This window comes from Calidithermus roseus, assembly GCF_003574095.1.
GTDB classification, from domain to species: domain Bacteria; phylum Deinococcota; class Deinococci; order Deinococcales; family Thermaceae; genus Calidithermus; species Calidithermus roseus.
On record NZ_QWLA01000015.1, the window covers coordinates 1 to 53,516 of the forward strand.

General features: G+C 62.7%; 54 protein-coding genes, 2 tRNA genes and 1 pseudogene. 18 read left to right on the forward strand and 39 right to left on the reverse strand.

Translation table 11 applies throughout. The features are described 5' to 3' along the window. The 3 genes and pseudogenes from Mrose_RS05435 to Mrose_RS05445 all read left to right on the forward strand — a co-directional run. Nucleotides 1-312 (forward strand): annotated as a pseudogene (locus Mrose_RS05435) (1-deoxy-D-xylulose-5-phosphate reductoisomerase); the annotation flags it as partial. A gap of 3 nt (nucleotides 313-315) precedes the next feature. Further along, nucleotides 316-1,335: a M50 family metallopeptidase gene (locus Mrose_RS05440; RefSeq protein WP_119276413.1), complete on the forward strand. Its 1,020-nt coding sequence runs from the start codon at nucleotides 316-318 to the stop codon at nucleotides 1,333-1,335. A 4-nt stretch (nucleotides 1,336-1,339) separates the two neighbouring features. Further along, nucleotides 1,340-1,975 (forward strand): glycosyltransferase family 2 protein, encoded by a 636-nt coding sequence (locus Mrose_RS05445; protein ID WP_119276414.1) that lies wholly within the window; start codon nucleotides 1,340-1,342, stop codon nucleotides 1,973-1,975. Here Mrose_RS05445 and Mrose_RS05450 read toward each other — a convergent pair. Then, nucleotides 1,968-2,258, reverse strand: coding sequence for a hypothetical protein (locus Mrose_RS05450; RefSeq protein WP_119276415.1), 291 nt, complete (start codon nucleotides 2,256-2,258; stop codon nucleotides 1,968-1,970). The genes Mrose_RS05445 and Mrose_RS05450 overlap by 8 nt on opposite strands. 178 nt (nucleotides 2,259-2,436) lie before the next feature. On the opposite strand from Mrose_RS05450, the gene mqnC reads away from it, so the two are divergent. Next, nucleotides 2,437-3,576 (forward strand): cyclic dehypoxanthinyl futalosine synthase, encoded by a 1,140-nt coding sequence (gene mqnC / locus Mrose_RS05455; protein ID WP_119276416.1) that lies wholly within the window; start codon nucleotides 2,437-2,439, stop codon nucleotides 3,574-3,576. Between the two features lie 72 nt (nucleotides 3,577-3,648). On the opposite strand, the gene Mrose_RS05460 is transcribed toward mqnC, so the two are convergent. From Mrose_RS05460 to Mrose_RS05480, 5 genes are all read right to left on the reverse strand, one after another. Further along, nucleotides 3,649-4,830 (reverse strand): ABC transporter permease, encoded by a 1,182-nt coding sequence (locus Mrose_RS05460; RefSeq protein ID WP_119276417.1) that lies wholly within the window; start codon nucleotides 4,828-4,830, stop codon nucleotides 3,649-3,651. Between the two features lie 3 nt (nucleotides 4,831-4,833). After that, nucleotides 4,834-5,583 (reverse strand): ATP-binding cassette domain-containing protein, encoded by a 750-nt coding sequence (locus tag Mrose_RS05465; protein ID WP_119276463.1) that lies wholly within the window; start codon nucleotides 5,581-5,583, stop codon nucleotides 4,834-4,836. A gap of 247 nt (nucleotides 5,584-5,830) precedes the next feature. Next, the gene (locus Mrose_RS05470; protein ID WP_245969572.1) at nucleotides 5,831-6,634 is read right to left on the reverse strand and encodes an ABC transporter permease; all 804 of its coding nucleotides are present in this window, start codon (nucleotides 6,632-6,634) and stop codon (nucleotides 5,831-5,833) included. Nucleotides 6,635-6,722: 88 nt separating this feature from the next. Then, nucleotides 6,723-7,544 carry an ABC transporter ATP-binding protein gene (locus tag Mrose_RS05475; RefSeq protein ID WP_119276419.1) on the reverse strand — a complete coding sequence of 274 codons (822 nt, stop codon included), beginning with the start codon at nucleotides 7,542-7,544 and terminating at the stop codon, nucleotides 6,723-6,725. A 225-nt stretch (nucleotides 7,545-7,769) separates the two neighbouring features. Continuing rightward, nucleotides 7,770-8,894: an NAD(P)/FAD-dependent oxidoreductase gene (locus Mrose_RS05480; protein ID WP_119276420.1), complete on the reverse strand. Its 1,125-nt coding sequence runs from the start codon at nucleotides 8,892-8,894 to the stop codon at nucleotides 7,770-7,772. A gap of 83 nt (nucleotides 8,895-8,977) precedes the next feature. On the opposite strand from Mrose_RS05480, the gene Mrose_RS05485 reads away from it, so the two are divergent. Continuing rightward, nucleotides 8,978-9,427 carry a cytochrome P460 family protein gene (locus tag Mrose_RS05485; protein WP_119276421.1) on the forward strand — a complete coding sequence of 150 codons (450 nt, stop codon included), beginning with the start codon at nucleotides 8,978-8,980 and terminating at the stop codon, nucleotides 9,425-9,427. 42 nt (nucleotides 9,428-9,469) lie between these two features. On the opposite strand, the gene Mrose_RS05490 is transcribed toward Mrose_RS05485, so the two are convergent. Together Mrose_RS05490 and Mrose_RS05495 are read right to left on the reverse strand one after the other, a co-directional pair. After that, nucleotides 9,470-10,156, reverse strand: a complete 687-nt coding sequence (locus Mrose_RS05490) for a Crp/Fnr family transcriptional regulator (RefSeq protein WP_119276422.1) — start codon at nucleotides 10,154-10,156, stop codon at nucleotides 9,470-9,472. 67 nt (nucleotides 10,157-10,223) lie between these two features. Continuing rightward, nucleotides 10,224-10,823 (reverse strand): TetR/AcrR family transcriptional regulator, encoded by a 600-nt coding sequence (locus Mrose_RS05495; RefSeq protein WP_119276423.1) that lies wholly within the window; start codon nucleotides 10,821-10,823, stop codon nucleotides 10,224-10,226. A gap of 143 nt (nucleotides 10,824-10,966) precedes the next feature. On the opposite strand from Mrose_RS05495, the gene Mrose_RS05500 reads away from it, so the two are divergent. The 5 genes from Mrose_RS05500 to clpX all read left to right on the forward strand — a co-directional run bounded on the left by Mrose_RS05500 (nucleotide 10,967) and on the right by clpX (nucleotide 14,454). Next, nucleotides 10,967-11,043: transfer RNA gene (locus Mrose_RS05500), tRNA-His, on the forward strand. Between the two features lie 71 nt (nucleotides 11,044-11,114). After that, nucleotides 11,115-11,200 (forward strand) — tRNA-Leu (locus Mrose_RS05505). Nucleotides 11,201-11,340: 140 nt separating this feature from the next. Then, entirely contained in the window at nucleotides 11,341-12,555 is a 1,215-nt protein-coding gene (tig, locus tag Mrose_RS05510) for a trigger factor (protein WP_119276424.1), read from the forward strand. A 125-nt stretch (nucleotides 12,556-12,680) separates the two neighbouring features. Further along, nucleotides 12,681-13,271, forward strand: coding sequence for an ATP-dependent Clp protease proteolytic subunit (locus Mrose_RS05515; RefSeq protein ID WP_119276425.1), 591 nt, complete (start codon nucleotides 12,681-12,683; stop codon nucleotides 13,269-13,271). Continuing rightward, complete coding sequence (gene clpX / locus Mrose_RS05520) at nucleotides 13,258-14,454, forward strand: ATP-dependent Clp protease ATP-binding subunit ClpX (RefSeq protein WP_119276426.1); 1,197 nt, start codon at nucleotides 13,258-13,260, stop codon at nucleotides 14,452-14,454. The genes Mrose_RS05515 and clpX overlap by 14 nt, the downstream gene beginning before the upstream one ends. An 82-nt stretch (nucleotides 14,455-14,536) precedes the next feature. On the opposite strand, the gene Mrose_RS05525 is transcribed toward clpX, so the two are convergent. The 6 genes from Mrose_RS05525 to Mrose_RS05550 form a co-directional block, all read right to left on the reverse strand. Then, entirely contained in the window at nucleotides 14,537-15,268 is a 732-nt protein-coding gene (locus tag Mrose_RS05525; RefSeq protein ID WP_119276427.1) for a DsbA family protein, read from the reverse strand. A gap of 41 nt (nucleotides 15,269-15,309) precedes the next feature. Beyond that, a complete protein-coding gene (gene speE, locus Mrose_RS05530) occupies nucleotides 15,310-16,257 on the reverse strand; it encodes a polyamine aminopropyltransferase (protein WP_119276428.1) in 948 nt (315 codons plus the stop codon). 121 nt (nucleotides 16,258-16,378) lie between these two features. Further along, entirely contained in the window at nucleotides 16,379-16,771 is a 393-nt protein-coding gene (speD, locus tag Mrose_RS05535; RefSeq protein ID WP_119276429.1) for an S-adenosylmethionine decarboxylase, read from the reverse strand. Between the two features lie 83 nt (nucleotides 16,772-16,854). Continuing rightward, nucleotides 16,855-17,340: a hypothetical protein gene (locus Mrose_RS05540; protein WP_119276430.1), complete on the reverse strand. Its 486-nt coding sequence runs from the start codon at nucleotides 17,338-17,340 to the stop codon at nucleotides 16,855-16,857. An 84-nt stretch (nucleotides 17,341-17,424) separates the two neighbouring features. Continuing rightward, nucleotides 17,425-18,369 (reverse strand): nitrilase-related carbon-nitrogen hydrolase, encoded by a 945-nt coding sequence (locus tag Mrose_RS05545; protein ID WP_119276431.1) that lies wholly within the window; start codon nucleotides 18,367-18,369, stop codon nucleotides 17,425-17,427. Next, nucleotides 18,366-18,710 (reverse strand): rhodanese-like domain-containing protein, encoded by a 345-nt coding sequence (locus tag Mrose_RS05550; RefSeq protein WP_119276432.1) that lies wholly within the window; start codon nucleotides 18,708-18,710, stop codon nucleotides 18,366-18,368. The genes Mrose_RS05545 and Mrose_RS05550 overlap by 4 nt, the downstream gene beginning before the upstream one ends. A 116-nt stretch (nucleotides 18,711-18,826) precedes the next feature. On the opposite strand from Mrose_RS05550, the gene Mrose_RS05555 reads away from it, so the two are divergent. Continuing rightward, nucleotides 18,827-19,324 carry a TlpA family protein disulfide reductase gene (locus Mrose_RS05555; RefSeq protein ID WP_182482688.1) on the forward strand — a complete coding sequence of 166 codons (498 nt, stop codon included), beginning with the start codon at nucleotides 18,827-18,829 and terminating at the stop codon, nucleotides 19,322-19,324. Nucleotides 19,325-19,694: 370 nt separating this feature from the next. Here Mrose_RS05555 and metG read toward each other — a convergent pair whose 3' ends face one another. The 6 genes from metG to proC all read right to left on the reverse strand — a co-directional run bounded on the left by metG (nucleotide 19,695) and on the right by proC (nucleotide 25,077). Further along, a complete protein-coding gene (gene metG, locus Mrose_RS05560; protein WP_119276434.1) occupies nucleotides 19,695-21,647 on the reverse strand; it encodes a methionine--tRNA ligase in 1,953 nt (650 codons plus the stop codon). A gap of 201 nt (nucleotides 21,648-21,848) precedes the next feature. Next, the gene (gene rpiA, locus Mrose_RS05565) at nucleotides 21,849-22,526 is read right to left on the reverse strand and encodes a ribose-5-phosphate isomerase RpiA (RefSeq protein ID WP_119276435.1); all 678 of its coding nucleotides are present in this window, start codon (nucleotides 22,524-22,526) and stop codon (nucleotides 21,849-21,851) included. Between the two features lie 45 nt (nucleotides 22,527-22,571). Continuing rightward, nucleotides 22,572-23,048, reverse strand: coding sequence for a thioredoxin-dependent thiol peroxidase (gene bcp, locus Mrose_RS05570; RefSeq protein ID WP_119276436.1), 477 nt, complete (start codon nucleotides 23,046-23,048; stop codon nucleotides 22,572-22,574). Between the two features lie 146 nt (nucleotides 23,049-23,194). Then, complete coding sequence (locus Mrose_RS05575) at nucleotides 23,195-23,683, reverse strand: adenosine diphosphatase (protein WP_119276437.1); 489 nt, start codon at nucleotides 23,681-23,683, stop codon at nucleotides 23,195-23,197. Nucleotides 23,684-23,752: 69 nt separating this feature from the next. Further along, the gene (locus tag Mrose_RS05580; protein WP_119276438.1) at nucleotides 23,753-24,298 is read right to left on the reverse strand and encodes a hypothetical protein; all 546 of its coding nucleotides are present in this window, start codon (nucleotides 24,296-24,298) and stop codon (nucleotides 23,753-23,755) included. After that, nucleotides 24,295-25,077: a pyrroline-5-carboxylate reductase gene (gene proC / locus Mrose_RS05585; protein WP_119276439.1), complete on the reverse strand. Its 783-nt coding sequence runs from the start codon at nucleotides 25,075-25,077 to the stop codon at nucleotides 24,295-24,297. Before proC ends, Mrose_RS05580 begins: the two co-directional genes overlap by 4 nt. 168 nt (nucleotides 25,078-25,245) lie before the next feature. Here proC and tsaB point away from each other — a divergent pair, with 168 nt between their 5' ends. The 3 genes from tsaB to rpoD all read left to right on the forward strand — a co-directional run bounded on the left by tsaB (nucleotide 25,246) and on the right by rpoD (nucleotide 28,401). Continuing rightward, on the forward strand, nucleotides 25,246-25,764 hold the full coding sequence (gene tsaB / locus Mrose_RS05590; RefSeq protein ID WP_119276440.1) for a tRNA (adenosine(37)-N6)-threonylcarbamoyltransferase complex dimerization subunit type 1 TsaB: 519 nt from the start codon (nucleotides 25,246-25,248) through the stop codon (nucleotides 25,762-25,764). Between the two features lie 14 nt (nucleotides 25,765-25,778). Beyond that, entirely contained in the window at nucleotides 25,779-26,906 is a 1,128-nt protein-coding gene (locus tag Mrose_RS05595; protein WP_119276441.1) for a class I SAM-dependent methyltransferase, read from the forward strand. Nucleotides 26,907-26,976: 70 nt separating this feature from the next. Continuing rightward, nucleotides 26,977-28,401: an RNA polymerase sigma factor RpoD gene (rpoD, locus tag Mrose_RS05600; RefSeq protein ID WP_119276442.1), complete on the forward strand. Its 1,425-nt coding sequence runs from the start codon at nucleotides 26,977-26,979 to the stop codon at nucleotides 28,399-28,401. A 20-nt stretch (nucleotides 28,402-28,421) separates the two neighbouring features. Here rpoD and Mrose_RS05605 read toward each other — a convergent pair whose 3' ends face one another. From Mrose_RS05605 to Mrose_RS05685, 17 genes are all read right to left on the reverse strand, one after another. Beyond that, nucleotides 28,422-29,309, reverse strand: a complete 888-nt coding sequence (locus Mrose_RS05605; protein ID WP_119276443.1) for a carbon-nitrogen hydrolase family protein — start codon at nucleotides 29,307-29,309, stop codon at nucleotides 28,422-28,424. Between the two features lie 88 nt (nucleotides 29,310-29,397). Next, nucleotides 29,398-30,909 carry a M20/M25/M40 family metallo-hydrolase gene (locus Mrose_RS05610; RefSeq protein WP_119276444.1) on the reverse strand — a complete coding sequence of 504 codons (1,512 nt, stop codon included), beginning with the start codon at nucleotides 30,907-30,909 and terminating at the stop codon, nucleotides 29,398-29,400. 4 nt (nucleotides 30,910-30,913) lie between these two features. After that, on the reverse strand, nucleotides 30,914-31,387 hold the full coding sequence (locus Mrose_RS05615; protein WP_119276445.1) for an ester cyclase: 474 nt from the start codon (nucleotides 31,385-31,387) through the stop codon (nucleotides 30,914-30,916). 5 nt (nucleotides 31,388-31,392) lie between these two features. Further along, nucleotides 31,393-32,259 (reverse strand): carbohydrate ABC transporter permease, encoded by an 867-nt coding sequence (locus tag Mrose_RS05620; protein WP_119276446.1) that lies wholly within the window; start codon nucleotides 32,257-32,259, stop codon nucleotides 31,393-31,395. Beyond that, nucleotides 32,259-33,116, reverse strand: coding sequence for a carbohydrate ABC transporter permease (locus Mrose_RS05625; protein ID WP_147371579.1), 858 nt, complete (start codon nucleotides 33,114-33,116; stop codon nucleotides 32,259-32,261). Before Mrose_RS05625 ends, Mrose_RS05620 begins: the two co-directional genes overlap by 1 nt. A gap of 158 nt (nucleotides 33,117-33,274) precedes the next feature. Continuing rightward, nucleotides 33,275-34,558: an ABC transporter substrate-binding protein gene (locus tag Mrose_RS05630; RefSeq protein ID WP_119276448.1), complete on the reverse strand. Its 1,284-nt coding sequence runs from the start codon at nucleotides 34,556-34,558 to the stop codon at nucleotides 33,275-33,277. Between the two features lie 99 nt (nucleotides 34,559-34,657). Beyond that, the gene (hisD, locus tag Mrose_RS05635) at nucleotides 34,658-35,932 is read right to left on the reverse strand and encodes a histidinol dehydrogenase (protein WP_119276449.1); all 1,275 of its coding nucleotides are present in this window, start codon (nucleotides 35,930-35,932) and stop codon (nucleotides 34,658-34,660) included. An 85-nt stretch (nucleotides 35,933-36,017) separates the two neighbouring features. Then, the gene (locus Mrose_RS05640; protein WP_119276450.1) at nucleotides 36,018-36,764 is read right to left on the reverse strand and encodes an SDR family NAD(P)-dependent oxidoreductase; all 747 of its coding nucleotides are present in this window, start codon (nucleotides 36,762-36,764) and stop codon (nucleotides 36,018-36,020) included. Nucleotides 36,765-36,820: 56 nt separating this feature from the next. Beyond that, nucleotides 36,821-37,903 (reverse strand): ester cyclase, encoded by a 1,083-nt coding sequence (locus Mrose_RS05645; protein ID WP_220452288.1) that lies wholly within the window; start codon nucleotides 37,901-37,903, stop codon nucleotides 36,821-36,823. After that, the gene (locus Mrose_RS05650) at nucleotides 37,893-38,975 is read right to left on the reverse strand and encodes a nuclear transport factor 2 family protein (RefSeq protein WP_220452289.1); all 1,083 of its coding nucleotides are present in this window, start codon (nucleotides 38,973-38,975) and stop codon (nucleotides 37,893-37,895) included. The genes Mrose_RS05645 and Mrose_RS05650 overlap by 11 nt, the downstream gene beginning before the upstream one ends. Continuing rightward, nucleotides 38,965-40,155 (reverse strand): ester cyclase, encoded by a 1,191-nt coding sequence (locus Mrose_RS05655; RefSeq protein WP_119276451.1) that lies wholly within the window; start codon nucleotides 40,153-40,155, stop codon nucleotides 38,965-38,967. The genes Mrose_RS05650 and Mrose_RS05655 overlap by 11 nt, the downstream gene beginning before the upstream one ends. Nucleotides 40,156-40,200: 45 nt before the next feature. After that, a complete protein-coding gene (locus tag Mrose_RS05660; protein ID WP_220452290.1) occupies nucleotides 40,201-41,031 on the reverse strand; it encodes a carbohydrate ABC transporter permease in 831 nt (276 codons plus the stop codon). Further along, nucleotides 41,031-41,954 carry a carbohydrate ABC transporter permease gene (locus Mrose_RS05665; protein ID WP_119276452.1) on the reverse strand — a complete coding sequence of 308 codons (924 nt, stop codon included), beginning with the start codon at nucleotides 41,952-41,954 and terminating at the stop codon, nucleotides 41,031-41,033. The genes Mrose_RS05660 and Mrose_RS05665 overlap by 1 nt, the downstream gene beginning before the upstream one ends. Before the next feature lie 98 nt (nucleotides 41,955-42,052). Further along, nucleotides 42,053-43,402 carry an ABC transporter substrate-binding protein gene (locus tag Mrose_RS05670; protein WP_119276453.1) on the reverse strand — a complete coding sequence of 450 codons (1,350 nt, stop codon included), beginning with the start codon at nucleotides 43,400-43,402 and terminating at the stop codon, nucleotides 42,053-42,055. 9 nt (nucleotides 43,403-43,411) lie between these two features. Continuing rightward, nucleotides 43,412-44,446 (reverse strand): LacI family DNA-binding transcriptional regulator, encoded by a 1,035-nt coding sequence (locus Mrose_RS05675; RefSeq protein ID WP_119276454.1) that lies wholly within the window; start codon nucleotides 44,444-44,446, stop codon nucleotides 43,412-43,414. Further along, on the reverse strand, nucleotides 44,446-45,246 hold the full coding sequence (locus Mrose_RS05680; protein ID WP_119276455.1) for an HpcH/HpaI aldolase family protein: 801 nt from the start codon (nucleotides 45,244-45,246) through the stop codon (nucleotides 44,446-44,448). The genes Mrose_RS05675 and Mrose_RS05680 overlap by 1 nt, the downstream gene beginning before the upstream one ends. 92 nt (nucleotides 45,247-45,338) lie before the next feature. Next, the gene (locus Mrose_RS05685; protein ID WP_119276456.1) at nucleotides 45,339-45,965 is read right to left on the reverse strand and encodes a cupin domain-containing protein; all 627 of its coding nucleotides are present in this window, start codon (nucleotides 45,963-45,965) and stop codon (nucleotides 45,339-45,341) included. 84 nt (nucleotides 45,966-46,049) lie between these two features. On the opposite strand from Mrose_RS05685, the gene Mrose_RS05690 reads away from it, so the two are divergent. The 4 genes from Mrose_RS05690 (at nucleotide 46,050) to nadB (ending at nucleotide 50,549) form a co-directional block, all read left to right on the forward strand. Beyond that, complete coding sequence (locus tag Mrose_RS05690) at nucleotides 46,050-46,847, forward strand: alpha/beta fold hydrolase (protein WP_182482689.1); 798 nt, start codon at nucleotides 46,050-46,052, stop codon at nucleotides 46,845-46,847. Between the two features lie 77 nt (nucleotides 46,848-46,924). Further along, the gene (gene nadC / locus Mrose_RS05695) at nucleotides 46,925-47,779 is read left to right on the forward strand and encodes a carboxylating nicotinate-nucleotide diphosphorylase (protein ID WP_119276458.1); all 855 of its coding nucleotides are present in this window, start codon (nucleotides 46,925-46,927) and stop codon (nucleotides 47,777-47,779) included. A gap of 88 nt (nucleotides 47,780-47,867) precedes the next feature. Continuing rightward, nucleotides 47,868-48,908: a quinolinate synthase NadA gene (gene nadA / locus Mrose_RS05700; RefSeq protein ID WP_119276459.1), complete on the forward strand. Its 1,041-nt coding sequence runs from the start codon at nucleotides 47,868-47,870 to the stop codon at nucleotides 48,906-48,908. A gap of 75 nt (nucleotides 48,909-48,983) precedes the next feature. Then, complete coding sequence (gene nadB / locus Mrose_RS05705) at nucleotides 48,984-50,549, forward strand: L-aspartate oxidase (protein ID WP_119276460.1); 1,566 nt, start codon at nucleotides 48,984-48,986, stop codon at nucleotides 50,547-50,549. 143 nt (nucleotides 50,550-50,692) lie between these two features. On the opposite strand, the gene Mrose_RS05710 is transcribed toward nadB, so the two are convergent. Both Mrose_RS05710 and Mrose_RS05715 read right to left on the reverse strand, forming a co-directional pair. After that, a complete protein-coding gene (locus tag Mrose_RS05710) occupies nucleotides 50,693-51,184 on the reverse strand; it encodes an NUDIX hydrolase (protein ID WP_119276461.1) in 492 nt (163 codons plus the stop codon). A gap of 382 nt (nucleotides 51,185-51,566) precedes the next feature. Then, complete coding sequence (locus Mrose_RS05715; protein ID WP_119276462.1) at nucleotides 51,567-53,234, reverse strand: CTP synthase; 1,668 nt, start codon at nucleotides 53,232-53,234, stop codon at nucleotides 51,567-51,569. Between the last annotated feature and the right edge of the window lie 282 nt (nucleotides 53,235-53,516).

Consider the following 53,516-nt stretch of genomic DNA (forward strand, 5'->3'; position numbering starts at 1 on the left):
ACCCCCCTGCGCGACGTTCCCATCCCCGAGTGCTTGGAGTTCTACCCCCCCGATACGGATCGCTTCCCCGCGCTGGCCATAGCCTACGAAGCCGGGCGCAGGGGCGGGCTGGCCCCGGTGGTGCTCAACGCCGCCGACGAAGTCGCGGTGGAGGCTTTTCTCAAGGGCCAGATCACGTACCTGGACATCCCCAGGGTGCTCGAGGCCGCCCTGGAGGGGGTTCCCGAGGGCGCTTTAAGCTGGGAGAGCATCGAACTTGCCGACCGGGAAGCCCGGATCAGAAGCAAGGAACTCCTGAAGGTGAAGGTTTAGACGATGGCATTGTTGTGGTTTTTGCTCATCATCGGCGTCAGCATCCTGGTCCACGAACTGGGGCACTACTGGGCGGCCAGGGTCCAGGGGGTCGGCGTAAAGAACTTCGCGCTCGGCTTCGGCCCCACCCTGCTCAAGTTCGACTGGCGGGGCACCACCTGGCGGCTCAACGCCATCCCGCTGGGCGGCTATGCCGAGATCGAGGGGATGCTGCCTGGCGACACCCACGGCTACTCGAGGCTCGGTGCTTTGGGCAAACTCGCGATCCTGGTGGGCGGCGTGGTGATGAACCTGCTGCTGGCCTGGTTGCTGTTGGCGACTCTGGCCAGCGTGCGCGGGTTGCCCGAGGCAGTGCCCGGCCAAGCCCAGATCGCCGCGATCGTCGAGGGCAGCCAGGCCGAAAAAATCGGCCTGAAAGCCGGTGACATCATCGTGGCGGTCAACGGACAGCCGCTGAAGAGCTGGCAGGACGTGACCCATTTCCGCGACAGCGCCGGTGAGAAGCGCTTCACGGTGCAGCGGGACGGTGAAGTGCTCGAGGTTCGCTTCGACTGGTCCGGGGGCCAGCAAACCCTGGGGATCCGCTACGGCCCCATCGTCCAGTACAACCGGCTGCCCTTCCTCCAGGCCTTCTTCCGCGCCATCGCCGACACCGTGACCGCGGCTCCCGCGGCTTTTCGCGCCATCGTCACCGGCCTGGTGGGCACCGTGATGGGCCAGCCCAACACGGGGATCGCCGGACCGGTGGGCATCGTCTCGGCCACCGGGCAGGCCGCGCAGCAGGGGGCCTACACCCTGGCCATCCTGATGATCCAGATCAACCTCTCGCTGGCGATCTTCAATCTGCTGCCCATCCCCGGCCTCGATGGCGGGCGCATCCTGATCCTCCTGGCCAACGTGCTGACCAGGAACCGCATCAGCGCCGAGCGCGAGGCCCAGCTCAGCTATGGCGGCTTCATCTTGATGCTGCTGCTGCTGGTGCTGGTGACCATCAACGACCTGCGCAACCTGGGGGGAGGCTAAGGCCATGACCACGACCACGGTGCTGATCCCCGCCTACAACGAAGAAGACCACGTCGCCTCGGTAATCAAAGTGGCGCTCGAGGCGGGCTTCCCCGTCCTGGTCGCCGATGATGGCTCCACCGACGCCACCGCTCAGGTAGCCGAGGCCGCCGGGGCAAAGGTGGTGCGGCTACCACACAACCGCGGCAAGGGTGGAGCGGTGGCCTATGGCCTCCAGCACGTCGAGACCCCGCTGGTGATGCTGCTCGACGCCGACCTCACCGGCCTGACCCCCCAGCACCTCGAGGCCCTCCTCTCTCCCGTGCGCGATGGCCAGGCCGACATGAGCATCGGCATCTTCAAGGGTGGTCGCTTGCAGACCGACTTAGCCCAGAAGATCACCCCTTACCTCTCGGGCCAACGGGCCTTGCGCACCGAGTTGCTGCGGGAAGTGCGGGGCCTCGAGGAGGCCCGCTACGGCATCGAAATGGTGCTGACGCAGCACGCGGGGCGGCAGCGCTGGCGGGTGAAGTACGTGCCGCTGGTGGGGATGGCCCAGGTGATGAAAGAGGAAAAACGCGGCTTCTGGGCTGGAGTAGCCCACCGGCTCCTGATGTACCGCGAAATTCTGCGCTCCTGGCGCCGCCGCAGGGCTAGCTAGCCTTTTCGACCCCCCCGGCGAGGGTCTGCTCGAGCTGGTTGAGCACGTGGCTGAAGCGGTGGGGCTCGTTGAGGTGCAGGCTGATGGCTGCCCTGCGGGCCCTGGCAATGGCAGGCGCTGGATCGGTCCCCCGGCTCAGAGCTTCACGAATGTGCTCCAAAGCCTTGCGGGCTTCACGCACCTCGATGCCCGTGCCGTGCACGTGGGTACCAGGTCCGGCTGGGTGGCGGTGGGAAAGCAGGTACTCGAGTTCCTCAAGCAGTTCCAGCGGGCTGCTCGACATGTTTCCCTCCTTGGTATGCCATTCCAGGGTAGCCCCAGCAGGGCTCGGTTGCAAGATGATGGCCTTTCCTGAGGAGATATAGCAAAAGGTACTTTTTTCACCAGGCCTGGCTGTAACATTGAGGGGATATGAACCGGCATGAGGGGGTTATTCTTCCGCGTTTTGAAGGGGTGACAGCGTGAACGACCGACTTCTCGAGCGTGCAGTCGAGGGCGAGGCCCTCAGTGTCCAGGAAATCGAAGCGCTATACCACGTTCCCCTGCCCGAGCTGGCAGCGGCAGCCCACGAGGCCCGAACGCGCCGGGCGAGGCCGGATGTGGTCACCTATCTCATCGACCGCAACATCAACTACACCAACATCTGCAACGTGGCCTGTAACTTCTGCGCCTTCTACCGCACCGACCGCCAGAAGGACGCCTACGTGCTGAGCTTCGAGGAGATCGGGCGCAAGGTCGAGGAACTCATGAGCATCAGCGGGCGGCGCATCTTAATGCAGGGCGGGGTCAACCCCAAGCTGCCTTACGAGTGGTATCTCGACTTGCTGCGCTACCTCAAGGACCACTACCCCCAAGTGCGCATCGACGCCTTCAGCCCCGAGGAAATCCTGGGGCTCGAGAAGATCACCGGCCGCAAAGCCCCCGAGTTGCTAGCCGAGCTCAAGGAAGCCGGGCTCGACGGGCTGCCCGGTGCCGGGGGCGAGATCCTGGTAGACGAGGTGCGGGCCAAGGCCGCGCCCGCCCGCATCAAGGCCGAGGACTGGTTCCGCATCCAGGACGCGGCCCAGCGCCTGGGGCTCTACACCATCGCCACCATGGTCATCGGCTTCGGCGAGACCTACGCCCAGCGCGCCGAGCACCTGGTCAAGATCCGCGCCCAGCAGGAGAAGGCCCTGCGCGACTACCACAACGGCTACGCCGCCTTCGCCATGTGGACGCTGCAAACCGAGAATACCCGCCTCAAGGGCAAAGCCCCCGGCGCCAGCGCCCACGAGTACCTGCAACAGCTCGCCGTGGCCCGCCTGGCCCTCAATAACATCCCCAACCTGCAGGCGAGCTGGCCCAGCATGGGCTTCAAGGTCGCCCAGACCGCGCTCTACTACGGCGCCAACGACTTCGGAAGCACCATGCTCGAGGAAAACGTGGTCAGCGTGGCCGCCGGGCACAACCGCACCCACGCCACCGTGCGCCAGATCGTGCGCCACATCGCCGACGCGGGCTTCACCCCCGCCGAGCGCGACCCTCACTACAACATCCTGCGCTACCCCGACGTGGAGGCCGTGCTGAGCGAGCGCGACCCCGAGTTGCTGCCGATGGCCTAAACTGGATGCCCATCTGTAGGCCGAACAGCCGGGGATTCCCGGCTGTTTAGCACCGAATACAGCGCCAGCGGGCTAATTCCTGAACACCACCTCTTCCCTCCTGAAATTGCGCACCGCGAGCATCAAGGCCAGCACCGCGAAGACCAGCGTGGTGGCCCAGGTCAGGCTGATCTGCCAGCCCTGGGCCGAGCCCTTGACGATGCCGTCGAGCAGCAGCATCACGTTGAAGGCGGGCAGGGCGTAGTACCACTGCTGCTGTGTGAGGAAGTCGGAGAACTGCAGGGCGATGAGCGGCAGGATGAAGACGAACTGGAGGGGGGCCATGTAGCTCTGGGCCTCCTTGAAGCTGCGGGCGTACAGGCCCAGCGTGAGCTGCACCGAGACCATCATGGCCGCGAAGAGGACGGCGGTGACGAGGAGCGCGAGGTAGCCGCTGGGCTCGAGCGCGAGCGCCCCGCCGAGCTGGGTGCCCCCGCCCTGCATGGCCTCGAGCTGCTGCGCGAAGAAGCTACGCACCACCGTTCCCCCCAGCACGATACCCCCCACCGAGGCCAGCGCCGCCGCCAGCGCCACCACCAGCGTCGCGAGGGCCTTGCCGAGCACCACCTGTGAGAGGGGTGCCGGGGTCGCCAGCAGGGCCTCGAGCGTCCCCTTCTCCTTCTCCCCCGCCGTGGTGTCGATGGCCACCACCTGCCCGCCGATGAGGATGAACAGCACCAGGAAGTAGGGGATGAAGAAGGCGAACAGGCCCGCCGAGCGCTCCTGCTTGGGCGAGGCGTCCTGGGTGGTGATCCGGAAGGGCTCGAGCACCGCGGGCGAGATGCCCTGACTCCGGAGAGTGCGGGCTATCTCCTGCTCCTTGAGCGCCCGCAGAGCCCCTTCGACCTTATCCACCACCACGCTGCTCTGGGTCACGCCCCCGGAGAGCCTGCCATAGATGGTGTAGTTACCGCCTTCGTAAACCACGGCAGCCTGCAACTTTTTCTCCTGCACCTCCGCGACTGGGTCGGCAGCGGGGACGGGCTCGAGCCGGGCAGCCCGCAGGGCCTCGAGGGCCGCCTCGGGCAGGTCGCGTACCCCCACTTTCTGCACTTCCTCCACCGTCTTCCTCGCAGCGTTGCCCAGCAGCAGGCTGGGACCGTACATCAGCAGGGGCATGAGCAGGATGGGCAGTATCAGGGTGCTGAAGATCACCCGGCGCTCGCGCAGCACCGAGAGCATTTCCTTGCGAAAAATACGCATCACGTTGTCCATGGCTCACCTCCGAAGTGCTTCCGGTGTGCGTTGGGTCGCGACCTCCTCCAGGCGGCGGATGAAGGAGCGCTCCAGGCTGCCCCCACCATGAGCCATGGCCTCCCCAGCAGGCCCCTCGTAGACCAGCTTCCCCTCGTAGAGGAAGCCTACCCGGTCGCAGACTTCCTCGGCTTCGCTCATGACGTGGGTGGAGTAGATCAGGCTCTTGCCCAGAGCGCGGTACTGCTTGACGAACTCGAGCAGGGCCCGCCTCGCGAACACGTCGAGCCCAGCGGTGGCCTCGTCGAGGAGCAACACCGGCGGCTGGTGGAGGATCGCACGGGCGATCACTACCTTCTGTCGCATGCCGCTGGACATCTCCCGCACCAGCTTGTCCAACACGCCTTCCATCTCGAGCAACTCCGTCACCCACGCCAGCCGCTCCCGGAACAGCCGGCCCTCGAGTCCGTAGAAGCCGGCGAAGAACTCCAGCACCTCCCGGCCCGTCAGGCGCTCGTAGACCTGCATTCCCCCGTTGACGATGCCCAGGTTGCGGCGCACCTCGAGCGGCTGCTTGCGGATGTCGTACCCTGCGACCGTGGCGGTGCCGCTGCTGGGGGTGAGCAAGGTTGCCAGCATGCGCAAGGTGGTGGTCTTTCCGGCTCCATTGGGGCCCAACAAACCGTAAACCTCGCCCTGACGGAGCGCGAAGCTCAGCTCCTGCACGGCCTTGAAGTTTTTATAGCGCTTGCTCAGTCCCGTTGCCCGAACCATTTCCATAATGCCTCCTCCGAGGCTGTCTCCCCCTCGAAATGCCCTTGCTCCCTCGAGACTGCTAATTTATACCAGATCCACTTATGCGGTCTGGGATCCCACGAGAAAAGCCAGGACATAAAGCCCTGGCGTCGCTGGTGAGCTTCACTGGCCTGCGGAGGAGTTGCCAGAACTTGGCGATGTAGCTCGTCCTCAGGTGTTGTCATAGTTGGCCATCCCGTCTGAGCCAATACCTAACCAGCACCTCCTATCCCGTGCGCTTGAGCTTGCCGGTCTGCTTGGCCCAGCGTTCAGCCCAACTGAAGACCAGCAGGCCCATGGGGATGAACACCAGGCCCATCACGAAGAGGATGCCCAGCTCGGGCAGCACCGCGCTCAGCGGGGCCCCCACCAGGCGCTCGGGAGTAGAGTCGGGGTTGTTGATGCCCATCAGCTTGCGCGAAGCCTCGAGGGCGTAGGTGGCCGGGCTCAGGTAGGCCAAAGGTTGCAGCCAGGCCGGCAGCACCGAAACCGGATAGTAGATGCCCGAGACCAGCAGCAGCACGCCCTGGAAGATGTTGGTAGCCTGAGCGCCGTTCTCGGGGCTCATCACCGGGAGGATGGCCGCCATCAGGCCCAGGCCCATGAAGGCCAGGCTGCCCACCAAGAGCACCACCAGCACCCCCAGCAGGTTGGCCCCACTCACCGAGACCTGGATGAACAGCACCAGCCCGATGAGGATCACGATGGTGCGCACCACGCTGAAGAGCACGGCGAAGAGCGAAACCCCGCTGAGGTGGATGAGCCTCGAGACCGGAGCCATGAAGGTGTACTCCAGCGTCCCCTCCCAGCGCTCATAGCTGATGGAGTTGGCGATCTCGTTGTACATGGCCGAGAGGAAGCTCCACAGCAACACTCCCAGCAGCAGGGTCAGCGTCAGCCGGAAGTCGTCCTGAGCCTTGCCGATGAGGGCGATGGTGGCCGAGTTGACGATGGCGTAAAACACGAACACGAAAACCCAGCTGATGTAACGCCGCGTCAGGTGCCAGTCGCGGAACACGAATGCCCACATAGGGCGTACATAACGTTCGAGCATAAAGCTCCCTTCAGTCGCACTAGACGCTATAAGCCTCTTGGCCACTTGCGTCTTGCGTTTTGCGTCAAGCGTCCTGTTCTTCGTCTTCCTTGATGTCCTCGCCGGTAAGCACGATGAAGGCTTCCTCGAGGTCCTCAGTCCCCGCCTGCGCCTTGAGTTCCTCTGCGGTGCCCTCGGCCACCAGGTTGCCGCGGGCCAGGAAGCCGATGCGGTGAGACAGGCGCTCGGCCTCGGCCATGTCGTGGGTGGTGAGCAGGATGGTGGTGCCCTGCTCGCGGCGCAGGTCCTCCAGGAAGGCCTGCACATCCCGGCGGCTCTTGGGGTCGAGGCCGGTGGTGGGCTCGTCGAGCAGCAGGAGCGGGGGGTTGATGAGCAGGGCACGGGTGATGGCGATCTTCTGTTGCATCCCCCGACTCATCTCCTCCAGCGGGTCGTTGAAGCGGCGCGACTCGATGCCCAGCCGCTCCAGGATGGCCATGGCCCGCCGCTCGGCGGCGCGGGGCTCGAGGCCATAGAGTTGCGCGGCGTAGAGCAGGTTCTCGCGAGCTGAGAGCTTCTTGTAGAAGGCAGCGTCCACGCTCACGCGGCCCATCAAGCGGCGCAGGAACCTCTCTTCCTGGGGAAGCCGGTAGCCCAACACGCGCACCTCTCCCCCGTCCTGGGTCAGCAGGGTCGAGAGGATGCGGATGAGGGTGGACTTACCCGAGCCGTTGGGGCCGAGCAGGCTGTAGGTTTCCCCTTCCTGCACCACGAAGGAAACACCCTTGAGCGCCCACTCCTCCTTGACCTGCCCTCTCAGCAGGCTCTCCCGCTTGCGGAAGACTTTTCTCAGGCCGTGAACTTCGATAGCCAGCTTGACGGCGACATTTTTCTCGAGCACTTGCATACGGCACCCCAAACAAATCGGCGGCCCGAAGGCCGCCAGGTCGAACAGACATTACAGGTCTGCGAACGCGCGGGTTTCGGGTATGGAAAGGGCCTCAGGCCCAGAGCCCGGTCATGCGGATAAAGTCGTTCATCGAATCACCCAAAGCGCAGTGTACCCTCAGACCCCATCCATTTTCAAGAGGGCTTAAAGCTCGAGGCCGTGTTCTGAAATAAACAGAACGCTTCAAACTATGTGGCGCTCGAGCGCTTCCACCGCGCGGGAAAAACGCTCGTAGCGCAAAGCATCTATATCAATGAGGCGAGCTCTTCCATCGACGATCTCCTCGGCCATCAGGCGGCCTACGGCAGCCGCTTGCTGCACGCCGTGACCGGAGAAGCCGCAGGCGTTGACCCAGCCCTCCACCCCCGGCATCCAGCCCAGGATGGGGTTGTGGTCGGGCGTGACCTCGTAGTAGCCCCACCAGCTCGCCCTGTGGTCCAGGGCCAGCCGCTCGAACCAGGGAAAACGCAGCATCCCAGCTTCCAGCGTGGGCTCGAGCCAGCTCCAGTCCATCCCCTCGGCGAAACCCACGTCGGCGGGGTTGCTCTTGCCGAAGATCAGGCGCTCGCCCTCGGGGCGAAAGTAAAACCCGCTCGAGAGGTCGATGGTCAAGGGGCCGGACAGTGGCTGGGGCAAGGGCGCGGTGGCGAAGACCATCCGGCGGGCGGGCTGTACGGGAATATTCAGTCCAGCCCGCCGGCCAACCTCGCCGGCCCAGGCTCCGGCAGCATTGAGGACTACCGGGGCTTCAAAGGCTCCCCGGCTGGTGTCCAGCCGCCACATCCTGCCCCTTCGCTCGGCTCGCAGCAGCTCGGTCTCGAGGTGCAGCTCAGCTCCCAAACTCCTGGCCCGGCGCAGGTATTCTATGCAGATGCCGTGGGGATCGACCACCCCATCGGCTGGGCCGAAGGTAGCCCCCGCCAGGCCCTCTGGCTCAAAGGCGAACCATCGCTGAGCGGCCTCGAGGCCGTACACCTCGACGGGCACTCCCAGCCCTCGCTGCAACTCGACGCCCCGCAGGTGGCTCTCCCAGGCCTCCTCGGGCACTAGGAACAGGTATCCGGTGGGGCGATAGCCGGCCTCGGGCATCTGGCGATATTCCTGGATAGAGTGCCACGAGAGCAGCACGTTGGCGGCCTCGGTAAACTGCACCCGCACCCCGGCTGCGCTCTTGCCCGTAGAACCCCTCGCCGCAGCCGAAGCCGCCTCGAGCAGCCGCACTTTAAGCCCGCGCTCAGCCAGCCGGTAGGCACAGGCCGCTCCGATGATTCCTGCCCCCACCACGATCACATCAGCCGTCGTGCTCATCTGACCCGGCCATTCTATCCGGGTTAAGTGGAATACACAGCAGCCCCCATCGCCCAAGTAGCGTTGAAACCGGAGGTGGGGAAATGAAATTCTGGACGCTTCTGCTGGCATTGGCAGCAGGGATGGTGCTGGCCAAAGTGGCGGGACTGCCCGACAAGCTCCAGGGGTATCATGGCTGGACACGGGTCAATATCGGCAAGGTCACGGCAGCCGGGGCCCACCCGGCGGCCAAGGACGTCTACGTCAGCATTGGCCTCGACAGGCTATTGACAGCCGATGGCAAGTACAGAGTGCCCCTCGCCGCTGGCGTCATTTTCGTCAAGGAGCGCATGGATCCCGACACGCTCATCGTCAGCACCCTTTACGTGATGGAGAAGAAGAGTGCGAGGGAAGGTGATTGGGAGTGGAGCGTCTTCGAGCGCGAGGGCAATGGCTTCAAAGGCGGTGTCCTCGCCAACCCTGCCATGTGCGTGGGCTGCCACCAGGAGGCCAAGGCCAGCGACTGGGTGTTCACTCAGGTAGCCAAGCGCTGACTCCCTACCCTCAGGCCAGGGGTGTCCGGCGCTGCCCCTGGCTCAATCCTGCCAGGGGGTGATCTCGAGGTAGCGCTCCAGGGCCTCTCGCTGGAGCCGGTACGAGCCCCTGGTCCCCTCGACGAGCCCTTGCTCACGCAGGAAACCCAGGCTGTGGGTGACGGTCACCCGCGTGGTCCCGCACACAGCCGCCAGGTCTTCCTGACGCAGCTCGAGGCCCAGCTCCCACCAGCCCTCCCCTATCTCACGCCCAAAGCGAGCGCATAGCCATAGCAGCGCCTGCCCCAAGCGCTGCAAGACCGGGGCGGTGGAGAGCTCGAGCAGGTCCTCGAGGTGGCTGAGCCGCTCGGACAGGACCTCGGCCAGCCGCAAGGGCACGTTGGGGAGTTCGCGGGCTACCTGCTCGATGTGGTCGCGGCTGACCGGGCAGATCATCACATCGCCCAGGCAGACCCCATCCGAGTGAAAATGAGCCGCGGGATCGAGGAAATTGGTGCCCAGCAAATCCCCCTCCCCGGCGATGAAGATGATGCGTTCCTGGCCCCAAGGGGTGAGCCGGGCCAGCTTGATCTGCCCAAGAATCACAATGATCAGCGCGTCGCAGCGGTCCCCGGCACGAAAGAGATGGTCGCCCCTGCGATAGGTCTTGGGCGGGCAGATCTGACCCAGGCGGGCGCGCTCATATTCGCTGAGGCGTTCCATGAATCCGGGCTGCTGCAGGTAGTCCATGTGTCTACTGTACGCTCAGGCCACCTCGAGCGGACACCCGACGCAAAAGGAAGCCTAAGGCTACCGATCAGCTCCCGCTGCCGGGCGCTGCAATGGGCTCAGGCCGTGCGTTGCGCAAAGCAGCCAGGATCAGGTTGGCGTACTGCTCGCTCAGGGCCTCGAGGCCCAGCGGCCCGTCGGGGTGATACCACTGGTAGACCCAGTTCAGCGCCGAGAGCACGAACAGGCTGGCCAGCCTCGCGTCCTGTTGGGGGAACAGGCCCTGGGCTATACCCGTGGCGATGGTCTCGCGGAAATACGCCTCATAGGCATCGCGCCGCTCCTTGATGCGCCGCTGGTAGTCCTGGGAGAGAAAGCGCCACTCGTCGAAGAAGACCTTGGCCCTGGGCAACTCGCGCACGATGACCTCGAGGTGGCCCCGCACCAGCGCCCGCAACCGGGCCTCGGGCTCGAGGTCGCGCGGAACCAATTCGGCCTGGCGCAAGAAGGCATCGGCGGCCTTGTTGACGATCTCGAACAGCAGATCCTCTTTAGAGGCGATGTGGGCGTAAAGGCTGCCGCCCTGCAAGCCCACCGCCTCGGCCAGGTCGCGCATGGAGGTGGCGTGAAAGCCACGGGTACTGAAGAGCTCCCCAGCCCTATCGAGAATTTCATTGCGCCGGCTCATAGCGAACTAACAGTAGTTAGTATACCCGCACTCCCGTACAGCCGGGGTACCCTACCCACCATAAAACGCTTGACGCTGCGGCTGGCCCTGCATACAATGACGGTTGCTGTTTTGTGGCCTTGAGGGGTCCAAATCGCAGTGTGGTGAGTGTAGCTCAGCCGGTTAGAGCACCGGTCTGTGGAACCGGGGGTCGTGGGTTCAAGTCCCATCACTCACCCCAAAAATCCCGGCGAGATACCACCCCTTGCGGGGTGGTATCCTGTCCATGGGACAAACCATGCCCACAACCGTGCGAGGATGGCGGAATTTGGTAGACGCGCTGGACTTAGGATCCAGTACCGCAAGGTGTGCGGGTTCAAGTCCCGCTCCTCGCACCACAGCCAACCGTAACCTTACCCCATAAAGCAGCATCCAAAGCTAGGCAAAGAGCCCGGCAGCAGGTAAACTGGTGGCTTGGTGACGCCAGACAAGCGAGGTCTGGCCGCGCGCCAGGCTGGCGCATACAAGAGGTGTCAAAGTGGCAGAGATTCTCGAGCGCAATGGCTTCATGGTCAAAATGAAGGTCGAAGTCCCGGCTGGCGATGTGCAAAAGGTCTACGAGGCGGTAGTGCGGGAATACGCGGGCAGATACCGCTTCCCCGGTTTCCGCCCCGGCAAGGCCCCGGCCAAGGTCGTCGAGGCCCGGCTGGGCCGCGAGGCGCTGCTGGAAGAAACCAAGGAGCGCCTGCGGGACGACTTCTTCCCCAAGGCCGTGCGGGAACTCGAGCTCACCCCCGTAGGCGCACGCCTGCTGGAGGAGGAGCTCAAAGAGGGAGCCCCTTACACCTTCGTGCTCGAGGTGGAGAACTACCCCGAAGCCAAGCTGCCCGACTGGACCACCTTCAGCCTCGAGGCCCAGAAGCCCGAGGTCACCGAGGAGATGGTCGCCAAGGCCCTCGACGAGCTGCGCCAGCGCTACGGTGAGTTGGTCACCGTCGAGCGCCCCATCGAAGCCCATGACCAGGTCTTTATCGAAACCGAGGACGGCAGCCGCTTCCCCGTGAGCATGGAAAACGCCCTCGAGCACGTGCGTGAGGCCCTCATGGGTCACAGCGCCGGCGAAGAGGTGATGGTGCCGGTCAAGGACGGCGATAAAGTGGTGCGCGAGATCAAGACCAAGATCACCGAGGTCAAGACCCTGCAACTGCCTGAACTCGACGACGAGTTCGCCAAGACCGTGGGCGAGGACGACCTGGCCACCCTCACCGCCAAGGTGCGCGAGAGCCTGCAAGCGCAGGCCGACCGCGAAGCCCGCAACCAGAAGGCCAACGAGTTCGTGGACAAGTTGGCCGAGGGCATGGAAGTGGAGATCCCGCCCACCATGCTCTCGCGGGAGGAGCAGCACCTGCTGCAACACCTCGCCCAAGAGCTCCAAGCCCAGAAGCTTGACCTTGGCACCTACCTGCAAGACCTCGAGAAGCAGGGCAAGCTCGAGGAGTTCAAGGCCAAGCTCCGCAGCGACGCCACGCGCTCGATTCGCCGCGCACTGGCCAAGGAAAAGCTAGCCGAGGACTTAGGCACGGTGTTCACCGACGAGGAGTGGGCGAGCTATGTCGTCGAGCTGGCGCGCGCCTATCGCACCAACCCCAATGCCCTTCAGCAGGAGCTGGGCGAGGAAACCCTGGCTCGCCTGCGCATCCAGCGCCTGCACGACAAGGCCGTGATGGAAGCGCTCGAGCGCATCGGAGCCTGAAACCGGCCTCAGGCCGCAAAGCCGGGAGTTATCCCGGCTTTTTGTTTGCCGAAAAACGACGTTCAAGCGAAAAAAGTGCTCCAGTGTCCCCTCAAAGGTCATGCGCCCATTACAATAGGGCCGGTATGGTAGTCCCTTACGTCATCGAACAAACCGCGCGGGGCGAACGCGTTTACGACATCTACTCCCGTCTGCTCAAGGACCGCATCATCTTCCTGGGCACCCCCATCGACGCTCAGGTCGCCAACGTCGTCATCGCGCAGATGCTCTTCCTCGACGCACAGAACCCCTCTCAGGAGATCAAGCTCTACATCAACTCTCCGGGCGGCGAGGTGACGGCGGGGCTGGCACTGTACGACACCATGCAGTTCGTCAAGGCGCCGGTGTCTACCATCTGCTTGGGTATGGCCGCCTCCTTTGGTGCGGTGCTGCTGGCCGCGGGGACTCCCGGTCGCCGCTTCGCCCTGCCCCACGCTAAGGTGATGATTCATCAGCCCTGGGTGTCCGGCGGCATCGGCGGGCAAGCCAGCGACATCGCCATCTACGCCGAGCAGATCCTCAAGAACAAGCAGCTCATCAACAACATCCTGGCCAAACACACCAAACAGCCTGCCGAGAAGATCGAGCGCGACACCGATCGGGACTTCTGGATGACCGCGACCGAGGCACAGCTTTACGGCCTGGTGGATCAGGTGGTGGCCAGTGAGACGCAATAGGCCCTCCTGTAGCTTCTGTGGGCGCCGCCCGCCCGAGGTGGACAACCTCGTGGAATCCCCCATGGGTGAGGTCTATATCTGCAACGAGTGCGTGGAGCGGGCCTGGAGCCTGCTGGACCAGCAACCCAAACAGGGCTTCCGGGGGCCTAGCCACCTGCCCAAGCCCCTCGAGATCAAAAGCTTCCTCGATCAGTACGTCATCGGCCAGGACCACGCCAAGAAAACCCTGGCCGTAGCAGTCTACAACCACTACAAGCGCCTCCTGCACCCCGAAGCCGAGGTGCAAAAGTCCAACGTGTTGCTCATCGGGCCTACCGGCACCGGCAAGACCCTGCTGGCCGAGACGCTGGCCCGTATGCTGGACGTGCCTTTTGCCATCGCCGACGCCACCACCCTGACCGAGGCGGGCTACGTGGGCGAAGACGTGGAGAACGTGATCCTGCGCCTGTTGCAAGCCGCCGACTTCGACATACAAGCTGCCGAGCGCGGGATCGTCTACATCGACGAGGTGGACAAGATCGCCCGCAAGTCGGAGCACCCCAGCCTCACCCGCGACGTCTCCGGCGAGGGTGTGCAGCAGGCCCTGCTGAAGATCGTCGAAGGGACGCTGTGCAACGTGCCCCCTCAGGGTGGGCGCAAGCATCCGCATCAGGAGTTCATCCAGGTCAACACCAAGAACATCCTGTTCATCCTGGGAGGCGCTTTCGATGGCCTCGAGCAGATCGTAAAAGCCCGTGCCGACCAGCACCCTATCGGCTTCACCAAGGCCCTGCCCAAGGAGGAGAACCTCGAGGTCATCCCCGAGGACCTAGTGCGCTTCGGCCTGATCCCCGAGTTCGTCGGGCGGGTTCCGGTGGTGGTGCAGCTCGAGGCCCTCGACGAGGAGGCTCTGGTGCGCATCCTCACCGAGCCCAAAAACGCCCTGGTGCGGCAGTATCAGGAACTCATGCGCATGGAGGGCATCGACCTGCGCTTCACCCCCAGCGCGCTGCGCGAGATCGCCCGACGGGCACTCAAGCGCGGCACCGGTGCGCGGGGGCTGCGGGCCATCGTGGAAAAAGCCATGACGGACCTGATGTTCGAAGCTCCCAGCACCAGCGTGCGCGAGCTCGTCATCGACATCATCCACCTCGACAAGCCGCTCTCGGCGCTCGAGGAGGCACGGCTACGGCAAGCGTCGTGAGAACCCGCCAAACAGTTTAGTAGGGGCGAACCTGGTTCGCCCCTTTCCCTGCTGGCGTTTGGCTGGCGACTATCGACGACCCCTATTGAGAGCTGCTAGTGGGGCGGTTGCGCTCGGGAATGGTGGGGGTTTTACCCTCAAGAGCTTCGTCCAGGGCCTTTTTCCAGTCGTCGTAGGTCATCGTGCCGCTGACCTGGGTTGCGTTGATGAAAAATGCCGGCGTGCCCGACAGCCTGAGCTTATCGGCCAGCGCTCGGTCGGCCAGCACACCGGCGCGCTTTTGCCCGCTGTTCAGGCAGTTCTCGAAGCCGGCAGGGGCCAGGCCAATCTGGCCTGCCAGGTCCACAAAATAGCGCGTCAGCGAGGGCTCGGGCAGCCCACCCCACTGCTCTTGGGCCCTGAACAGCGCCTCGTGATAGGTCACGTACTTGTCGATGGTGGCATCGGCAGCGCAGGCCGCCGCCTCTCCGGCCCTGACCACGGGCGGTTGGGGGTTGTTGGGCGCGCCGAAGGGGAAGTCGCGGAAGACGTAGCGCACTTTGCCGGTGTCGATGTAATCCCGCCGGATCAGCGGGAAGACCTCGAGCACGTGGTCGCGGCAGTGGGGACAGAGGTAGTTGGAGAAATCCACTACCGTGACCTTGGCTTCAGCGGAACCGAGGATGAAGCGGGCCCCCGTGACCAACTCCACCGGGTCAACGCTGGCTGCCGTCGCACCGACAGCCCCGCCCGAGCGCGAGCGCAGAGCCCCGAAAAGGCCGATGGCGAGCAATACCGCGACCGCTGCGACAATGATGAAGAGTGTCCTTTGCATACCTAATCAGTCTACTCACTGCAAGGTGAGACTTGTCCCGCTCACTCGGGCCGGTAAGGCGCTTGCCGGGCCTCACCCTCGTCGGTGAAGTACATGGGCAGGGCATCCGTCGAGACCATCTGCTCGGCCTGAATGGCGTCCTGGAGGTCTTTGGGCAGCACGAGCATGGCCTCGATGAAGGGGGCCGTGAGGTGGCGCAGGGATAGGTTGCGCTCGCGGATGCGGGTCTCGAGGATTCCTTCCGAGAAGGCTACCGGGTCCACCCCGTCCGAGGCCAAGATGAAGCCGAAGTTGAGGAAGAACTCGGGAATGTAGTTGCGGTAGCTGCGGGTATAGCGAAACACCTCACGCACAGTGCGGTGGATCACCGGGTGCACCCTGTGGTGGGTAAGCAGGATCATGCCGGCCTGCATGGCCATCACCCCACCGGGGTTGAGCCGCCGCTTGATTAGCTCGTAAAACTCCACGGTAAAGAGCATGCGGGCCGGGTTGTCCTCACCGATGGGATCGTTGAGGTCGACGATGATCACGTCGTAGGTGTCGGGGTGGGTCTCGAGCCAGGCCCTGGCATCCTCGGTGATCACCTGGGCGCGCGGGTCGTCGAAAGCGCCCTGGTGCCATTCGGGAAGCAACTCCCTAGCCATCTCCACGAGCTGATCGTCGATGTCGCACATCACTGCCCGCTTGACACTGGGATGGCGCAGCACCTCGCGCAGCGTCGCGCCCTCTCCCCCACCCACGATGAATACCGACTCGGGCGCGGGGTGCGAGAGCATGGCCGGATGTACCAGGGTCTCGTGGTAGATGTACTCGTCGCGCTCGGCACTCTGCACGTCCTTATCGAGCACGAGCACCTTGCCAAAAGCCTGGGTTTCGAAGATGAAGTAGTCCTGAAAACGGGTACGCCCCGAGGCCAGCACCTTCTCCATGCGCCTGGAGATGGCCTCGTAGGGGGTGACTTGCTCGAGGAAGTACATCCCGTATTCCATGCGATAACCTCCGTGACTAGCCTATCTGAGTCCTACGTCTTACGCAGAAAGTCGAAGATCCTGAAGAAGCGGAGGGCGGGGGCTCTTAGACGCCAGGTCTACGACGCATAGCGTACGAATTTCATTGCGGTTTCATCGCCCGGCGACGAATATCGTGCCCCTCGGCCGTGCGCCACAGCCGGAAAGCCGACTCCTCACGCGCGCCGAAAGCCCGCGCCAGACCACGCAGCACGCTATCGGGCTCGGCGTCGGGCTGATAGAAGTACAGGTCCAGCGCCGCCGAGGCATCGTCCTCGGGCCAGGTATGGATCATCACCGCACCCACCGGGCTGACCACGGCTGCCGAGAGCCCCTGGGGGTAAAACTTGTACACCACGCTCTGCACGCTGGACACCGGCGCACCCAGCTTGATCACCGCGTCCTTGAGCGCGCTTTCGACCAGACGCGGATTTTCCAGCACCTCGAGGTTGCAGCCGTAGATCTCGGCTACCCAGCGGCCACCCGAAACAGCCATGTCTGCCACGAGGGATTATTAAGTCACCCCGCGCCGGGCTTGTCAAATGACATCGGCGGCAGCGGGTTGCTGCAGAGCGAAGGCTACGCTTTGAGGCTGCCGGACCCACGTCTGCGCAAGCCTATGAGCAAGATCACCAGGGCGACGCTGCTCAGCGCCATCAAGACGCTCAGGGGATCGAGCGGCGCAGGCTCACCCCACAGCACACCCAGGCTGCTGGGCAGGGGCAAGCCGGTCAGGCGAGTCAGCAGGAACAGCATCAGGAGGATGGAGTTCAGACCGATCCCAGCTGTATACAGGCTCCGCTCGAGCGGCTCGAGCTGTGAGGCGCTTCCTCCCGGAAGCTCGGGTTGCCCCCGTGCGCCAGGGATGTTGAGCAGCACCAGCCACAAAAAGGCGTAGGCCACCTGCAGGGCCAACCCCCCGATAAGCAGTTGGGAATACCAGACCTGAGCCGAAAACACGTCCAGGTAGCCCCCGCTCAGGGCTCCACACCACCCGCCGCCCAGGGGGGTGCGCACCCAACCCAGCAGTTGCAGGCCGAAGGGCAAGAGGGAAAACCCTACCACGGCAAATTGGGCTACTGGCCTCCCAGCTATCGCCATTCCTCGATTGTGCCGTCTGGGTGGCCGCTTGAGAAGGGACGTTTTTCCTCAAGGCAGCTCCACCCGGCTGCGCACGATGGCGTCGCCGGTAGGCAGGTCGGCCAGGGCCAGGACCTGCCCCGCCGCGTAGATCCCGCTGCGGCCCTCGAAGCGCAGGTTGTAGAGGTTGCCGTTCAGCATGGGATTGATGCCGTAGCGCAGGTTTTCCCGGCCCTCCAGCTTTCTGGCCAGACCCTCGCGCAGCCAGACCTGGCCCTCGAGCTGCGCAGGGTCGGCGCTCCAGGGGCCTTCCCAGCGAGCTGCGTTGGCCGAGGGCTGAACCACCAGCCAGGCCCCTGCAGCGTCACAGCGCTCGATCAGGTGCTCGTGAAAGGCGTCCAGACAGATCAGGTTGGCGATGCGGCCCAGTCGGGTCTGAAGCACCTGGGCACCCCAGTCTCCCCCCTGCAGAAAGCTCTGCCGCTCGTCCTTGGTGAGGTTGATCTTGGGGACTCGAGCCAGCAGCGTGCCCTGGGGGCTGAAGACCAGGCTAAGGTTGTAAACACCCCGGCCTTTGCGGTGGTATCCACGGGCCGGTTCCCAATCTACGAGGGGACTGAACAGCGACCCCGCGACCATATAGGCACCGCTCCGGCGCGCCGCCTGGGCAAAGGTTCTCTCCCACAGCGGCCACACCTCCAGCGCCCGCAGGTGGAAGAGCGCCGAGGGCGAAGGGGTGGCCGTTCCCAGAGCTTCCCGCCAGCGCAGGCGCAGCAGTCTCAGCCCCGCCTCGAGCGCGCTACCCGAGCGCACGACTTGCTCGGGGGTCTCGAGCCAAAACACCAGCGGCAAGGCAAAAGCCTCGGGAAAGGCGATGATGCGGGGCTCACCCTCGGGCAAACCCTCCACCGCCCTCGAGCACAGCTCTAAAACCCGTGTTTCGAAGGCCCCCCGCTCGCGGTAGTGCTCGAGGTGCAGCTCGCTCTGAACGGCGATCAGATGGACGCTCTTCACAGCGTGGAGGGGTCTTTGGGCGTGGCGTCCACGGGAAGGCCCTGCTCACCCCAAGCCAGAATGCCTCCAGCCAGGTTCACCACTTCGCGGTAGCCCTGCGCCAGCAGGAAAGCGGTGGTCTGGGCACTGCGCCTGCCGCTGCGGCACTGCATGACCACGGGCACTTCCTTAGGAATCTCCACGAAGCGGGTGGCGAACTCCGAAAGGGGAATCAGCCTGGCACCGGGGATGCGGGACTGAGCGTATTCGCTGCGCTCGCGCACGTCGATCAGCACAGCACCGCGCTCGATCATCTCCTGGGCCTCCTGAGGGCCGACCTCGGGCACTTGAACCTCGTTCATGGCCCGAGTATAGGGGCAAACCCTGCTGCGGGGGGGTGAAGGGGTTTGCAGTTGTTCACAGCCGGATGTTACTTTGGCTACTTCCGTCCTGGGGCTTTGGGCTTAGATTGGGGGCGATGAGCACGACGCGCAGTTGGATTCAGTGGACCGTCGCGGCGGCAGTCCTGCTGGCTGTGGGGCTGGGGCTGTTCCTGCGCAACCCCAATCAAGGAAGCGGAGTGCGCTTGGAGGGCCAAGTGCAGGACTCCAGCGGCGAGCGCCTTGACCTCGCCCGTTTCAGGGGCCAGCCGGTAGTGGTCAACGCCTGGGCGACGTGGTGTGGCCCTTGCCGCCGCGAACTCCCCTTGCTGCTCGAGCAGGCCAGAGCTCAGAGTAAGGTCCGCTTCGTGTTCTTAAACCAGGGCGAGGGGCCCGAAGCGGTGCGGGCTTACCTCGAGGAAGCCCGGCTGGACATGCCCGAACCCTACTTCGACCCCAGCAGCGAGGTGATCCAGCGCTGGGGAGCGCAGGGCCTGCCCACCACCTACTTCTTCGACGCCACCGGGAAGTTGGTCGCCAAGCACATTGGTGAACTCAATAAGAAGCAGCTTCTAGACTACTTATCGCTGCTATAGACTTGGTTCAAGATCAGATTAAGAGACTTGCACAATCCACAAACAACTTTCTCCCCTACCCTATAGGCAGGGAGGCCTGATAGTCGATGCTAGCGCTACTCACGGATTTCGGAACGCAGGTACTCATCGGTCTGATGTTGCTGGTATTCATGGCCGTGCCCTTCGTGCTCCGTTTGCGCCGGAGCCAGGGCGAGTCCGGCCAAACCAACAACGATTTACCGCACGAATTGCTCTGAGTCGCACGACCTTATGGCAGAGGAAGGCCGGGTTTTGAGGCCCGGCCTTATAGTTCACCTCCCCACCAACGGGCTTTTGCCTTTCGCGTACGACGTAGGACGTACGACCCCTAGCCATCGACCATCGACAGCAATCACCGCACCCTGGCCCCTGGCGGAAGATCCTTTTCGGGCGTGACCACGACCACGTTGCCAGCCTCGTCTTCCCCAGCCAGGATCATGCCCTGCGACTCCACGCCGCGCAGCTTGGCCGGCCTGAGGTTGGCCACCAGGATCAGCTTGCGTCCGATCAGGTCCTCGGGCTTGTACCACTGCGCGATGCCCGAGACCACCTGCCGGGTGTGGTCGCCCACATTGAGCTGGAGGATCAGCAGCTTGTCGGCCTGGGGGTGCTTCTCGCAGGCGATCACCTCGGCCACGCGCAGCTCGATGCGGGCGAAGTCCTCGATGGAGATGGGGCCGTTAGCTGCTTTTGGGTCATTGCTTGCAGCTTGTGGCTGAACCGAAGGCTCGGGTCTCGCAGCGGGTTTACCTGTGGCGTTTTGCGCTTTACGCCCAGCGTCGTTTGGCGAAGCCTCGAGCTTGGGAAACAGGATGGGGGCGTCCTCGGGAATCCGGGTGCCAGCAGGCGAAAGCCCCCAGGTTTCGGTATCGGCCACGCTGTAGTCACCCAGCCCCAGCGCCCGGCGCAGTTCCTTGGCCTTGTTGGGGATGGCCGCCTCGAGCAGCACCGAAGCGATGCGCAAACCCTCGACCACGGTATAGAGCACGTCCTCGAGGGTCTTGCGCTTAGCCTCGTCGCGGGCGAGCTCCCAGGGCTTTTGGTCGTTGACGTACTTGTTGAGGTTGCGCACGTACTGCAGCACTTCCTCCAGGGCCAGGTTGAAGCGCAGCTCGCGCACCAGCGGGCGCACCCGTGCGGCCAGGCTCACCCCCTCGCGGGCAATGGGTGAATCGGCGGGGGACGGCTGGGGCAGCACACCGCCGCAGTATTTGAGCAGCATGGTGCGCACCCTCGAGAGCAAGTTGCCCAGGTCGTTAGCCAAGTCGGAGTTGAGCCGCGAGACGATCACCGGCTCGCCAAAGGGGCTGTCGGCGGCCAGGGTGGTATCGCGCAAAAGGGCGTAGTGCAGGGCGTCCACCCCGTATTTCTCGAGCATCTCGGCGGGGTCGATGGCGTTGCCCAGGCTCTTGCCCATCTTACGCCCGTCGAGGGCCAGGATGTGCCCGTGCACCACGAGCTTCTCGTATAGCGGCAACCCGGCAGCTTTGAGCATGGTAGGCCAGAAGACCGCGTGAGGCTTGAGGATATCCTTGCCGATGACGTGCCAGGCGTGCTTCCAGAAGGGTTCGAAGCGCCCCTCGGCCACCAGGGCCGAGACGTAGTTCAAGAGCGCATCAAACCACACGTAGGTAACGTGGTTCTCGTCCCAGGGGATGGGGATGCCCCAGGGTACGCGCTCCTTCGGCCTCGAGATGGAGAGGTCGCCGATGGGCTCCTTGAGCATCTCGAGCACCTCGTTGCGGTAGCCGGTAGGCTGGATGAAGTCGGGGTTGTTCTGCAGGTGCTCTAAGAGCCAGGGGCGGTACTTCTCCATGCGGAAGAAGTAGTTGGCCTCCCGACGCAGCACCGGCGGCTCGGAGTCACCGGGGAAAATCCCGTCTACCAGCTCCTTCTCGGTCACGAAGCGCTCGGAGCCCACCGAGTAGAGCCCCTCGTACTCGGCGTAGTAGATGTCGCCCGCCTCGTAGACCTTCTGCAGGATTTCTTGTACGTAGCGCTTGTGCCGCTCCTGAGTGGTGCGGATGAAGTCGTCGTAGCTGATGCCCAGGCGGTTGTACAGCGCACGGAAGCTGCCCTCGGCCAGCTCGTCCACGAATTCCTTGGGGCTCTTCCCCGCCTTGGCTGCTGCTCTGGCGATTTTCTCGCCGTGCTCATCGGTTCCAGTCAGGAAGTAGGTTTGGTAGCCGTCCAGTCGGTGCCAGCGGGCCAGGAAATCGGCCAAGATCTTCTCGTAGACGTGGCCGATGTGGGGGGCCGCGTTGGCGTAGTCAATCGCGGTGGTCACGTAAAAAACCTTGCTCATTCTCATCCCTCCTCCGAAGGGTCGCCAGCTCGGAGGGCAAGCCTCGCTCGAGTCGGCACAAAAAACCGGGGCGCATCATACACGCGCCCCGCCGATAGCCTCAAACCTCTGCTACCGCCGGGGCACCCCCATCATTCGCCGGACGAAGAAGCCGCTCATGAGGTCATGGTAGCTCAGCCAGCCACCCCTGGCAAGCTGGGTTTAGCGCCTGAGGGTGCGAATCCCCTGGGAGTCGGCCACCACCGCCAGACTCGCCATCCCTACGAACAGCCCGGTCTCGACCACGCCGGGGATGCGCTTGAGCTTCTCCTGCAAGGCGCCGGGGTCGCCGATGGGGCCAAAGAAGGTGTCGGCGATGAGGTTTCCCCCGTCGCTGTAGTATGGCTGGCCCTCCTTCAGCCGCAGCACGGGCTCGCCCAACTCTCGCAGGTGCTTGAGGGTGCTCTTGTAGCCGAAGGGGACGACCTCGATGGGCACCACGCCCCGCCCGAGCTGGCCGACCAGCTTGCTCGAGTCGGCGATCACGATGAACTGCCGCGCGGCCACCTCGACGATTTTCTCCCGCAGCAGCGCCCCGCCCAGGCCCTTGATGAGCGAGAGGTCCGGGGCGATTTCGTCGGCTCCGTCGATGGCCAGGTCCACTCCGTACTCGTCGAGTTCCACCAGCGGGATACCCTGCTCCACAGCCAGTCTGGCCGTGGCTTCCGAGGTAGGAACACCCCGGATGTCGCCGATCTCACCCTCCCGCAGCCTGCGTCCGATCTCGAGCACGGCGTACTTCGCGGTAGAGCCCGTGCCCAGCCCCACCACCATCCCCGACTGCACGTAGCGCACGGCCTCGATCCCGGCTTCGCGTTTGTAGATCTCAGGACTGGTCATAAGCACAAGGGGCGTGTTCCCCACGCCTCTACACGATACCGCCCTTCAGGCTTGCTCCTGCTGAAGCTCTTGCAGGGCCTGGGCCACCTCGAGGGCGTGGTCCTCGGCCTTGACCTTCTCCCAGACCCTCGCGACGTGGCCGGTGGGGTCGATCAGGAAGGTCTGGCGCAGGATGCCCTCGTATTCCTTGCCGTACAGGTTTTTCGTGCCCCAGGCCCCGTAAGCCCTGATGACCTCGGTACTGGGGTCAGCCAGCAGCGGGAAGTTGAGGCCGTACTTGCTGGCGAACTTGCCGTGGCTGGCCGTATCGTCGGCGGAGACCCCCAGCACCACCGCGCCCATCTGCTCGAGCCGTCCCTTCTCGTCACGGAAAGAACAGGCCTCCTTGGTGCAGCCGGGGGTGTCGTCCTTGGGGTAGAAGTAAAGCACCACCCACTTACCCCGGTAATCCGAAAGCCTGTGAACCTTGCCCTCCTGATCAGGAAGGGCGAACGATGGCGCGGCTTTGCCTACGGTAACCATAACGCCAACAGCCTACCGCACGGACGGAAGCTCACTGTTGCCAGACGCTCAAATGGACGTCGCAGACCGGATGCACAACGCAGGAGGCTTCTTCCCACTTCCCGCCCTTTCCACGTACGAGCCCCATGACTTCGAGCCTCGAGGCTTCACCCCACCTTATACCCGAAGCGCCGCAGCAGGTCCTTGCGCCAGGTGATGTCTTCCTCACCCTCGACGCCCAGCGGCAGGAAACCGTCCATCACGCCGAGGATGCCTCGCTGCTCACCCTCTTGTGCGACGACCACGCTCAGGGGGTTGGCTGTGGCCGCGAAGATACGCACCACTTCGGGGCAGGCTTTTACCGCGTGCAGCACGTTGATGGGGAAGAACCCCTCGCCCAACACGATCAGGAAGCTGTGGCCCGCGCCGATATTCTGCGCGTTGCGCACGGCCAGTTCGACCAGCTCAGGCGCGGTCCCGGTCTTGCGGATGAGGCGTTTGCCGCTGGCTTCGCAAAAGGCCAGGCCGAACTTGATCCCCGGCACGGCAGTCACCAGCGCCTCGTGCAGGTCCTCGACGGTCTTGATGAAATGGCTCTGCCCCAGGATGACGTTGAGGTTTTCCGGCTTCTCAAGCTGCACCACTTGCAATTCCATACCCACCTCCCATACGCAGCGATACCCAATTCTAGAGGCTGAGCAGCTCCGGGCTAATCGACTATGGACTTATGGCCGCAGTATCCGCACGAGATCGATGGTGCCGCCATCTGGGCTGGCATAGCGCACGATCCCCACGCCGGGCACGAAATACGACTCCACCACCACGCTACCTCCCGCCTCCGTGACCAAGGAGGTGCGGATCACGTAGGCGTTGTAACGTCCGGCGGGGACGCTGACCCCCTCGATTCGCTCCACCCGCGACAGCAGGGCAATGGTGCTGCCGCTCAGGGTGCTCCTGCCACCCCACTCCTGGCCCAGCACCATAGGAGCAGGCGGATAGAGCATCAAAGCAGGCTGATAGCGCTGTACCTGACCATTGAACACCGTGCCCTCGAGAAAGACCCCCTGCGGGCTGTAGCGCAGCAGTTCGCCGTAAACGGGCTTGCCGGGGAAGCGGTGCTCGAGCACCAGCATCCCCGCCTGCTCACGGGCAAAAATCTGCACCTCACCCGAAGAGTATGCCCAACCCAGCCCCACCCCACGGGGATAGAAATCCCCCGGTTGGGCCAGCACCAAACCCAGCAGTAAACCCCAAACGACCCAGCGTCTCACTCATCTTCTCCCAACGCAAAGCCGCGTATGGTGGCGGCTTCTACGGCTTCGATCAGGGCAGCCCGCAGGCTGCGGGCCTCGAGGGCGGCCAGGCCATAGATGGTGGTGCCGCCAGGGCTGGCGACCTCCTCCTTGACCACGGCCGGATGTTTGCGGCGCAACAGCTCTCCAGTAGATACCAGCACGTCGGCAGCCAGCTTGAGCGCCTGCGCCCTGGGGATACCCTGCTTGACACCTCCATCAGCCAGGGCCTCGGCTACCACGGCGATGTAGGCCGGAGCCGAAGCCGACATGCCGGTGAAAGCGTTGAACAATCGCTCGGGCAGGTCGTAGATGTCGCCCACGGTGGCAAAGAGCTTCCGGGCGAACTCGAGGTCACCGGCCTCCTCGGCCTCAGGAGGTGCGGTGAGGGCGGTAGAACTGCGCCCGATGGTGGCCGCCACGTTGGGCATGGCCCGCACCACCCGGCGCGTGCCCAGGCGGCGGGAGAGCACGGTAGTCGAAACCCCGGCCATGATGGAGATATAGCCCGTATTGGGATGGACGATGCGGGGTGCCAGAGCCGGGAAATCCTTGGGCTGCACCCCAATCAGAACCCGCTCCGCTCGTCGCAAGTCTTCAGGGTTGAGGGCGTTCACGGCATACTGCTCGGCAATCTGCTGAGTACGCTCGGGGAAATCCAGCACGCCAATCTCGCCTGCGCTGAGAAAGCCCGAGCGAAGCACCCCCTCGAGGATACTCCTGCCCATCTTGCCCACGCCCACCATGGCCAGTTTCATCCACATGAGTCTAATGGCACTATGAGAGCGGGTAAAGTGCGTTTGAGTTAGGTAATTGCTAATGAAGTCGATAGTCGGTGGTCAATGGCTAAAGCGCCAAATGCCAAACGCTAAACGCCCAGAATCACGACCCCACGGCGTCTTGCGTTGGGCGATATACTCCTGGGCGTGCAGGTACTGGCCATCGATACCGCGACTGCCTTCTTGGTGCTCGGTCTGCCCGCCAGCGAGCGCATCGTCCGGCTGGACCGCCGCCACGCCGAAGCGCTCTTCGGCGAGCTCGAGTCCTTCCTCCAGTGGGCGGGCTGTGGGCTCGAGCAACTCCAGGGCATCGCCGTGGGCCGGGGGCCCGGCTCTTATACTGGCCTGCGCATCGGCATCTCGGCAGGGCTGGGGCTGGCGAGGGGGCTGGGCATCCCCCTGGTTGGCGTGGACACCCTGGCCGGCGTGGCCGGGCGCTACCGGGGCACGGTGCGGGTGGCCCACTCCACCCGCGGCGGCTTCGTGTACACCGCCAGCTATCACGTTCACGACGAAATCCGGGCCCTTACACCTGCTGAGAAAAGGCCCCTCGAGGGCCTCGACCCCCATTCGCTGGACGAGCCCCCATCGGGGCGGGTGCTAGCCGGGCTGGGAGCCAGGCTGCTGCGCTCGGGCCAGAGGGGTGTGGAACCCCTCTATCTCTGATAAACTCATTTTTCGTGGTCCTCGAGGCCTACCACCGCCTGCACCCCCTGCCCGCTGGCCCGCTCACGCTCTACCGTAAGGCGGGTGCACGGGGGTATGGGGACGGGCGCTGGGAACTGCTGGCCAGGAGCCTTCAGGCCCACGGGGCCAGGGCCCTCGACCTCAATCCTGGCATCGGGCTCGCCAGTGCCGTGCTGGTGAAGGCCGGGCTCGAGCTAGACCTGCTGGAGACCTCCCGCGTCGCCCTGCGCTGCCTCGAGGCCGCTTTCGGCAACCAGCCCGGCGTGCAGGTCCGTGCTGCCGTGCCCTGGGAAGCTCCGGCAGAGCACTACGATCAGGCCGTGCTGGTCCTACCTTCGGAGCGGGGACAGGACTTCACCCATCTCAGCCTCCTCGCCGCGGCCCGCGCCCTGCGTCTTGGCGGGCAGCTGTGGCTCAGCGGCGACAAGAACAAAGGCTTCGAGCGGCAATTCAGGGCGGCCAGGGCTCTGCTGGGCTCCGGGGAGGTCCTGGAGCGCGAAGGGTCCTTGCGGGTGGCGGTGCTCGAGAAGCAAAACCCCTCCCCCGATCTCCCCGACCCCTGGAAGGGCTTTACCATCGAGGCCAGGGGTCGCTCACAGGCGTTTTACTGCCTGCCCGGTGTCTTCTCCGCCGGTCGGCTCGACGAGGCGACCGCCCTGCTGCTCGAGACCCTGGGAGAGGTCTCCGACGCCGAGGTGCTCGACCTGGGAGGGGGCTACGGCGCCATCGGGCTGACGCTGGCCGCCGAGGGCGCGCACGTGACGCTGTTGGAGGACGACCTGGCGAGTGTTCTGAGCGCGAGGCGAAGCGCCGAGGCCAGCCAGATCAGCGCCACCATCGCCCACAGCGATGTGGATGAAGGCTTGCCAAAAGACCGCTCCTTCGATATAGTATTATCAAACCCCCCGTTTCACGTGGGGGGGTCAGTCATTCTCGATGTGGCCCACGCTTTCATCACAGCCGCACACGCCCGCCTTCGGTCAGGCGGGAGGTTCTATCTTGTGGCCAACCCCTTCTTGAAGTACGAACCGCTCCTGCAGACGCTATTCGGTAGCGTCCGCACCCTCGCGGTGCAGGGCTATAAGGTGCTCTCGTGCACTAAAGACCGGAGCGCACGGTGAGAAATCGACACGACTCTCTGCGGGTTTTGCCCATCCCAACGGCAAAGCTTCAGCTCGGAGGTGAGGCAGCTTGAGCAAGAAGAAAACCACCGCCAAGGCCAAATCCACGACCCCCCTAGCCGAACCCAAGCCCAAGGCCAAGAAGGCCAAAGGAGCCAAGGAAGCCAAGGCGGACGACACCCTGCTGGTTGAGGGATTGGGCGACGAGATGGGCGGCGCCGTTCAGGATATCGACGGTGCCTTGACCCTCGACGCTCCCGACGTGCCGCCCCTGGAGTTAGTCGAAGATGCCCCTGAAGACCTCGAGGTAGCCGAAGAGTTGCTCATCGAGGGCGAGATCGACGAGGCCGCCGACCCGCTCGACCTCGACCTCGACACCCTCGAGGCCCCTACCGTCCTCGAAGAGACCGACGACGAGCTCGAAGACGACTTCCCCACCATCCGCGTCAGCACCTCCGATCCGGTGCGGCAATACCTGCACGAGATCGGCCAGGTGCCGCTGCTGACGCTGGAGGAAGAAATCGACCTGGCCCGCCGGGTCGAGGAGGGGGTGGCTGCCGCCGGCTTCTTAGCCCAGGAAACGGGGCTCGAGGCCGAGCTCATCCGCCAGGTGTTGCGCTCGCAGGTGCAGGGCAGCTCCCGTGTGACCAGCGTTCCCGGCCTCGAGATTCGGATCGACCCCGAGACCATCCAGGCCGTAGACAGCCGCCTGCGGGCCCTGCCGCGCGAGGTCAAGCGCTACCTGCATATCGCCCGCGACGGCGAGATCTGCCGCCAGCACCTGATCGAGGCCAACCTGCGCCTGGTGGTCTCCATTGCCAAGAAGTACACCGGGCGCGGCCTCTCCTTCCTCGACCTGATCCAGGAGGGCAACCAGGGGCTCATCCGTGCGGTGGAGAAGTTCGAGTACAAGCGGCGCTACAAGTTCTCGACCTACGCCACGTGGTGGATCCGCCAGGCCATCAACCGCGCCATCGCCGATCAGGCCCGCACCATCCGCATCCCGGTGCACATGGTCGAGACCATCAACAAGCTCACCCGCACCGCCCGCCAAATGCAGCAGGAACTGGGCCGCGAGCCCACCTACGAGGAAGTAGCCGAAGCCATGGGCCCCGGCTGGGACGCCAAGAAGGTCGAGGAGACCTTCAAGATCGCCCAGGAGCCGGTGAGCTTGGAAACCCCCATCGGCGACGAGAAGGACTCCTTCTACGGCGACTTCATCCCCGACGAGCACATGGCCTCCCCCGTGGACTCCGCCGCCCAGAGCATGCTCAGCGAGGAACTCGAGAAGGCTTTAAACAAGCTCTCCGAGCGCGAGGCCATGGTACTCAAGCTGCGCAAGGGTCTCATCGACGGGCGTGAGCACACCCTCGAAGAGGTAGGAGCCTACTTCGGCGTGACCCGCGAGCGCATCCGCCAAATCGAGAACAAGGCGCTGCGCAAGCTCAAGTACCACGAGTCCCGCACCCGCAAGCTCAGGGACTTCTTGGACTGAAGCCGAGGGGAACCTCAAGTTCACCCCGCCTGGTCCTCCGGTTCCGGGAGCTGTGGCTTCCAGCGCAGCGGGTCAATACTTCCCTGGTACAGCGGCAACGATAGGGGCGGGTCGCCAGGCCGGAACTGATCCCACACACGGGTCATCCCGGCGGTGCCAAACCTGCGAACGCGCGAGACGTGATCTAAATCGAGCACGTCGGTCAGGATGGTGCGCTCGGCTCCGCTGGCCGCCGCCCTGATCAGCCCTTCCGGGTCTACGATCACACTCTGACCGGTGCCGGTTGGGCCGGCGCAGTTCACGCTGACCACGAACACCTGATTGACGATGGCATTCGCCCGGGCCAGTACCACCTCCTGGGTACGCTCAGAGGTCGTCGTTCTCACCAGATTCAGCACGACCTCGGCCCCCATCCAGGCCAGGTGTCGGGTGACTTCAGGGAACCAGGCGTCGTAGCAGATGGAGAAGCCAGCCTTGCCGATACCAGTGAGGTCGAAGGTCACGAAGCGGTCGCCAGGATCAAACGGTTCGTAAGGTCGCCACGGGAACACCTTGCGGTACCACGCAGCCAGATGGCCTTCTGGGGAGAAGGCCACGGCGGTGTTAAACAGCTGCCCTTGCGGACCACTTTCGCATACACTGCCCGGCACCAGCCAGATGCCCAAGTCTGCCGCCAGCTCTCCCAAGGCCATGATGCGGGGGCCGGATAACGGCTCCGCGCTGGCGCTGAGCGCTTCCCTGTTCAGAGGAGCATCGGCAGCAAACAGGTGAAGCTCGGGGTAGACGATCAGCCGAACCTGCGGGAAAGCGGCCAGCAGTGCTTGTACGTGCTCGCAGAAGCGGCTCAGCGGCTCACCCGCCCTGCAGGGCTGCTCCTGCACCACAGCCACAGGGAGAACCCTCGACATGCTCACTCCTTATTCGGCCTTGGGATGTGTGACCTCAGCCAGGACCCTCGAAGCAGGCACCAGCACCGACCGGGAGTGGGTTCCACGTTCAGCCTGGGCCAGCAGGCCGGCGGCTACCATCCACATCTTGACTTGTACTGAAGCGCTCACCTTCGATCACCCCCACCCAGTCATTCAAATAATCGACCGTCCAGTGCATCAGTTTGTTCACGGAATCCACAGTAATGTACTCATCAGGAGCATGGGGACGGTCACCGTGCCCGGTTCCCGCGATGCTATAAGGGATTTGAATTCCAAGGTTACACAGGAGCGAAGCCGGGGAGCAGTTATTGGCAATTGGCCATACCACTACGGGCACACCATATCTTTCGGCAGTTATGCGAGCTGCTCGCAATAAGGTATCCCGCTCTTCGGGCAAGGCAGGTGCACCGGCATAGCCTTGGGTGTTCTTAAGCCTCACTGCTTCGTGGCCACGCCGCCGCAGATGAGCTTCGACCAGCTCAACCATATTCTGAGGTTCTATGCCGGGCGGAAAACGAATATCTACCTTGGCGCTGGCCCGTCCGGGCATGTTGGTGTAAAAGCTCGGGCCTTGGTAGCCTCCGGTTATGCCCTGGATGTTGATGGTTGCCCCGAGCATATAGTAGGGCAGGTGCTCAGACAGGGGCCTACCTCCCTCCATCCGAGTGACATTCAAGTTGGTGAGCATGTTGCGCTCCCACTCGGGGTTAGCATCAAAGGCTGCCTGAAGTGCTTGAACCTCCGGGTCATCCGCAGCTGCGGGCAGTTCCAAACGTTCCTCGATTCCATCTAGGGTCAGCCGTTGATGGTCGTCATAGAGGGTAGAAAGCGCTTTGATCAACTTCATCATGGGAGCATCTATCCAGGCCGAATGCCCTGCCCAAACATGCCGTCCGTCACGGGTCCCCCCCCACTCACCTCCCTTGCACTCGAGTTCGGTCAGCAATAAACCTTTGTAGGCTCGTCGCAGGGTCATGGTTCCGGCAGCATTCTGCTGCATACAGGGCAACCAAACCCCTTGGGCCTTGGCTAAAACGGATCGGTATTGCTTCACGAACCCAGCCAGGCTGGGGCTGCCGATTTCCTCTTCGCCCTCGATCACGTAAAGCAGGTTGGCCGGAACGTCACCAGTAGCATCCAGCAGAGCCTTGATTGCAAGGATAGTAGAAAGCACCGGGCCCTTGTGGTTGTTAACTCCCCGCCCCACCAACACCTTGCCCAAGGGCAGAATTCCCAAGTCGGCAGCATCCACGATGTGCGCGCCTAGGGGATCGACCGTCCACTCCTCAGGCAGGGTCGGGGTCACATCGTAGAGGCCATAGATGATCAGCGTGGGGGCATCAGGATTCTTAGCCCTTACGCTGCCAAACACCACTGGCCAGCCAGCAGTCTCAACCACGGCGGCGTCCGGGGCAATTTGCGCCAGCAGTTCACGGGTGTACTGGGCACACTCGAGCATCCCCTCCCCAGTGTCAGAAAACGAGGGCTGGCGGATGTAGTCGCGGACAGCCTCGAGGCTCTGAGTTTCTCGCCGATCAATCAGCTCGTGTACACGGGTTGTGGAGAGCTTGGAGATCATGGACTTACCCCTTATCACTCGATCCTTGGCCCTTAATCTGCCGCAACCGCTCACGAATGATCTCGAGCGGGTCGATTCCAATCTGCTGCATAAAGTCAATTAGATCGATTAGGACCCAGTTCTCCACCAGCTTGTCGCCCTCCGAGCGCCAGATATCCATGTAGCGCACCCTAACTGCCTTACCCGTAGGAGGAATTCCCAACCACTCCCCTAGGTGGGTCGCTTCAACTACTCCCGTAGAAGCAGCGTATTGCCCGCAACCAAAGCGCACCTCATCTACTGCTTTTTTGTCAGGAAAGGCGTGGAGGAAAGGCCGCTGCTGCCCGTCTTGAAAAGCCTTAAGGCCATACAGGGTGCCGATTCCAGCTGGGCCACGCCAGATCATGTCTTCCGACCAGAATTCCTCCTGGCCTTCAATCACATGGTTATTGAGGGCTTCTACCATTTTTTCCACCAGTTCCAAAGCAGCTTTTCCCATACCACTCACCCCTTTACTGCGCCAGCGGTCAAACCCCGGATCAGGTAGCGTTGGAGAAAAAGAATGACCAGCACAATCGGTAGAGCAATCGAGACTGCCCCGGCTGCCGAAATGGACCAGTAACGAATGTCCTCAGCCCCAAACTGGGAGATAGCCACCGGTAGTGGCGTGGCGCGCGTCGCGGTCAGCACAAGCGGGATCAAAAACTCGTTGTAAGCCAGCAACAAGGAGAAAATCGAGGCTGTTACAATGCCTGGCGCCGTGATGGGCACGATCACGTACCAGAAGGCCTGGAAGCGGTTGCAGCCATCTATCATGGCGCTCTCCTCTAGTGATTCAGGAATCTCAGCGAAGAAGCTGCGCAGCATCCAGATGGTGAAGGGCTGGTTGATGGCGACCAGGATTAGGATAAGCAACAAGTGGGTGTCGTGCGTTCCAGTGAGCTGGGCGATGTAAAAAAAGGGCAATAGGAAGGTCATGCGGGGCAGGGCGCGAAACACGAAGGCAGCAAACAGGATCCAAAAACCACTCACCCCACGGTAGCGACTCAGCGCATATCCGGCCAGGCAACCGATGGAAATGGAAATTGTTACCGTTCCCACCGAAACGATTGCACTGTTGATGAGGTATTTGCTAAAACCCTCCTCTAGCCAGAGCTGTTGATAGGCCATCAGTGTGGGTTGAAAAACCCACACTGGGGGATAGGCAAAAGCATCCACCGGGCGCTTGATAGAGGTCAGAAAAGTCCAGATAAAAGGCAGGATAGCCAAAATGAGCCAGACCAATAAAACCCCATAAGCCAGCCCTAAAAACAAAGCGCGCTGACTATGGCCGGAAAGGCCGGGGTGGTGGGAGGTAGCAGCGCGAATCATCAACGACTCCCCACAATATCCCTATAGGTGCGGTACAAAAGCGGAGCAAGAATAACAAGAATAATTAGCACGCTCAGCACCACGATCGAACTACCCCGACCCAAGAGCAACTCCACAAAAGAAACTCCGTAGGTGTAATACATGACCGTCTCTGTCGCCGTACCCGGCCCCCCCTTGGTCATGACCGCCACGCTGTCGAACAACCTGAACGCATCCATGGTGCCGATCATGGCAATGAAGAGAAGGACCGGGCGAAGGAAAGGCACCACCACGTACCAGACCCGCTGAAGCCAGGTCGCGCCGTCTACAATGGCGGCCTCGAGGGGCTCGGAGGGCATGGCCTGCAGAGCTGCGTAAAGTACAATCAGGGCAAACGGGACAGTGCTCCAGATGCCATAAAGAATGATTAGGGCTTTAGCAGCCATGGGGTCGGAGAACCACTGGATGTGGATGCCCAACAACGAAAGCAGGTAGGAGTTAAACCCCCGATCGCGAAACATCCAACCCACCACCAAAGTACCCACCACCGGGGTGACGATGAAGGGCAAGAGGTAGCCACTGATCAGCAATCGCTTGAGATGCAACACCTCGTTAAGCAGTAAAGCCAGAACGGAACCCAGCAGAATCTGTGCAGGAATAACACAGACGGTGTACAGCAAGGTGAAGCCCAGGGCACTCCAAAAGCGCTCATCGGCCAGGGTACGAGCGTAGTTGAGCCAGCCCACAAAGCGAGGGGATTCACCCAGGGTGAAATTGTGAAAACTAAGGTAGACCGTGAATAGCAGCGGAAACACCATTAGGGCCGACATCACCAACACACTGGGCAGCACAAAAGGCCAGAATTCTCGAGGCTTCATACGCCCCCCCTCTTCGAGATTGCCAGGCCTCACTTCCAAGAATTGCCTGCTCCCACCGCCTTATAGACATGTTCCTGATAATCCAGCTCCTTGGTCGGCTAGGGGTGGCCGATGGCTGAGTATGCATATCTTCGGCCATCGGCCACCGGGCTACACGGCTACCTCAAGAACCCCTGCGCCCTCATCTCATCCTGCACTGCCTTGGCTGCAGCGTCCAGGGCGGCCTTGAGATCGCTCTTGGTGGCCAGAGCTTGATTCAAGGTACGCGAAACGACATTGTTGGCAATGCCCATATAAGGTACAAAAGGTCGCAGAGAAGCAGCGTTACGGGCGTTCTGCAAGGCCGCGGGCCAAGCTGGATTGACCTTGACTAACTCGGGGTTATTGGCGATGCTGGCCCGGCTGACCATCCCGAAGCGGGCTGCCAGCAGCTGATTGCTCGGCTTGATAGCCTCCATGATGGCCAGGAAGGCCAGTTCAGGATTGGAGGTATTAGCCGGAATCGAGTACATGTCCCCCTCAGCAGTAGCAGCGACGGGGCCATTGGGCGTAGCTCGGAAGGCCGGTGCGTAGGCGATTTTTCCTACCACCCGGCTTACATTTGGATCCTCCATAGGAGCTGCCCGTGTCAGCCAGATTTTTGAGATAGCGATGTCCCCCTGCTGCAAGGCCACCATCACGTTATCGTTGGTGTAAGAAAGGACATCGGGGGGCATGAATTGGAGCCAGTCCCGAATAGCCTGCGCTGCCTTAAGACCGGCTTCGTCGTTGAAGGCAGGCCGTCCCTGCTCATCAAACCAACGCCCCCCAAAAGCCATCAGGTTGCTGTGGAACTCACCCGCCATCTGGGTTCCACCGAAAGCGATGGCCGAGGGGAAACGGGTCTTCTTGGCAGCATCCAGCTTTTTCAAGACATCCAGGAATTCATCAAAGGTTGTCGGTGGCTTGAGCCTCAGTTCGTCGAAAATGTCCTTGCGGTAGAACACGATCTGGGTGTTGAAATTTACTGGGATGCCATAGCGACGACCGCTGATGGTGCCATTGTTCCAGAGTTGATTGGGGATATCATCGAGGCCATACTGCTTGCCGTATTTGGCAATTAGCAGATTGAGGGGCAGAAGCCACCCCTTACTGCCCCACTGAGTGACAAAGTTGGGGTTCGACCAGATGATCTGGTAAGGGGAGTTACCTCGAGCGGCTAAGGCTGTACCTACTTGAGCCTGAAAGGCATCAGCCTGCAGAAAAGTGGTGTTGACCCGGATATTGCCTCCCGCACAGGCCTCGATGGCCTTTGCATAGAACTCCATCATGGGAAAGCGAAAACTAACCAGGTTGAGGATAGCCGGACTACCCTGAGCAGGCAGCTTGCACTCCTGGGCTGAGGCCATGGGCACAGCCAAGACCAGCACTGCCCCTATCGCCAACATCCATTCCCTTTTCATGCTCTCCTCCTACAACCTTGTAACCTCGACCCTAATCACCAAGTCTCCTCGCTATCTACGTACCACAAAGACCTGCTCAAACCTTGCCCTCATCCGCATTCAGTCTCTCACTAGGCGCAACCGCGCCGAAGCAGCGTGCCCGGCCATGCCTTCGGCATCAGCCATGGTCACTATGGGCGGGGCCACCAAGCGGTTAGCCGCATCCGTAACCTTCTGCCAGGTCACGGTCTTGATGAACTTGCCCACCCACAGCCCGCCCGTATAGCGAGCAGCGCGGTTTGTGGGCAGCACGTGGTTGGTCCCGATGCCCTTGTCACCATACACCACGGTGGCATTGTGGCCCAAAAACAGCGAGCCGTAATTGGTTAAGCGGGCCAAGAACCACTCAGGATCACGGGTCTGCACCTCGAGGTGTTCTGAGGCGATCTGATCGGAGACCCGCACCATCTCTTCATCCGATTCCACCAAAATGATCTCGCCCAGCTCATGCCAGGCCTGCCCCGCCACCGCCGCTGTGGGTAAGGTCTGGAGCTGGCGGTCTATCTCCCTCGCCGTAGCCTCGGCCAGGGCCCTGGAGGTAGTCACCAATATCGATTGAGAGTTGGTTCCATGCTCAGCCTGAGCCAGTAAGTCGGCAGCCACCACCTCAGGGCTGGCAGTTTCGTCAGCCAGGATGCAAACCTCGGTGGGACCAGCCAGCAGGTCAATCCCCACCACACCAAAGAGTTGCCGCTTGGCCTCGGCCACGTAGGCATTGCCCGCCCCTACGATCATGTCCACGGGCTCGAGAGGCGGGCTGTCTTCGATACCGAACGCCATCGCCGCCAGGGCCTGTGCTCCTCCGATGGAGAAAATTTCGTCGGCTCCGCTTTTCACCATCGCGTAGAGCTGAGCGGGGTTGATGCGATTGGTGCCCCTCTGGACTGGAGCAGTGGCCACTACCCGCTTGACCCCGGCCACTTTGGGCACCCCAACCGTCATCACTGCCGAGGCCATGAGGGGGTAGCGCCCACCCGGAATGTAGGATCCCACCGCATTCACCGGGATCTGTTTTTGCCCAAGGGTCACGCCGGGCAGGGTCTCAGCCTCGAATTCGGTGAGCGTAGCCAGCTGTAGCCGGGCAAACTTGCTGACTTGCTCGATGGCGAAGTCTATCGCACGGGCAATGCCGGTATCCACCACTCTCAGGCCTTCTTCGATTTCGTGTTGTGAAAGGCGAAAGGAAGGCGGGTTCCACCCGTCGAACATCTCGCTATAGCGGCGCACAGCGGTGATCCCCTCACGCTCTACATCAGAGATAATCCGGGAAACCGTATCGCGTATCTCCTGGGTGACGGAGGGGGATTGAGGAAGGGCCTTCTTGAAGTATTCCATTTCTCTCCTTTCGGTCGCGCGGGTAGATTGGCTACACGGCTATGACCAAAACCCGCTTGCAGCTATGGGCTATGAACATCACCGATCACTGCGCCGTCCATCCCCCGTCTACCAGCAGGCTGGCCCCGGTGATGAGGGCGGCCTGAGGGGAGGCCAGGAAAACCACCGCGCTCGCCACGTCCTGGGGCTGGCCGAGGTGTCCAAGTGGGATCTTGGCGATGACCGAGTGCTTGAACTGGGCTTCGGTCAGCATAGGGCGGGTGAGGTCGGTTTCGATAAAGGTAGGGGCTACGCTGTTGACCCGTATGCCTTGGGGAGCCAGCTCGACCGCCAAGGCCTTGGTAAAACCTTCCAGGGCGTGCTTGCTCGCACAGTACACGGTGCGGTTCGCCGCTCCCACGTGGCCCATCTGTGAAGTTACATTGACAATCACGCCCCCTCTTCCTCCTTTCAACATCTTCCTGACTGCCGCCTGGGTCACAAAAAACGCCGCCCGCAGGTTGAGGTTCATGATCTGATCGAAGTGGGCCTCGCTGACCTCGGTAAATGGCTCGGGGATGTTGGTCCCGGCATTGTTGACCAGGATGTCCAGCCTGGGCAGGGCTGCGACAGCCTGAGCTACGGCCTCAATGTCACCCACGTCACACGGGGCAACGTCTGCCAGGCCGCCGCCAGCGATCAGCTCAGCAGCCAGAGCTTCCAAGGCGCTTCGATCCCGGCTCATGAGCACCACCCTGGCTCCGGCCTGGGAGAGGCCAATCGCGATGGCCTTCCCAATCCCCCGGCTGGCTCCGGTGACCAGAGCAGTCTGGCCTGAGAGGTCAATGGTCATGAGGGCTCCCTGGTCGGATGGTTATACATGGCTCGAGTCCGGGTCACAGGTCTTGCTCACCAGGGCCAGTGGATTTGCTTCAAGAGGGCGAATTCGTCGAAGACTATGTACTCGCGCTGGATCTGACCACCCTGCACCTCGAGGTGACTGATGCCCATCACCCTGACCCGCTTGCCGGTAGGTGGACCGTAGTGGCCTGGCCCCCGATGGGTCCCCTGGAAACTCCAGCGGGCGGCGATCTTATACCCCGCGGCCTCGCTGCCCACCCAGGCTACGTGGTCGAGGCTCATGGCTGCGTCCGGGAAAGCTGATAGCAACTGCAAAACATAGCGGGTGATGTTGCCATGACCCTCGAGGCGGCGATTGCCGGGTACCCAGATCACCGCGCCGGGAGCGTAGTAGTCCTTGAGGTAATTGAGCATCCGCGCGTTCCAGACCAGGCCGTAGAGCAGGCCAGGCAACTCTTGTGGGTTGTGTGGGTCACCCTCGAGGTGAAGCGGGGGGTGAACCTGGCCGCTCAGGCGGGGAACCTCGCCCAGACCGCTGGCGTAGAGTTGAATTCCCCTGGCGGCTTCTTCCTGGGCCATGGCCTTGGCCAACTCAACCTCGTCGAACCCGAGTTGGCGGATGAGGGCGGTCTCGTCGCGGACGATCCACTCCTCGAGGATGCGGTTGTGCCGCACGAAGCAGTGGGCGATTTCCCGACGCTGCACCCGCCGCCCGGTGGGCGGGCCGTAGAGGCTGTGACCTAGGTTGTGAGCACTCCAGGTCACCCGGTGAGAACTGTGAAAGCCCTCCTGGTCGTTACCACTCCAAATCACCTCGTCGCCAAAGAGCCGCAGGTCGGGGAAGGCGGCCAGGGTGCGCACGGTATTTTCCACTACCTGGTCGCGTCCATAGTACTCAGCGTCGGTGAGGTGAACGGGCGTGTTGTGGGCATAGTGGGTGTAGATCAGGCCAATGGCCTTCTCCTCCCAGATCTTGTGGGTACAGCGCACGATGTAATCGACGATGTCGGTGTAGTCAGGGTCGAAGCCCTCGAGGCTCTGCCTGCGCCCGCTGCCGGCTTGGGCCATGAAATACCCGATGTCTCGCTGATCTACCGCGAGGGTGGCACGTTCTTCTTGCTCAGACGGCACCTTTACCTCCTTTACGAGCATAGAGTTGCTTCAAGAGAGCAAACTCGTCGAAGACCGTCCACTCCTGCACGATCCGGCCATTCTTGATGACGTGGTGGCTCATGCCGATGAGGAAGATGCGCCGCCCCGTGGGGGCACCATAAGGGCCATAGCCCTCGTGGGTTCCTTGGAGCGTGAAGCGGGTCGCCACCCGGTAACCGCGTCGCTCATCACCCAGATGGCACTGGTGGTCAACGGTCAGGGCCAGGTCGGGGAACGAAGCCAGCAGGGTGATTACGAAGTTCTCGTAATCGCCGTAGCCGTAGAGTTTGCGGCCCCCAGGAACGAAGGCTACGTGACCTGGGGTATAGTGGGCACGGATCATGTTCACCAGCCGGGCGTTCCACAGGTTGTGAAGCACGGCTTTGATGAACCCTTGGGGATCGTCGGGCTCAGGTATGCTCAAGAACTCCGGCGCTTGTTGGCCGGTGGGGAGACGGTCTATCTCGCCGCGAGTGTACGAAGACTCATCCAGTACCGCCTTGTGGGCCACCTCGAGGGGGTCATAGCCCATCTGCCGCAGCCCGGCTGTCGCGTCGTAGGCCAGCCACTCCTCGACGATCTTGTTCTCGATGCTGAAGCAGTCGGCAATGACCCAGCGCTGAAACTTGCGGCCGGTAGGCGGGCCAAACTCGCTGTAACCCGTATGGGTACTGGTATCAAAAACCCGGTGCGAGGTATAGAAACCATCCCGCTCATTGCCGCTCCAGATTACGTCGTCGGCGTAGGCCCGAAGGTCGGCGGTCATAGCCTGACTTTGCAGAGTATTTCTCACCACTGCCTCACAACCATAGACGACCCCGTGGGAAGAGTGCACGATGGCGTTGTGAGCATAGTGGGTGTAGATCAGGCCAATGGCCTTCTCCTCCCAGATCTTGTGGGTACAGCGCACGATGTAATCGACGATGTCGGTGTAGTCAGGGTCGAAGCCCTCGAGGCTCTGCCTGCGCCCGCTGCCGGCTTGGGCCATGAAATACCCGATGTCTCGCTGATCTACCGCGAGGGTGGCACGTTCTTCTTGCTCAGACGGCACCTTTACCTCCTTTACGAGCGTACAGTTGCTTCAAGAGAGCAAACTCGTCGAAGACCGTCCACTCCTGCACGATCCGGCCATTCTTGATGACGTGGTGGCTCATGCCGATGAGGAAGATGCGCCGCCCCGTGGGGGCACCATAAGGGCCATAGCCCTCGTGGGTTCCTTGGAGCGTGAAGCGGGTCGCCACCCGGTAACCGCGTCGCTCATCACCCAGATGGCACTGGTGGTCAACGGTCAGGGCCAGGTCGGGGAACGAAGCCAGCAGGGTGATTACGAAGTTCTCGTAGTCGCCGTAGCCGTAGAGTTTGCGGCCCCCAGGAACGAAGGCTACGTGACCTGGGGTATAGTGGGCACGGATCATGTTCACCAGCCGGGCGTTCCAGGTGTTTTGCAGGATGGCCCGCACGAAACCCTGTGGGTCGCCCTCCCAGGAAGGGACATCGTGGAATTCGGGAGCCTGCTGACCCGTCGGCATCCGGTCTATTTCACCGTGCGTATAGGGCAGCCTAGGCAGCACCGAGCGGTGCGCCAGCTCGAGCGGGTCGTAGCCCATCTGGCGAACCACAGCCATACCGTCGTGGACGATCCACTCCTCGACGATCTTGTTCTCGATGCTGAAGCAGTCGGCAATGCCCCAACGCCAGATTTTGCGGCCTGTCGGTGGGCCATATTCGGTATAACCGGTATTGGTTCCTATGAACGAAGCCCGGTGCGAGGTATAGAAACCATCCCGCTCATTGCCGCTCCAGATTACGTCGTCGGCGTAAACCCGAAGGTCGGCATAGGCAGCTTGGCGCTGGAGGGTATTAGCCACCATGGCTTCCCGGCCATACATCACCCCACTGGAGGTATGCACGACAGCGTTGTGAGCGTAGTGGGTGTAGATCAGGCCCACACCCCTCTCCTCCCAGATCTTGTGGGTACAGCGCACGATGTAATCGACGATGTCGGTGTAGTCGGCATCATAGCCGGCCAGAGGCTGCCTGCGCCCGGTGTTGGCAGCGGCCATGAAGTCTCCGATATCGGGTCGGTCGGCAAAGTCGAAAACGGGCAGGGTGGGTTGTTGTATCTCCTCGCTCACGGTTTTCCTCCTGGGCTCATCGGACTCGAGGGCTTGGTCCTTAGCTACGAGGGTGGCCTTTAGCTTGCCTTGCTTGCGAGACTTGGTCTGCTTCATGACTACGCCCTAGGCTTGGTTGGCATGGGGACCCCTCCTGCACCATCACTTGAGCGCTCCTACGGTAATCCCCTGAACGAAGTAGCGGCGGATAAAGAGCGACATCACCAGGATGGGCACCATCACGATCATCCCGCCAGCGGCGAGTTGTTCCCACATGGGGCCGCGCACCCCCGTGATCGTCTGGATGCCCACCGGCAGGGTCACGGAATCCGATCGGGTCAGGATCAAGGCAAAGAAGAACTCGTTCCACGCAGAGATGAAGGCGAACACCGCCGAGACCAGGATGCCCGGCATCACCAGCGGCACGGTCACGTAACGCAGGGTTTGCAGTTCGTTGCAACCGTCTATGTAAGCGGCTTCCTCGATCTCCACAGGCAACGCGTCGAAAAAGCCGCGCAGCATCCATATGGCGTAAGGCAGGGTGAAGGAAAGGTAGACGATCACCAGGGCCCAGGGAGTATCAATCAGGCCAGCGCTTCTGAAGAGGGCGAAGAAGGGAATCGCCACCACCACTGCCGGAACGAACTGAGTGGCCAAAATCGCCACGAACACCAAGTCCCGACCCCGGAAGCGATGCCTCGAGATCACATAGGCTGCAGCCGCTGCTAGCGGAATGGCAATGGCTACGGTGGTAAACGATACCAGCGCGCTCACCCAGACCTTGGGGCCTAAGTTCACGGGATGGGAAAAGATCGCCCGAAAGTTGTCCAGGGTCGGCTGGAAGAACAGCCGAGTGGAGTACACATCCACCTCGTTCTTAAGCGAGGCCAGGGCGATCCACGCCAGCGGGAACAGCACAAAGAAGATCACCGCCAGCGTAGCCAGGACTTCTGCCCCCTGCCCCAGCCGTTTTCTGAGTGCTGGGTTTTGCATCAGTGCCTCCCCCCAAGCAGCGTTCGCACGTACAAGAAGGCGAAGAGCCCCATCACCAGCACCAGGATCCAGGACACCGCCGAGGCGTAGCCCATGTCCAGGTTGCGGAAGGCGATCTGGTAGACGTAGTAGTAGAGGGTTTGAGTGGAGTCGCCGGGGCCACCACCAGTCATGATCACGACCTGGTCGAACATCTTGAGCGAGGAGATGATCTTGAGCAGGGCCACAATGTAGATCACCGGAGCCAGCAGTGGTAAGGTGATCTTCCAGAAAATCTGCCACCCGGTGGCCCCATCCACCCTGGCTGCCTCAGTGAGCTCGCTGGGGATCGAGCCCAGTGCCCCGATGAACATCAGGGCAAACAGGGGTGCCCAACCCCACACCTCCGACATCGCGATCGACAGCAAGGCGGAAAACTCGTTACCAAGCCACAAATAATCCTTGAGAGGCGGGATCACCGCCCCGATCATCTGAGCGTAAACCCCGTACTCGGGATTGAGCATGAAGCGCCAGCTAAAGCCTTTGAGGATCGGAGCTACGGCGAAAGGGAAGATCAGCAGCGCTCGAACAAAGATGTTTAACCGAGTTGGCTTAGAAAGGAGCAGTGCGATAGCCAAACCCAGCATCAGCGACAGTGAAACCGAAAGCAGCACGTAGAGAGCGCTGACCTGCAGGCTGTTGAGGAAGCCCGCGTCGCTAAAAGCGCGCACGTAGTTTTCCAACCCCACGAAACCACCGGGGCGGGGTGAGTAGATCAGCCGCCACTCACGGAAGGAAGTGACGAAAGACGACAGCAGCGGGTAGATCACTGTCACTGCGATTACCAGCAGGGCAGGGAGCAGCAGCACCCATCTGAGCGGATTACGGGTAGGCTTATTGGCTTCCTCGGCCAAGCTGTTGGAGGATTTTTGCACTATAGCCATAACTTCACCCTCGGTAGCTGAGCCTGGCGGGAGAGCAAATGGGGTTTGAACAGAACAAAATGGGGACGGGGGTAGGGCAGCCCTACCCCCGTCCAGGCTCACCTGTAGTAGCCTGCCCGCCGCTGGATGGCATCCACGTCTCGGGCCATGCGGTTGAGGGTCTGACGCACGTCAGCCCCACGGGCCATCTCGTTGATGCCCACCTCGAGCACGCTCTGTATCTCGGCCCAGGTACGCACCAACGGCAAGGTGCGGGCGGTACGCAGCACCTGGGCTCCTACACGGGGAATCCCCCCGTTAGCCTCGTTGACCTTGGGATCGAGCATCCCCGAGAAGGTCACGATGGTGTTGTCGGCCACGGAGAGGTCACTGCGGTTGGAGGCTACTTTCTTCTGCACGTCGGTATGGCTGACGTACTTGATGAACTCCCAGGCCGCGTCGGCTTTCTTAGAATTCTTGAAGATACCAATAGGCCAGACCAGGGCGTAGGTTTGGGGAGGGTTATTACCCCATCCTGGCGCAGGCGCGAAGCCCACCTTACCCATCACCTCCGGAACGACGGTCTTGGGGTCCGAGAAGCGGGCCCAGTACCACCACCAGCCAACCCACATCGCCGCCCGTCCCTGAAACATCTCGGTGGAGGACTCGGTTTCGGCATAGGTCGGGGCCGCTTCGGAAGTAACTTTGTGCTTGCGCAAGATATCAATGTAAGCCTGCGTCGCCTGCACTCCTAACTCGTTGTTGAAGATGGGCCGATTATCTTTATCCAGGATGTCCCCACCGATACCCCACAGGTGGCTGACCCAGTTGAACAGGTTTTGCCCTGCATTAGCCCGGTAATACATGGCAATTCCCTTCATCTCGGGCTTCTTCTGTTGAATGGCCGTGGCTACCTGAACGACTTCCTGCCAGTTTTTGGGCACCGGCAACTTGAGTTCTTCCAAGATGTCTTTGCGGTAAAACAGGATCAGCGGGTGGCCCCTGAAGGGCATGCCATAGATGTTCCCCCCACTATCACTCGCCGCCCGAATGTAGGCGTTCGGGTAGTCCGAGAGGTTGATCCTGTCGGCCCTGATACGGTCGTTGAGTGGCAAAAGGTGGGGCTTGATGGCCTCACCCCAGGCATCTACCCAGGCCACCACGTCGTAAGTGCTGCCGGTAGTGGCCTCGACCAGGATCTTCTGCTGCAAGGCATCGTAGGGCGTGTTTTCCCACTCCGCTGAGATGCCGGTGAGTTGCTGGAACTCGCCGCCCTCGCCGGTGAGCTTGCTGAGTTGAGCGAACTGCCCTGCCGCAAGGCAGCAGATCAGGAACTTGAGCTTGGTGCCATTGTATGGCTTACCCGCCTTGAGCCCATAAGGAACGCTGCTCTGCGCCGTCACGGAAGCCACCCCTGTCACCAGCACCACCATCAACAACCCGAGCCAGACCCACTTGCTTTTTCCCATAACGCCTCCTTACCCCTCCTTTGGTGCTACATCGAGCCGTGCTGAACCCCGCCGCACCAGCTCTCCCGGAATAAACTCGTTTACCGCTGCCAGACTGGGGTCTTCAATACGCCCCAACAGCAGCCGCACCGAAGCCTCGATCATTCGCTCTATTGGTTGGCGCACGGTGGTGAGGTTATAAGCCGCCCAGCTAGCCGCCGGTATGTCGTCGAAGCCGATCACTGCTAGGTCTTCGGGCACTCGCACCTTGAGCTTGCGGGCTGCATCGATGGCCCCTATCGCAGTGATGTCGTTGGCGCAGAAGATGGCCTCCGGCGGCTCATCGAGCCGTAGCAGGCGCATGGCCGCGTTAAAGCCAGCCTCGTAGCTGAAGTTGCCGGGCTCCCGTAGCCAAGTCTTGACCCCATGCTCCAACAGTGCTTCCCCGAAACCCCGCTCGCGATCGACGCTGGTAGAAGCGTCCTCGCGCCCAGCGATGTAGGCCAGCCGCCGGTAACCTGCCCTCAGCAAGGCCTCCGCCACCTTTCGCCCTCCCCCCCGGTTATCGCACGACACCGCACTGGCCCCGGAGTCGGGGACGTAGCGGTTGAAGAGCACCACCGGAGTTCCCCGCCCCACGCACTCGCGCGCCATCCTCGAGGACATGGCTGCTGAAACGATGATCAAGCCATCTACCTGGTAAGCCAGCACCTCCGGCAGAAGGTCGTCTACGTCCTCCCGACTTCCAGCAGTGAAGAGCAACACCCGCCAACCCAGGCTATGGAGGTGTTGGGTAAAGGCCTCCAGGACCAAAGGGTAGAAGGGATTGGCCATATTGCTGGCCACCAGGCCCACGATGTTGGTGCGCTTGGTGATCAAGCTGCGCGCGATGGCGTTGGGCTTGTAGCCCAGGCTGCGGGCGATCTCGAGCACCCGAAGGCGGGTGGCCTCGGAAAGCCGGGGATCTCCGGCCAGGGCGCGGGAAACGGTACTCTGTGAAACCCCGGCCCGGAGGGCCACCTCGTGTGAGGTCACGCGCTTGTCTACCGATCGCCGCTCGGCCATTAATACCCCCTGGTTTTGGTTTTAGCAGTCATAGCATCCGACGTCCCGTGGAAGGCGTCAACCGCCGCCCGCGCCGCCGTCATCAGCATCCGTGCGTCGCTGCTCAAGGCCACGAAGCGATAGCCGATCCCGCTCATCCTCCGGGCATACTCAGGAGTCCGAGCAAAGATGCCCACGACTTTGCCACAGGACCGAGCTACAGCCGCGATATGCTCGAGCCGCTCGAGCATCGCAGGATCCTCCCGGTCCAACCGGGCTCCTTCCCCCAGGCTCTGACTCAGGTCGCCTGGCCCCACGAAGACCCCGTCCAGGCCCGCTACGGCGAGGATTTCCTCGAGGTTCTCCAGTCCCGCCTCGGTTTCGATCATGGCCAGGGTGATCACCTCCCGATTGGCGTGTTCGGCATAGTCGTCCCCGGCGTACAGCAATGCCCGCGTAGGACCAAAGCTGCGGTAGCCCAGGGGTGGGTAGCGGCAAGCCCCCACGAACGCCTCGGCCTGGGCCTGGCTGCTCACCATCGGGCAGATGATCCCCATACAGCCCGCATCCAGCAAGCGCATGGCAATCCCCGGCTCGTTCCAGGGGATCCGTGCCAGGGGGAGAACATCGGTCGTGGAGATGGCCTGCAGCATCGAGAGGGCTACCTGAAAGTCCATCAGGCCATGCTCCAGATCGATCGTGAGCGCGTCCCAACCCGCGCGCGCCATCACCTCAGCGCTATAAGCGTCCGGCAGGTGCAGCCAGCCGCAGACGGCGGTCTGGTCGTGCTCCCATAATGTGCGCACACGGTTTTCGCGCATATCGAAATCGCAACTCCCTTCTGAGGTGAGGAAAGTGGAACCCCAGCCAGGGCTGACCCGGCCTGTTTCAGCTTTCTGCAGATGGTTTTGCCCTATCCCCTGTGGCTATCCTCCCAGCGTCGCAACACCCCCATCAGGTGCTGCATCATCTGCCCCTTGAGTTCAGAGTAATTCTCCGGCTTGATCATCTTCCCGCTGGCATCGGCTTTGAAGCCGTACTCAGCGGCTTTTCGCTCGACCTCGGGATCCCAGTAGGGGTCTTTGCCATTAAACACGTCGTGGGGGTCGAGAACCGCGAAAAACCAGCCGATATCCTCTCCCACTACCTCAAACCCCCGGTACAGCCCCGGGGGCAAGGAGATAAAGTCCCATTTATTCAGGATGGCTTCCCCCTCGACCTTGCCCGGCTCATTCCCCCAGTAGTAGCGCCAGCGGCCCTCAAGGATGAAGAAGGCTTCTACGTAGTCGTGGGTGTGGAAGGCTGGGCCATTGCCGGGCTCGGCAAAACCCATGCCGATCTGGAACTTGTGTGGAGCAGTGATGGCGGGTTTGAACTCGGCGTTTTCGCTGGCGGTATCCCCGATCACGGCATAGTTCATTCGCTGATGGCCGGGAAGAATACTGTCGATGAACATCAGCGGCACACCCTGAGTCTTGAGGTGGTCGAAACGCACAATGCGCGAGTGCATTTCCTCGTTGGAAACCCTAGGCCAGTTCATCTCTCCACCTTTCTCTTTGTGCAAACGTATGCACATAATAGGGAGATCCTTTCGGATTTGTCAAGTAGAGGGGAGGCTTTGGCGATGAAAGCTCGATCAGGAAAGCACAATGGCATCTATTACGAGGTCCGGGGCGCGGGTGATCCGCTGGTGCTGATTCACGGTCATACCCTCGATGCTCGCATGTGGGAGCCACAACTCGAGACCTTTGCCCGGTACTTTCAGGTGATCTGCCTGGATCTGCGCGGTTACGGACGTTCAGATCTGCCCGACCTGCGTCCGTTCCGCTACGCCGAAGACCTGAGGAATCTGCTCGAGCATCTGCACATCGACAAAGCCCACCTCCTCGGGCTCTCGCTGGGTGGGAACGTGGCCCTCGACTTCGCTCTCAACTACCCTGAGAGCACCAATGCCCTGCTCGTGGCGGGCTCGAGCCTCAAAGGTTTTCCCACGCTCCCCGAGGCGGCGGCCCTGCTCTCGGCGATCCCCGCCAGAGCCCGTGAGGCGGGGGTGGAGGCAGCGCGGGCGCTCTGGCTGGCCCACCCCTTCTTCGAACCTGCCTTGCGGAACCCGAAAGCGGCACAGCTACTGCAAGACATCGTGCGGGGCTACTCGGGCTGGCATTGGATGACCGGCTACCCCCCCTCCGGTCCAATAGAGGAAATCGCCGACCGGGTCGGGGAAATCCAGGCCCAGACAGTTGTGATCATAGGCGAATGGGATGTTCCACAGCATCAGCTCGTCGCTGAGCACCTGGCTACCCGAATACCTGACGCCAGGAAAGCAGTTATCAGAGGAGCCGGGCACATGGTCAATCTGGAAGCTCCAGAGGAGTTTAATCAGCTAGTGATCACCGTACTTAGAGGCCATCAAGCCATTTAGCGCATGTTCGCCTGAGGCCATGCAGTAAAGACCTCTCTAAACTTGCTGAAGACTTACTCCGGTATTCTAAGTCAGATATGTCGGACTCAATAGACCCCCGCTTCACGCCCATGATCGCCGAAGCCATCCGGCGGGCGCTCGAGGAGGACATCGGCGAGGGGGACGTGACCACGCTCTGCACCATCCCTCCCCAGGCCCAGTTGAGCGGGCGTTTCCTCGCCAAGGAAGCCGGGGTGATCGCCGGGCTCGAGGTGGCCCAGCAGGTTTACGCCCGGCTCGACCCCCGCGTCGAGCTCGAGGTGCTCTTTCCCGACGGGAGCGTGCTCGAGGCGGGCACGGTTTTCGCCAGGGTGCGCGGCCCCTGCCGAGCACTTCTGACAGGCGAGCGCACCGCGCTCAACTTCATGCAGCGCATGTCGGGCATCGCCACCCAGACCCGCCGCTTCGTGCAGGCGGTGGCCCACACCAAAGCCCGCATCCTCGACACCCGCAAGACCGCCCCGGGCCTGCGGGCGCTGGACAAGTGGGCGGTGCGCATCGGCGGGGGGGTCAACCACCGCTTCGGCCTGTGGGACGAGGTGCTGATCAAGGACAACCATATCGCCGCAGTGGGGAGCATCCGCGAGGCGGTGCGGAGGGTGCGGGAGGGCGATCCCCAGCGGCGGCCCATCATCGTGGAAGTGCGTACCCTCGAGGAACTGCGCGAGGCGCTCGAGCTCGGTGTAACTCGCATCCTGCTGGACAACATGGACCTAGAGCAACTCCGCCAGGCAGTGGCGATCACCGCCGGACGTGTCCCGTTGGAAGCTTCTGGCAATGTCACCCTCGACAACGTGGCCCAGGTGGCCGAGACGGGCGTGGACTTCATCTCGATCGGCGCCCTGACCCACTCGGTCAAGGCTTTGGACATCAGCCTGGATCTCGAATCGTGAGTCTTACGTCATACGTCGTACGCGAAAGGGGTATGGTTTATGGCGTACGACGCAAGGCGCGGGACGTACGACTTCTCGAAGGGACACTATGACCCACCTCAGCTTCGACCAGCTCAAGGACCGGCTCGCGGGCGTCGTGCCCGAGTTCGAGCTCGAGGCCAAGTTCGAGATCGCGCAGGAGATCCTCGAGCTCAAGCGTGAGAAAAACGCGGTGATTCTGGGCCACAACTACATGGAACCGGCCCTCTTCCACACCATCCCCGACTACGTGGGCGACTCACTCGAGCTCTCCCGCGTCGCCGCCAGGACCAACGCCGAGATCATCGTGTTTTGCGGGGTGAGGTTCATGGCCGAGACCGCCAAGATCCTCAACCCCAGCAAGACCGTGCTGCTGCCCTCCACCAAGGCCGGTTGCTCGCTGGCGGCGAGCATCACCGCCGAGGACGTGCGGCGGCTCAAGGAGCGCTTTCCGGGCGTGCCCGTGGTGACCTACGTCAACACCTACGCCGACGTGAAGGCCGAGAGCGACGTGTGCTGCACCTCGAGCAACGCGGTGGCGGTGGTCGAGTCGCTCCAAAGCGACACGGTCATCTTCTTGCCCGATGAATACCTCGCCCGCAACGTAGCCCGCGAGACGGGCAAACGCATCATCTTCCCAACCCTCGACGAGGGCACGCTGGGCGAGCCTTACCAGATGATCGGCTGGCACGGGCGCTGCGAGGTCCACGAACGATACACCGTGCAGGACATCGAGGACGTGCGCCGGATGTTCCCCGACGTGGTGATCCTCTCCCATCCCGAGTGCAGCCCCGAAGTGGTCGAAGCCTCCGACTTCGCCGGGAGTACCACCGCCATGATCCGCTACGTCGAGCGAACCAATGCCCCACGCTACTTGCTCCTGACCGAGTGCTCGATGGGCGACAACGTGATGGCGGCCTACCCCGACAAGGAGTTCGTGCGCCTGTGCACGGTGCGCTGCCCCCACATGAACCAGATCACCCTCGAGGACACCTTGAACGCCCTCAAGCTGGGCCGCCACGTCATCGAGGTGCCCGAAGACATCCGGGTACGGGCCGCCAGGGCCCTCGAGCGCATGATCGCCATCGGGCCCAGCGGGAAGAAGGACTGAGGCAAAAGGGCGAGCTACCGGCTGGTCCCTACAATCGGCGTTTGGCGTTTTAGCGTTCGGCATTGTGCGGCATTTATGGAGCTCATCCAAACCGAAGTGCTGATCATCGGCAGTGGCATCGGGGGCGGCATCACCGCTTTGAGCCTGGCTGATGCTGGAATACCCGTCACGGTGGTGACCCGCTCGAGCGATGGCGAGGAGAGCAATACCGCCTGGGCACAGGGTGGGATCATCTACAAGGGCCCAGGCGATTCGCCCGAGTTGCTCATCGAGGACATCCTGCGGGCGGGGGCGGGGCACTCCCACCTCGAGGCCGCGCGCATCCTGGCAGAGGAAGGGCCAGCGAAGGTGGAGGAGTGGCTGCTCGAGCGGCTGCAGGTGCCCTTCGACCAGAGTCCCTCGGGGGAGCTTTCCCTCGCGCTGGAGGGCGGACATTCGTTGCCGCGCATCCTCCACGCCGCCGACGCTACGGGCCTGGCCATCCACCGCGCGCTCATGGCCGCGCTCGAGGCCCATCCCAGCATCACCCTGCTCAAAGGCCACACCGCCATCGACCTGCTCACCCCGGCCCACCACTCGCTCAACCGCCTGGACGTCTATGGGCCACTCTCCTGCGTGGGGGCTTACCTCTTTGACCGCAAAGAGCGCGCCATCAAGCGCTGCATCGCCCGCCATACCGTGCTGGCGACGGGGGGGCTGGGCCAAGTCTTCCTCAGCAGCACCAACCCGCCGGGGGCCAGGGGCGACGGGGTAGCCATGGCCTACCGGGCAGGGGCGCGGGTGATCAACATGGAGTTCGTGCAGTTTCACCCCACCACCTTCCACCTCACCGGAGCCCCGCCCTTCCTCATCTCCGAAGCCGTGCGCGGCGAGGGAGCGCGGCTGGTAGACGCCAGTGGGCAGCCCTTCATGCAGCACTACGACCCCCAGTGGAAAGATCTCGCCCCACGCGACGTGGTGTCCCGCAGCATCTACCACTACATGCTCGAGCACGACCTCCCTCACGTGTACCTGGATTTGCGCAGCTACATCCCTAAAGAGAAGATCCTCAGCCACTTCCCCAACATCCACGCCGAATGCCTGCGCTACGGCATCGACATCACCCAGGACCTGGTGCCTGTGGTTCCGGGGGCGCATTATTCGTGCGGCGGGGTCTGGGTGGACGGCTGGGGCCAGACCACCCTCCAGGGGCTCTACGCGGTGGGAGAAGTGGCCTGCACGGGCCTGCACGGGGCCAATCGCCTCGCCAGCACCTCTCTGCTGGAGGGCTTAGTCTGGGGGGACCGCATCGCCCGCCATATCCGCGGCCACCTCGAGGAGCGCCCCCTCTTCGACCCCGAGCGGATTCCCCCCTGGCAGAACTCAGGCCACTCCGACCCCGACCCCGCCCTGGTGCAGCAAGACATGAGCGTGATCAAGCACATCATGTGGAACTACGTGGGCCTGGTGCGCACCACCCCCCGCCTCGAGCGCGCCCTGCGGGAGTTGCGCCACCTCGAGACCGAGATCGAGGGCTTCTACCGCAACAACCGCCTGAGCGACGGGGTTATCGGCCTGCGAAACGCCGTGCGCACCGCAATCCTCATCGCGATGGCGGCCTGGGAAAACAAGCGCAGCATGGGCTGTCACTATCGCGAGTAAAGCGGCTCGAGGACGCGGTAAGCGATCAGCCCTCAGCGGGAGGCTCGTGGCCCGTGATCTGCTAAGGGGGGCCAAGGCAACCCGCGTCTTGCGTCTTGCGTTTTGCATACGACCTGCGCCCGGCGTTCCCCACATCGACCTCCTCACCGCGTAAAACTCCACGACACCGGCTGCCCGTTGCTATAAGGCATCACCCCGTGAAAAGGGCGCGGATCGTCGTCGAAGACCAGGGGCAGGAAGTGACGGTCGCCCGGCCACATGGGGAGTTCCATTCGCAGCACGCGCTCGAGCGCGACCCACTCGAGCACCCCCTCGCGGTTGCGCGCTAAAGGCGTGCCGGTCCACTCGGGGATGAGGAACACGAAACCAAACCAATCCTCACCGCGCTTGCCGAAGCCGGGCCAGGAGATGGTTCCCCGCAGGATGAGCCTGGTAGCCTCGATGCCCGCTTCTTCTCGCAGTTCGCGCCGCATCCCGGCGGCCACGTCCTCGTGGGGCTCGAGCTTGCCCCCCAGGCCGTTGTACTTGCCCAGGGCGGGGTCGTCGGGGCGAGCGTTGCGGTGGATCAGCAGCACCGAGCGGCCATCGGGCGAGAGCACGTAACCGAGCGTGGCCAGGATGGGGGTGTAGGGCATGGGGGTATCTTAGCGTGCGCCCCGTATGCCGTTCGCGAGCCCATCCCCGCCCTGATAAACTCGGCGGCGTATGGCCTCACGGTTGCGCTTCCTCGGCAGCGGCGATTCGCAGGGCGTTCCCCGCTGTGGTGCGAGTGCTCGGTGTGCCAGGAAGCCCGCACCCGAGGGAGCGATGTACGCGTACAACGGGTTGGTGCTCGAGCTACCTCGAGCCGAGCGGCATAAGCCGTCAGCGGAAGGCTCGTGGCTAGCCCGCCCGTAGCGTGTGGCTCGTAGTTCGTCGAGGGTCTAGGGCCGAGGGCTAATGCGTACGACGTAAGACGTCCGTCCGGCGTCTTGCGTCTTGCGTACAACATATGACCCGCGCCCGACCCACCCAGCCTCAAGCCAGCCGGGGCGCGGCAGGGTCGGGCTGCTCGGCCAGCACCTTGAACTGGCGATGGCGCTCGAGCGCTGCCGCGATGAAACCACCAAAGGGGGGCGAGACCCGCATGGGGCGGCTCGAGAGCTCGGGGTGGGATTGCAAGCCGATGAAGAAGGGGTGGTCGGGCAGTTCGATGGCCTCGACCAGGCCCTCGCCGCGCCCGTGCATGCCCGGCGTGACCGCCGAGACGGTGAGGCCACCCTCGATGAGCTTCTGCACGTAGGCGGGGTTGACCTCGTAGCGGTGGCGGTGGCGCTCGTAAGCTAAGTCCTTGCCGTAGAGCCGGTGCAGGATGGTCTCGGGGTGGATGCGCATGGGCCAGTTGCCCAGCCGCATGGTGCCGCCCAAGCCCTCGACCTCGAGTTGTTCGGGCATGAGGTCGATGACGGGGTGGGGGGTGTAGGGGTCGAACTCGGTGGAGTTGGCCCCTTCCAGCCCCAGCACGTTGCGGGCGAACTCGATTACCGCGACCTGGAGGCCCAGGCAGATGCCGAAGTAGGGGATGCGGTTCTCGCGGGCATAGCGGGCGCACAGGATCTTGCCCTCGATGCCCCGGATACCGAAGCCGGGCCCCACCAGCACCCCGTCCACCCCGTGCAGGGCCTCGGCGGCCTGCTCGAGGCTGGTGACCTCCTCGGCATTGACCCACTTCACGTTCACGCGGGCATCGTTGGCGATCCCCGCGTGGCGGAAGCCCTCGAGGATGGAGAGGTAGGCGTCGGGCATCTTCACGTACTTGCCCACGAAGGCCACCGTCACCTCGCTCGAGGGCTGCTTGAGCTTGCGCACCGCGCTCTGCCAGAAGCTGAGGTTGGGCTGGATGGGCTCCAGGCCCAGCTTCTTCTCCACGATCCGGCCCAGGCCCTGCTCCTCGAGCACCAGCGGCACCTCGTATAAAAACTGCACGGTGGGGCTGGTGAATACCTCGCTCGGGCGCACGTTGGTGAAAAGGGCCACCTTCTTGCGCACGTCCTCGGGCACCATCTTGTCCGAACGCAGCACCACCGCGTCCGCCTGGATGCCCAAACCCCGCAATGCCGAGACCGAGTGCTGGGTGGGCTTGGTCTTGAACTCCTCGGAAGTGGGTAGGTAGGGCACCAGCGTAAGGTGGATGTACATCACGTCGCCGTCTTCCTCGTCGAACTGGAACTGGCGGATGGCCTCGAGGAAGGGCAGGCTCTCGATGTCGCCCACCGTACCCCCCACCTCCACCACCGCGATGTCGGCCTCCTGCTCCTTGGCGACGCGGCGGATGCGGTCCTTGATCTCGTCGGTGATGTGGGGGATCACCTGAACCGTCTGGGAGAGGTACTCTCCCCGGCGCTCCTTCTGGATCACCGAGAGGTAGACCTGGCCGGTGGTCAGGTTGTTGCCCCGGCTGAGGTCGATGTTGAGGAAGCGCTCGTAGTGCCCGATGTCGAGGTCGGTCTCGGCCCCGTCGCTCGTCACGAAGACCTCGCCGTGCTCATAGGGCCGCATGGTCCCTGCATCCACGTTGACATAGGGGTCGATCTTGATGGCCGTGACCCGGTAGCCCCTGGCCCGCAAAATCGCACCCAGCGAGGAGGTCAGGATGCCCTTGCCCAAACTGCTCACCACACCGCCCGTGACAAATATGTATTTCATCCTGCTCTCCTCCAAACAAAAGCTGAACCACCTCACGCGCCTGAGTGGCGTCGAGGCCAGACAGCTATGTTTTCACGGGATTTCATCATACCATCTTTGGCCTGTGGCCCGGATGAGTCAGTAGCAAAAGGGTGCGTCCCCGAATCAACCCTAAAGGGCTAAGCTGCTGGGAAAGCGACATGGCGCACGGTGTCGAAAGAGACGATTGGACGGAGAGAGAATAGCTGGGAGCGGCCAAAGGCCTTGGCGTGGGCCCCGCTGACCGACCAGCGAGCCCCGGCG

What these genes read in the sequence shown, in the direction of transcription:
- Mrose_RS05440 (WP_119276413.1), top strand. Translation starts at nt 316, where the DNA reads ATGGCATTGTTGTGGTTTTTGCTCATCATCGGCGTCAGCATCCTGGTC.
- Mrose_RS05445 (WP_119276414.1), top strand. Translation starts at nt 1,340, where the DNA reads ATGACCACGACCACGGTGCTGATCCCCGCCTACAACGAAGAAGACCAC.
- Mrose_RS05450 (WP_119276415.1), bottom strand. Translation starts at nt 2,258, where the DNA reads ATGTCGAGCAGCCCGCTGGAACTGCTTGAGGAACTCGAGTACCTGCTT.
- Mrose_RS05460 (WP_119276417.1), bottom strand. Translation starts at nt 4,830, where the DNA reads ATGGACAACGTGATGCGTATTTTTCGCAAGGAAATGCTCTCGGTGCTG.
- Mrose_RS05465 (WP_119276463.1), bottom strand. Translation starts at nt 5,583, where the DNA reads ATGGTTCGGGCAACGGGACTGAGCAAGCGCTATAAAAACTTCAAGGCC.
- Mrose_RS05470 (WP_245969572.1), bottom strand. Translation starts at nt 6,634, where the DNA reads ATGTGGGCATTCGTGTTCCGCGACTGGCACCTGACGCGGCGTTACATC.
- Mrose_RS05475 (WP_119276419.1), bottom strand. Translation starts at nt 7,544, where the DNA reads ATGCAAGTGCTCGAGAAAAATGTCGCCGTCAAGCTGGCTATCGAAGTT.
- Mrose_RS05480 (WP_119276420.1), bottom strand. Translation starts at nt 8,894, where the DNA reads ATGAGCACGACGGCTGATGTGATCGTGGTGGGGGCAGGAATCATCGGA.
- Mrose_RS05485 (WP_119276421.1), top strand. Translation starts at nt 8,978, where the DNA reads ATGAAATTCTGGACGCTTCTGCTGGCATTGGCAGCAGGGATGGTGCTG.
- Mrose_RS05490 (WP_119276422.1), bottom strand. Translation starts at nt 10,156, where the DNA reads ATGGACTACCTGCAGCAGCCCGGATTCATGGAACGCCTCAGCGAATAT.
- Mrose_RS05495 (WP_119276423.1), bottom strand. Translation starts at nt 10,823, where the DNA reads ATGAGCCGGCGCAATGAAATTCTCGATAGGGCTGGGGAGCTCTTCAGT.
- Mrose_RS05515 (WP_119276425.1), top strand. Translation starts at nt 12,681, where the DNA reads ATGGTAGTCCCTTACGTCATCGAACAAACCGCGCGGGGCGAACGCGTT.
- Mrose_RS05525 (WP_119276427.1), bottom strand. Translation starts at nt 15,268, where the DNA reads ATGCAAAGGACACTCTTCATCATTGTCGCAGCGGTCGCGGTATTGCTC.
- speE (WP_119276428.1), bottom strand. Translation starts at nt 16,257, where the DNA reads ATGGAATACGGGATGTACTTCCTCGAGCAAGTCACCCCCTACGAGGCC.
- speD (WP_119276429.1), bottom strand. Translation starts at nt 16,771, where the DNA reads ATGGCTGTTTCGGGTGGCCGCTGGGTAGCCGAGATCTACGGCTGCAAC.
- Mrose_RS05550 (WP_119276432.1), bottom strand. Translation starts at nt 18,710, where the DNA reads ATGAACGAGGTTCAAGTGCCCGAGGTCGGCCCTCAGGAGGCCCAGGAG.
- Mrose_RS05555 (WP_182482688.1), top strand. Translation starts at nt 18,827, where the DNA reads ATGAGCACGACGCGCAGTTGGATTCAGTGGACCGTCGCGGCGGCAGTC.
- metG (WP_119276434.1), bottom strand. Translation starts at nt 21,647, where the DNA reads ATGAGCAAGGTTTTTTACGTGACCACCGCGATTGACTACGCCAACGCG.
- rpiA (WP_119276435.1), bottom strand. Translation starts at nt 22,526, where the DNA reads ATGACCAGTCCTGAGATCTACAAACGCGAAGCCGGGATCGAGGCCGTG.
- bcp (WP_119276436.1), bottom strand. Translation starts at nt 23,048, where the DNA reads ATGGTTACCGTAGGCAAAGCCGCGCCATCGTTCGCCCTTCCTGATCAG.
- Mrose_RS05575 (WP_119276437.1), bottom strand. Translation starts at nt 23,683, where the DNA reads ATGGAATTGCAAGTGGTGCAGCTTGAGAAGCCGGAAAACCTCAACGTC.
- proC (WP_119276439.1), bottom strand. Translation starts at nt 25,077, where the DNA reads ATGAAACTGGCCATGGTGGGCGTGGGCAAGATGGGCAGGAGTATCCTC.
- Mrose_RS05605 (WP_119276443.1), bottom strand. Translation starts at nt 29,309, where the DNA reads ATGTCGAGGGTTCTCCCTGTGGCTGTGGTGCAGGAGCAGCCCTGCAGG.
- Mrose_RS05610 (WP_119276444.1), bottom strand. Translation starts at nt 30,909, where the DNA reads ATGATCTCCAAGCTCTCCACAACCCGTGTACACGAGCTGATTGATCGG.
- Mrose_RS05615 (WP_119276445.1), bottom strand. Translation starts at nt 31,387, where the DNA reads ATGGGAAAAGCTGCTTTGGAACTGGTGGAAAAAATGGTAGAAGCCCTC.
- Mrose_RS05620 (WP_119276446.1), bottom strand. Translation starts at nt 32,259, where the DNA reads ATGATTCGCGCTGCTACCTCCCACCACCCCGGCCTTTCCGGCCATAGT.
- Mrose_RS05625 (WP_147371579.1), bottom strand. Translation starts at nt 33,116, where the DNA reads ATGAAGCCTCGAGAATTCTGGCCTTTTGTGCTGCCCAGTGTGTTGGTG.
- Mrose_RS05630 (WP_119276448.1), bottom strand. Translation starts at nt 34,558, where the DNA reads ATGAAAAGGGAATGGATGTTGGCGATAGGGGCAGTGCTGGTCTTGGCT.
- hisD (WP_119276449.1), bottom strand. Translation starts at nt 35,932, where the DNA reads ATGGAATACTTCAAGAAGGCCCTTCCTCAATCCCCCTCCGTCACCCAG.
- Mrose_RS05640 (WP_119276450.1), bottom strand. Translation starts at nt 36,764, where the DNA reads ATGACCATTGACCTCTCAGGCCAGACTGCTCTGGTCACCGGAGCCAGC.
- Mrose_RS05655 (WP_119276451.1), bottom strand. Translation starts at nt 40,155, where the DNA reads ATGAAGCAGACCAAGTCTCGCAAGCAAGGCAAGCTAAAGGCCACCCTC.
- Mrose_RS05660 (WP_220452290.1), bottom strand. Translation starts at nt 41,031, where the DNA reads ATGCAAAACCCAGCACTCAGAAAACGGCTGGGGCAGGGGGCAGAAGTC.
- Mrose_RS05665 (WP_119276452.1), bottom strand. Translation starts at nt 41,954, where the DNA reads ATGGCTATAGTGCAAAAATCCTCCAACAGCTTGGCCGAGGAAGCCAAT.
- Mrose_RS05670 (WP_119276453.1), bottom strand. Translation starts at nt 43,402, where the DNA reads ATGGGAAAAAGCAAGTGGGTCTGGCTCGGGTTGTTGATGGTGGTGCTG.
- Mrose_RS05675 (WP_119276454.1), bottom strand. Translation starts at nt 44,446, where the DNA reads ATGGCCGAGCGGCGATCGGTAGACAAGCGCGTGACCTCACACGAGGTG.
- Mrose_RS05680 (WP_119276455.1), bottom strand. Translation starts at nt 45,246, where the DNA reads ATGCGCGAAAACCGTGTGCGCACATTATGGGAGCACGACCAGACCGCC.
- Mrose_RS05685 (WP_119276456.1), bottom strand. Translation starts at nt 45,965, where the DNA reads ATGAACTGGCCTAGGGTTTCCAACGAGGAAATGCACTCGCGCATTGTG.
- Mrose_RS05690 (WP_182482689.1), top strand. Translation starts at nt 46,050, where the DNA reads ATGAAAGCTCGATCAGGAAAGCACAATGGCATCTATTACGAGGTCCGG.
- nadC (WP_119276458.1), top strand. Translation starts at nt 46,925, where the DNA reads ATGTCGGACTCAATAGACCCCCGCTTCACGCCCATGATCGCCGAAGCC.
- nadA (WP_119276459.1), top strand. Translation starts at nt 47,868, where the DNA reads ATGACCCACCTCAGCTTCGACCAGCTCAAGGACCGGCTCGCGGGCGTC.
- nadB (WP_119276460.1), top strand. Translation starts at nt 48,984, where the DNA reads ATGGAGCTCATCCAAACCGAAGTGCTGATCATCGGCAGTGGCATCGGG.
- Mrose_RS05710 (WP_119276461.1), bottom strand. Translation starts at nt 51,184, where the DNA reads ATGCCCTACACCCCCATCCTGGCCACGCTCGGTTACGTGCTCTCGCCC.
- Mrose_RS05715 (WP_119276462.1), bottom strand. Translation starts at nt 53,234, where the DNA reads ATGAAATACATATTTGTCACGGGCGGTGTGGTGAGCAGTTTGGGCAAG.